At 70.9% G+C, this 40,754-nt stretch carries 37 protein-coding genes; 15 read left to right on the top strand and 22 right to left on the bottom strand.

The genetic code is table 11. From position 1 onward, the window contains the following. Window positions 1–263 precede the first annotated feature (263 nt). The 3 genes from K7C98_RS09655 to K7C98_RS09665 all read left to right on the top strand — a co-directional run bounded on the left by K7C98_RS09655 (window position 264) and on the right by K7C98_RS09665 (window position 2,524). Window positions 264–905, top strand: a complete 642-nt coding sequence (locus K7C98_RS09655) for a hypothetical protein (RefSeq protein ID WP_224191304.1) — start codon at window positions 264–266, stop codon at window positions 903–905. Window positions 906–907: 2 nt separating this feature from the next. Beyond that, window positions 908–1,288 (top strand): hypothetical protein, encoded by a 381-nt coding sequence (locus K7C98_RS09660; RefSeq protein ID WP_224191305.1) that lies wholly within the window; start codon window positions 908–910, stop codon window positions 1,286–1,288. Window positions 1,289–1,438: 150 nt separating this feature from the next. After that, window positions 1,439–2,524 (top strand): hypothetical protein, encoded by a 1,086-nt coding sequence (locus K7C98_RS09665; protein WP_224191306.1) that lies wholly within the window; start codon window positions 1,439–1,441, stop codon window positions 2,522–2,524. Between the two features lie 264 nt (window positions 2,525–2,788). Here K7C98_RS09665 and K7C98_RS09670 read toward each other — a convergent pair whose 3' ends face one another. Continuing rightward, a complete protein-coding gene (locus K7C98_RS09670; protein ID WP_224191307.1) occupies window positions 2,789–3,025 on the bottom strand; it encodes a hypothetical protein in 237 nt (78 codons plus the stop codon). Window positions 3,026–3,041: 16 nt separating this feature from the next. On the opposite strand from K7C98_RS09670, the gene K7C98_RS09675 reads away from it, so the two are divergent. After that, window positions 3,042–3,887 carry a hypothetical protein gene (locus tag K7C98_RS09675; RefSeq protein ID WP_224191308.1) on the top strand — a complete coding sequence of 282 codons (846 nt, stop codon included), beginning with the start codon at window positions 3,042–3,044 and terminating at the stop codon, window positions 3,885–3,887. On the opposite strand, the gene K7C98_RS09680 is transcribed toward K7C98_RS09675, so the two are convergent. Beyond that, window positions 3,827–5,296: a hypothetical protein gene (locus tag K7C98_RS09680; protein WP_224191309.1), complete on the bottom strand. Its 1,470-nt coding sequence runs from the start codon at window positions 5,294–5,296 to the stop codon at window positions 3,827–3,829. The genes K7C98_RS09675 and K7C98_RS09680 overlap by 61 nt on opposite strands. A 58-nt stretch (window positions 5,297–5,354) precedes the next feature. Between K7C98_RS09680 and K7C98_RS43460 the strand changes: the two genes are divergently transcribed. Continuing rightward, a complete protein-coding gene (locus K7C98_RS43460) occupies window positions 5,355–5,486 on the top strand; it encodes a hypothetical protein (RefSeq protein WP_263429382.1) in 132 nt (43 codons plus the stop codon). Between the two features lie 337 nt (window positions 5,487–5,823). Here the strand turns inward: K7C98_RS43460 and K7C98_RS09685 are convergent, their stop codons facing one another. Next, window positions 5,824–6,387, bottom strand: coding sequence for a hypothetical protein (locus K7C98_RS09685; protein WP_224191310.1), 564 nt, complete (start codon window positions 6,385–6,387; stop codon window positions 5,824–5,826). Between the two features lie 141 nt (window positions 6,388–6,528). Here K7C98_RS09685 and K7C98_RS09690 point away from each other — a divergent pair, with 141 nt between their 5' ends. Then, window positions 6,529–7,182, top strand: coding sequence for a hypothetical protein (locus K7C98_RS09690; protein ID WP_224191311.1), 654 nt, complete (start codon window positions 6,529–6,531; stop codon window positions 7,180–7,182). A gap of 67 nt (window positions 7,183–7,249) precedes the next feature. On the opposite strand, the gene K7C98_RS09695 is transcribed toward K7C98_RS09690, so the two are convergent. Genes K7C98_RS09695 through K7C98_RS09720 form a run of 6 tightly spaced genes read right to left on the bottom strand, consistent with a single transcriptional unit; the run spans window position 7,250 to window position 13,737 of the window. Beyond that, complete coding sequence (locus K7C98_RS09695; protein WP_224191312.1) at window positions 7,250–7,486, bottom strand: formate dehydrogenase subunit delta; 237 nt, start codon at window positions 7,484–7,486, stop codon at window positions 7,250–7,252. Between the two features lie 12 nt (window positions 7,487–7,498). Beyond that, a complete protein-coding gene (fdhF, locus tag K7C98_RS09700) occupies window positions 7,499–10,351 on the bottom strand; it encodes a formate dehydrogenase subunit alpha (protein WP_224191313.1) in 2,853 nt (950 codons plus the stop codon). A gap of 22 nt (window positions 10,352–10,373) precedes the next feature. After that, complete coding sequence (locus K7C98_RS09705; RefSeq protein WP_224191314.1) at window positions 10,374–11,909, bottom strand: formate dehydrogenase beta subunit; 1,536 nt, start codon at window positions 11,907–11,909, stop codon at window positions 10,374–10,376. After that, window positions 11,906–12,379: a formate dehydrogenase subunit gamma gene (locus K7C98_RS09710; protein WP_224191315.1), complete on the bottom strand. Its 474-nt coding sequence runs from the start codon at window positions 12,377–12,379 to the stop codon at window positions 11,906–11,908. The genes K7C98_RS09705 and K7C98_RS09710 overlap by 4 nt, the downstream gene beginning before the upstream one ends. Before the next feature lie 60 nt (window positions 12,380–12,439). After that, the gene (fdhD, locus tag K7C98_RS09715; RefSeq protein WP_224191316.1) at window positions 12,440–13,261 is read right to left on the bottom strand and encodes a formate dehydrogenase accessory sulfurtransferase FdhD; all 822 of its coding nucleotides are present in this window, start codon (window positions 13,259–13,261) and stop codon (window positions 12,440–12,442) included. Further along, window positions 13,258–13,737, bottom strand: coding sequence for a nitrate reductase associated protein (locus K7C98_RS09720; RefSeq protein ID WP_224191317.1), 480 nt, complete (start codon window positions 13,735–13,737; stop codon window positions 13,258–13,260). The genes fdhD and K7C98_RS09720 overlap by 4 nt, the downstream gene beginning before the upstream one ends. A gap of 205 nt (window positions 13,738–13,942) precedes the next feature. On the opposite strand from K7C98_RS09720, the gene K7C98_RS09725 reads away from it, so the two are divergent. Next, the gene (locus tag K7C98_RS09725; protein ID WP_224191318.1) at window positions 13,943–14,596 is read left to right on the top strand and encodes a pentapeptide repeat-containing protein; all 654 of its coding nucleotides are present in this window, start codon (window positions 13,943–13,945) and stop codon (window positions 14,594–14,596) included. Window positions 14,597–14,610: 14 nt separating this feature from the next. Here the strand turns inward: K7C98_RS09725 and K7C98_RS09730 are convergent, their stop codons facing one another. Next, window positions 14,611–15,768 carry a sulfite oxidase gene (locus K7C98_RS09730; protein ID WP_224191319.1) on the bottom strand — a complete coding sequence of 386 codons (1,158 nt, stop codon included), beginning with the start codon at window positions 15,766–15,768 and terminating at the stop codon, window positions 14,611–14,613. 345 nt (window positions 15,769–16,113) lie between these two features. Here K7C98_RS09730 and K7C98_RS09735 point away from each other — a divergent pair, with 345 nt between their 5' ends. After that, window positions 16,114–16,725 (top strand): hypothetical protein, encoded by a 612-nt coding sequence (locus K7C98_RS09735; RefSeq protein WP_224191320.1) that lies wholly within the window; start codon window positions 16,114–16,116, stop codon window positions 16,723–16,725. A gap of 62 nt (window positions 16,726–16,787) precedes the next feature. Here the strand turns inward: K7C98_RS09735 and K7C98_RS09740 are convergent, their stop codons facing one another. Next, entirely contained in the window at window positions 16,788–17,978 is a 1,191-nt protein-coding gene (locus K7C98_RS09740) for a pectinacetylesterase family protein (protein ID WP_224191321.1), read from the bottom strand. A 1,010-nt stretch (window positions 17,979–18,988) separates the two neighbouring features. On the opposite strand from K7C98_RS09740, the gene K7C98_RS09745 reads away from it, so the two are divergent. After that, complete coding sequence (locus tag K7C98_RS09745; protein WP_224191322.1) at window positions 18,989–19,456, top strand: carboxymuconolactone decarboxylase family protein; 468 nt, start codon at window positions 18,989–18,991, stop codon at window positions 19,454–19,456. A 7-nt stretch (window positions 19,457–19,463) separates the two neighbouring features. Further along, complete coding sequence (locus K7C98_RS09750; protein ID WP_224191323.1) at window positions 19,464–20,312, top strand: sigma-70 family RNA polymerase sigma factor; 849 nt, start codon at window positions 19,464–19,466, stop codon at window positions 20,310–20,312. A gap of 108 nt (window positions 20,313–20,420) precedes the next feature. Here the strand turns inward: K7C98_RS09750 and K7C98_RS09755 are convergent, their stop codons facing one another. Beyond that, entirely contained in the window at window positions 20,421–20,711 is a 291-nt protein-coding gene (locus tag K7C98_RS09755; protein WP_224191324.1) for a hypothetical protein, read from the bottom strand. 18 nt (window positions 20,712–20,729) lie between these two features. Here K7C98_RS09755 and K7C98_RS09760 point away from each other — a divergent pair, with 18 nt between their 5' ends. Beyond that, window positions 20,730–21,206 (top strand): hypothetical protein, encoded by a 477-nt coding sequence (locus K7C98_RS09760; protein ID WP_224191325.1) that lies wholly within the window; start codon window positions 20,730–20,732, stop codon window positions 21,204–21,206. A 37-nt stretch (window positions 21,207–21,243) separates the two neighbouring features. Further along, window positions 21,244–21,879, top strand: a complete 636-nt coding sequence (locus K7C98_RS09765; RefSeq protein WP_224191326.1) for a TetR/AcrR family transcriptional regulator — start codon at window positions 21,244–21,246, stop codon at window positions 21,877–21,879. 495 nt (window positions 21,880–22,374) lie between these two features. Here the strand turns inward: K7C98_RS09765 and K7C98_RS09770 are convergent, their stop codons facing one another. Together K7C98_RS09770 and K7C98_RS09775 are read right to left on the bottom strand one after the other, a co-directional pair. Further along, window positions 22,375–23,670, bottom strand: a complete 1,296-nt coding sequence (locus tag K7C98_RS09770) for a hypothetical protein (protein WP_224191327.1) — start codon at window positions 23,668–23,670, stop codon at window positions 22,375–22,377. Between the two features lie 188 nt (window positions 23,671–23,858). Continuing rightward, window positions 23,859–25,136, bottom strand: coding sequence for a hypothetical protein (locus K7C98_RS09775; RefSeq protein ID WP_224191328.1), 1,278 nt, complete (start codon window positions 25,134–25,136; stop codon window positions 23,859–23,861). A gap of 333 nt (window positions 25,137–25,469) precedes the next feature. Between K7C98_RS09775 and K7C98_RS09780 the strand changes: the two genes are divergently transcribed. Continuing rightward, window positions 25,470–28,478 carry a protein kinase domain-containing protein gene (locus K7C98_RS09780; protein ID WP_224191329.1) on the top strand — a complete coding sequence of 1,003 codons (3,009 nt, stop codon included), beginning with the start codon at window positions 25,470–25,472 and terminating at the stop codon, window positions 28,476–28,478. A gap of 42 nt (window positions 28,479–28,520) precedes the next feature. On the opposite strand, the gene K7C98_RS09785 is transcribed toward K7C98_RS09780, so the two are convergent. Next, window positions 28,521–29,468: a DUF4241 domain-containing protein gene (locus K7C98_RS09785; RefSeq protein ID WP_224191330.1), complete on the bottom strand. Its 948-nt coding sequence runs from the start codon at window positions 29,466–29,468 to the stop codon at window positions 28,521–28,523. Then, a complete protein-coding gene (locus K7C98_RS09790) occupies window positions 29,411–30,844 on the bottom strand; it encodes a PQQ-binding-like beta-propeller repeat protein (protein ID WP_224191331.1) in 1,434 nt (477 codons plus the stop codon). The genes K7C98_RS09785 and K7C98_RS09790 overlap by 58 nt, the downstream gene beginning before the upstream one ends. A gap of 415 nt (window positions 30,845–31,259) precedes the next feature. On the opposite strand from K7C98_RS09790, the gene K7C98_RS09795 reads away from it, so the two are divergent. After that, window positions 31,260–34,451 carry a DUF4215 domain-containing protein gene (locus tag K7C98_RS09795; RefSeq protein ID WP_224191332.1) on the top strand — a complete coding sequence of 1,064 codons (3,192 nt, stop codon included), beginning with the start codon at window positions 31,260–31,262 and terminating at the stop codon, window positions 34,449–34,451. A gap of 42 nt (window positions 34,452–34,493) precedes the next feature. Here the strand turns inward: K7C98_RS09795 and K7C98_RS09800 are convergent, their stop codons facing one another. Beyond that, on the bottom strand, window positions 34,494–35,723 hold the full coding sequence (locus K7C98_RS09800; protein ID WP_224191333.1) for a cytochrome P450 family protein: 1,230 nt from the start codon (window positions 35,721–35,723) through the stop codon (window positions 34,494–34,496). A 161-nt stretch (window positions 35,724–35,884) separates the two neighbouring features. Here K7C98_RS09800 and K7C98_RS09805 point away from each other — a divergent pair, with 161 nt between their 5' ends. After that, window positions 35,885–36,418 (top strand): TetR/AcrR family transcriptional regulator, encoded by a 534-nt coding sequence (locus tag K7C98_RS09805; protein ID WP_263429384.1) that lies wholly within the window; start codon window positions 35,885–35,887, stop codon window positions 36,416–36,418. On the opposite strand, the gene K7C98_RS09810 is transcribed toward K7C98_RS09805, so the two are convergent. The 5 genes from K7C98_RS09810 to K7C98_RS09830 all read right to left on the bottom strand — a co-directional run. Next, window positions 36,402–37,022 carry a hypothetical protein gene (locus tag K7C98_RS09810; protein WP_224191335.1) on the bottom strand — a complete coding sequence of 207 codons (621 nt, stop codon included), beginning with the start codon at window positions 37,020–37,022 and terminating at the stop codon, window positions 36,402–36,404. The genes K7C98_RS09805 and K7C98_RS09810 overlap by 17 nt on opposite strands. 253 nt (window positions 37,023–37,275) lie before the next feature. Further along, a complete protein-coding gene (locus tag K7C98_RS09815) occupies window positions 37,276–37,587 on the bottom strand; it encodes a hypothetical protein (protein ID WP_224191336.1) in 312 nt (103 codons plus the stop codon). 438 nt (window positions 37,588–38,025) lie between these two features. Next, entirely contained in the window at window positions 38,026–39,462 is a 1,437-nt protein-coding gene (locus tag K7C98_RS09820; RefSeq protein ID WP_224191337.1) for a DUF4215 domain-containing protein, read from the bottom strand. Window positions 39,463–39,703: 241 nt separating this feature from the next. Next, window positions 39,704–40,036, bottom strand: coding sequence for a hypothetical protein (locus tag K7C98_RS09825; RefSeq protein WP_224191338.1), 333 nt, complete (start codon window positions 40,034–40,036; stop codon window positions 39,704–39,706). 104 nt (window positions 40,037–40,140) lie between these two features. Next, window positions 40,141–40,754, bottom strand: a 614-nt coding sequence (locus K7C98_RS09830) for a tetratricopeptide repeat protein (RefSeq protein WP_224191339.1), incomplete at its 5' end; no start/stop codon positions are given.

The raw sequence follows: 40,754 nt of genomic DNA on the forward strand, positions 1-40,754 counted from the left end.
CTCGCGGGGTGTCGCGGCTGTCCAGGCGCGGGTGGAGTCGCGGTCGACGCACGAAGCTGCGCGCGACGCTGCAGTTCACCCGCACGCAGGTCGTGCTGTGTTCGGTGGCGAGATGGCTTGATGTCGGTCGAGCAAACGGCCACGACGGCGCCGCAGGGGGCGTCTGGCCGGCGAGCTCGCGGCGACCCCGGTCGCGCAGCGCTGTAGGAGCGACGGGCCCAGGCGCGCGAGCATCGCCATGAGATGCCGCCAAAATTGGCGCCATGCAAGGCACGCTCATCGCAACCACACTCGCGCTCGCTACGGCCGCTTTATCCTCGGTCGTGGTGCCCCCTTCGGGCTTCGAGGTCGGCGAAGAGACCCGGAGGCGATTCGAACAGCCGCTCACGCCCTTCGAGGACATGTGCGAGGAACCGGGTATCGCCCAGATCCGCCACGTCCAGTTCGCTACGCTGGACCCGGCCGGCCGCGTAGAGGATCGGCTCGAGCTGCGCACCACGACGGCGATGTCGAGCTCCGCGCAGATACTCGAGTATCTCGTCAACGAAGAGGTCCTGTTCTCGTTGTCGGGTGAAGAGCTGCTACCGACGCCCGCGGGCCTCCGCTTCTTGCAGGGCACAGGCGAGGATGCCCGCGTCGAAAAGGTGCTCGCCGCGTTTGCGGCCGCACAAGCGCGGATCTTCGCGGTCGATGTCCAGGTACCGCAGCACAGTTGCGGCGACTTGCGCGGCAAGCACGAAGAGAAGACGAAGTGCGGCGCGATCTCGGCTCTCGGCTGTCTCCCCAAGATTTCGGTCGTGTGCCTCGGTGCGATTGGCGCCGGGATCCTGTGTAACTACCTCGTCGACAAGACTTGCGAGGAGAATCCAGACTCCTGCGAGCCGGGTTGGACGACGGGAGAGTGAGGATGCTGCCGCTCAAGGAGTACCTCGAGCCCGGGAGCCTTCCGTATCGAGATCGAGGGCCGCGTTTCTTGATGTCGCGTCCCCAGCCGCTGGGGTTGCTGCCGACGTTGTGGTTCTGGCGCGAGCTCAGGACCGAGCGCCCGGTGTTGAGTATGCTCGTCGGCTCGTTCATGGCGGCGTTCAGCATGGGCATCGTCGCGATCCTTCAGGCGGCGGGAGGCAGTCTTCCCGTGGTCTTCGCGGTGGCGATGGGCCTGCCGTATCTCGCGCTCGGCATCGTCGAGCGAGGTCTGCGGTGGGTGGTGCTTCGCCGACGGCGGGCTCTCGCCCAGGGCAGCGAGACGCCGGCGATCGAGCCTGTAGACGCAGCCCGCGAGTCATAGCGAGGCCGACGTCCATGTCGGCCCTGCGGGCGTCGGCTTGACGTCCGCGAGCGGCGGGGCGTAGCGTCGGTGTATCGGTATGAAGGAGAACGATCAGGCGACGACGGCGGGGGATCGGGAGCGCGCCCGGATGGGGCGAGGAGCGGTGTGATGGACGTGCGGGCGCTGTTTCCGGAGCGGGAAGACGAGGTCGATGCGGAGCAGGCGGTCGCGATCGACGAGGTGTGCGCGCGTCTCGGCAGACCGCGCGAATGGGTGGCGGACGATGGGTTCGAGCACACTGTCGTCGGCGGGGCGATCGCCGGCGAGCGGGTGGCGTGGGTCGAGCGCCGCTCGTCCGGAGACGAGGGCTGGGAGGACGTCGATTACTTCCTGCGCATGCGCGTCGGCGAGGTGCTGGTGCGCGAGTGGGTAGTCGACACGTACAACCCCTATTTCGGGTGCGACGTCGGCTATCTGCGCTGGTGGGGCGAGGAGGTCGTGGCGATCTACCGCGAGAAGCACGAGACGATCGCGTGCGCGCTCGGGTCGACGGGCGCGCCGCGGATGCGGCCGCTCGCTTTCGCGTGGAAGGTGCTCGGCGACGTGGTGTTGTACGAGAGCGAGGCCCGCGGGCTGGTGGAGCGCGTGCTCCTGCCGGAGTTTTTTCAAGGGACCCCGATGGGAGCGGCGACGGCGGCCGAGCTCATGGCGAATGGGACATGTCCGAGAGGACAGCCGATTGGCACCTCGCCGGCGGCGCTGCAGCGGCAGATCGCGGAGCGCTTGCCGGGGTTGACGGGGCCGGTGGCGGAGCTGATCGTCGGGGCGACGGCGTATCGCTTCTGGGACGCGTGGCCGCTGCCGGGGGCGAAGTACGAGGAGGTGTATTCCACTCACCGGTGGAATCCGCCGTGCTGGCTGCCGTTCTACTGCTACTGCGCGAGTTCGGGGGCGGAGGCGCGGGCGCTGCTCGAGCAGCTCGACATGGTCGCGGCGCGGCGGCCGGGGGAGGTCGATGCGGAGAGCGAGGCGGCCGAGCTGGCGTGTCGGCACATCGCCGATCGCTGCCGCGAGCTGGCGGCGGCCTGTCGCGCGGGGCACCTCCCTGGAGATGCCTCCTGCAGCTTTTGGGTGGAGTGGTCGCAGACGGCCTTCAGCGATGCAGAGGCGCTGTTTCCGGCGGGGATGTGGGCGGCGTGGCAGGCGTTGCGCCCGCGGGCGCGGGAGATGGACGCGCTCGCCCGGCGCAGGTGAGGCGCGTTCAGCTCGTCGACCGTCGCCGAGGGACGCGCGGCCGCTGGTGTACCGCGTTCGAGTGACATCGCCCGCCGCAGGCGCCAGGTCGAGCGCGCGCGCCGCCTGGTGCCGCGACCGGCAGTCCTCGCGTCGCCACCCGACAGGCCGGCGAGCCGCGTACGGAACCACGAGTGCCCGTATGGCCACGGACGGCGGGCTCAGTAGCCTTGCATGCCCCGGGTCTCGAGGCGGGTGCGAGAGTGATTTTGGCCGGGGCCGGCGCTATCCTTCCCGGGATATGCGGCGCCTCGCTCTCACCGTCCTCGCGCTCGCAGCCGCCTGCAGCGATGGCGACGGGCAGGGGTCGGGCTTCAGCACGAGCATCACTACGGCGCCGCCGGGGAGCACTTCTTCGTCGAGCGGCGGCGACGCGTCCACGTCGTCGACGTCGTCGTCGAGCGGCATGGGTGAGGACTCGACTGCGGCGAGCACGACGAGCTCGAGCAGTTCGAGCGCCATCCCCGATGTCGGTGCGATGCCCGACGGCGGCGACGGGCCTCCGCCCGGCTGCAAGGGCAAGGTCGACTTCCTGTTCACGATCAGCGGCGCACAGACGATGTGGCCCAAGCAAGAACGGCTCAAGGCGAGCTTTCCGGGCTTCATCGCCACGCTCGAGAGCGAGTTCGCGGACTTCGACTATCACATCCTGTCCGCCAACACGGCCGGGTTCTGGGGCTATCCGAGCTGTGCGGGTTGTGACGATGTGTGCGCGGAGCTCCCCGAGTTCCCGTGCGGCACGCCGCCGCAGCCTTGCGACCTGGTCCGCGGGGCAGGTATGACCTACCCGATCGGGAAGGACGCGAGCAACCAGCGGTGCGAGCTCGCGAGCGGCCTCCGCTACATCACCGCCGGTCAGCCCGACCTCGTGGACGCGTTCACCTGCATCGCCTCGATGGGGACCAATGGCACCGACAACGTCGCGGAGGTCACCATGATGGCCGTCGCCGACGAGATCAACCATGCGCCCGGCGCGTGCAACGAGGGGTTTCTCCGCGACGATGCGCTCCTCGTCGTCGTGGCGATCCAGGACACTTACGACAGTTACAGCGCGGGCACGCCGGAGGACTGGAGAGACGCCCTTTTGGAGGCGAAAGGTGGTGACGCCGACGCGGTGGTCCTCCTCGTGATCTCGACCGACATCGACGATCCCGACGCGCTGTGCGGCTACGATCCGGGTACCGAGCACGAGCTCCGCACCTGGACCGAGCTCATGCAGCCGAACGCGCTGTTCGGCTCGATCTGCGCCGAGGGGTACAGCGACTACTTCGCCACCGTGGCGAAGATGATCAAGTCGCAGTGCGACGTGTTCGTGCCGCAGTGACGGGCTACGGGTAGAGGCGCAGGGCGAACGCACGCGGTTGCAAGGCGTCGAACTCGCTGCCGACGACGTAGGTGTAACCCCACGCGTCGACCGCGAGGCCCGCGGCTTCGTCGGGGCCCTGGCCCGGCCCGTTGCGGATCACCTCCCATGCCGGCGCGCCGACCGGCCCGGAGACGGCGAGGATCCAGGCGTTGGCGTCGGTCAACGGCTGTTGGCGGACTCCGGCGATGACGAGCTTGCCCTCGCGGTCTTCGCCGGCCGCGAAGCCGATCGCATCGTTCGCGGGCGTCGGCTCGATCCGCATACCGATCGGTTCGCCCTGGGCCGAAAAACCAGCGCATCATCACCTGGCGGACCGATCCTTTGTCGCGGCCCCAGCCGACCACGGCGAACCCTCCGTCACGCAACGGCGTGATGGCCATCCCCGCGTCCTCGTCCAGCTGTTCGCCGGGCGAGATCCACTCGCCGAGCGGCTCTCCGTCCAGGCTGTGGCGCAAGACCACGGTCCTGCGGACCGGTACATTGTCGAGGCCCTCGGTGTCGTGTTCGCCGACCACCACGACCTCGTCGCCGACGATCGCCACGCCTCGCGCGACCTCGTCGCGCATGTTTAGAGGATCTTCCGCGGCCGTCGCGGCGAACGGGCGCGACGCGACGAGCTCGCCGGTCTCGCTCGAGATCCACCAGACCATGAGGTCGTGGGTACCGGGGCCGGTCGCGAGCGCACCGGCGAGGACGAGCTTGTCGCCGGCCACGGCGATGGCGTGGACAGTGGACTTGAGCGGCCCGGGCCACATCGGCCCCTTGCCCTGGCCGAACGTCACCCGCGACGCCGCCCACCGCGTGTCCGGGCCGCTGGGCTGCGTCCACGCCACGAACGTCGCGTCGCCGGCGGTGGCGATCGCTGGTCCGCGACCGCCGCCGGTCACCGCCACGGGGCCGAGCAAGATCGGCTCGCCTTCCGGCTGCCCCTTCTCGCCGTCGATCCGCAGCGCGACCGCCTCGAGCCCCTGGTTCGTCTCGAAGAAGCCCGCGGTGTCGATCCCGTTCTTGCGCAGCACCGCACCTGTAAAACCGTTGATCGGTCCCGCTTTCACGTAGGGCGGCCACACGTCGGTGCCGCCGGGCTGGACGTCGATCATGAGATCCTTCTCGCCCTCGCCGCTCCCACCGTCGACCGCGTGCGCGACGGCGCGGATCGTGTGCGGGCCGTCGCCGGGCACGTCGTCCGACGTCACCTCGAGCACGTGGACCGGCTCGTCGGGCACCGCGCCGACCACCAGCGGTGTCCCGTTATCAAAAAGGTCGATCGACGCGACCGGCCGCGACGTCCAGACAGATACCAGCACCTCGCCCGCGGCGAGCATCGGCGACGGACTCACGAACACCTCGACCTCGACCGGCAGCACATCCTCGCCGCTCGAGGCCGATCCCTCGCTCGCACCGTTGCCCGTTGTCGTGATGGTCGTGAGGTCGCCGGTCGCGGTCTGGTTCGCCTCGGTGCTGTTCGGGTCGCTCGACGCGTCGGTCGTGCAGGCGTCGAGCTCGGCGCAGCTGCTCGAGCTGGCCGTGGACGTCGTGGAGTCGGTGTCCGGATAGTATTTTGTCCCTCGAGCCACAGGTCGCGCAGGCATCCGCTCGACAGAAGGACCAGGCTGGCGAGCACGAGGGCGCAGGGCATGCGGAGCGTCTGGGACATCGGGGGCCTCGTGGGCATTGGGTCAAAAACGCGCGCAGAATGCAACCGCGCCAGAAGCCCGCGTGCGTGGCTCCCTCGGGTCATTCGGCGAGCGCGCAGCGAGCACCGTCCACGAGCGTCGACGCCTCCGCCGACGGTCGTGCCTCGGCGCTACAGTCTTGGCGATCGTCTCCCGGAGCGACGCGATATGGCCGCATAGACATGCCTAAAAGGGCATGTCCTCAAGGGCATGAGCGGTCAGTCGCCGAGGAGTTCCCAGCCCGCGTCGCAGATCTCGATCTCGGTGATGGTGAAGGTGCGCAGGCACTCGAAGCGCTGGACGAGGTCGGTCATCGCGGTGCAGGCGGCGAGCTGGGCGTCGGTCGGGGCCTCGCCGTGGAGGGAGTCGGTCGCGATGTAGTCGAGGTCCATCTGGCCCCAATTGCGGCGAATGATGGTACCGTCGTCGCGGATGACGATGTAGCCCTCCTCGTCGTACTGCGTATAATTGAGCTTGTAGGACCAGCGGATCACGCCCGGCGTCTTGGCCTGGAGAGCGTCGAAGGCGCAGGTGAGCGCGTCGGGGTTCTTGACCTCGGTGCCCTGGTTGTCGGCGATGTCGTCGACGAGGATCTTCGGACACACGTCGTCGCCGCAGGTGGTGCCCGGCGAGGGCGGGGTCATGTCGCCGCCCACGTCGTCGGGGATGCAGGGGCATGTCTCGGGGCCGGGGCTGGTATCGGTGCCGGACTTGGACTCGGGGCTGCACGCGAGGAGCGAGGGCATCAGGAGGGCTGGCACGAGGGCGTAAACCAAACGCATGGCGGCATGCTAACCGATCGCGAGCGCGGAGGTCGCCACGGCTGCGGGGGAGTTTGCGGCGAGCTGACCGGCGGTTCGGGACAAGCAGGCCGGAACGTGGGCGGGTCCCCGATCTGCGCGCTTCTGGTAACGTTCCCGCGCATGCAGGGCGGCAATCCACTCGATCAGGTGAGCTTCGACGTCACCGGTCATACGTTCAAGGGCGAACAGGGCAACGTGCGGGTGTGGTGGTCACCGCACGGCGACGCCATCGGGCTCTACCACCACGCGCTGCCGCCCGACATCGCGGCGTCGCCGACGTCGCGGGCGCAGCTGGTGCAGTACTACGCCAAGATGGCGAGCGAGGCGGGGATCGGGGTGCTGGAGGTCGAGCCGATCGTGGTCGACGGACTCGTCGCGGTGCGCACGCTGTTCAAGGCGCCGCAGCAGCCGAACGGCCGCACGTACATCGCGTCGCTGACGCTGCCGTTCCGCGAATTCAGCTACGTCCTGAAGGCACAATGCGCGGAGCAAGGGATGACCGGCGTGCGCGACAGCATCGTCCTCGACGAGCTGCTGTTGTCGGGGGGGGTCCGCTTCGACGGCGAGCCGCGGACGGCCGTGGGCTGGACGATGGACCCGCAGGTCCCGCCAGGACCGCTGGTCTACAACAAGTCCGAGGCGCCGGAGTACGACGCGCGCTTCCCCGAGCACCCGCTCAGCCGCGCGCGGGCGATCCTCCGCCACCTCGAGGCGACGACGCGGGTCTCCCACGCGGTCCGCGGGGCGGCTCCGTTCGTCTGGCCGGCAGGCTGAGCGCCGGACGGCTGGACTGTGCCTGTTCGATCGAGCGTGTCCGAAGGGACAGGCTGTGCGCCGCGGCTCAGTTCGCGGGCGGGACGAGGGCGGCGCGGTGGCCGGCGACGGCGGCGAGCACGGTCGGCTTGCAGCCCTCGCCGCCGTGCTCGTCGATGTGGCGCACGAGGGCGCGGCGCATGCGGGGGTCCCAGAAGCGGCGCAGGTGGCCGGCGATGCCGTCGGTGACGGCGGCCGGGTCGGGGTCCGACTCGAAGAAGGTGGCGATGTCGTTGGCCATCTTGACCAGCTTGTGCGCGTCCATGACGTGGCTCCGTCAGCGGGGGGCGGGTTCGCGTGGAGGCAGGAGGGCGTCCTGCTGCTCGCTGAATTCACCGAAGCGGCGCTGCCAGGTCGACGCGGGCTCGCTGGTCGGACTGACCTGCACGGCGGTCACCTTGTACTCGGGGCAGTTGGTGGCCCAGTCGGAGTTCTCGGTGGTGATGACGTTGGCGCCGGAGCCGGGGAAGTGGAAGGTGGTGTAGACGACGCCGGGCTGCATGCGCTCGCTGATCGTGCAGCGCAGGACGGTCTCGCCGGCGCGGCTGGCGATCTTGCACCAATCACCGTCCTTGATCCCGCGCTGCTCGGCGTCGTGCGGGTGGATCTCGAGGCGATCCTCTTCGTGCCAGACATTGTTGGCAGTGCGCCGGGTCTGGGCGCCGACGTTGTACTGGCTGAGGATCCGCCCGGTGGTGAGGATCAGCGGGAACCTCCGCGTGACCTTCTCCTGGGTGGCGACGTACTCGGTGATGACGAACTTGCCCTTGCCGCGCACGAACTCGTCGATGTGCATGACCGGCGTGCCCGCGGGCGCCCTGTCGTTGCACGGCCACTGGATGCTGCCGAGGCGGTCGAGCTTGTCGTAGCTGACGCCGGTGAAGGTGGGGGTGAGGCGGGCGATCTCGTCCATGATCTGCGACGGGTGGTCGTAATGCATGGGGTAGCCGAGCGCCTCGGCGAGCGCGAGCGTGGTCTCCCAGTCGGCCTTGCCGGCCAGCGGCGGGCTCACCTTGCGCACGCGGGAGATCCGCCGCTCGGCGTTGGTGAAGGTGCCGTCCTTCTCGAGGAAGGAGGAGCCGGGCAAGAACACGTGGGCGAACTTGGCGGTCTCGTTGATGAAGAGGTCCTGGACGACCAGACACTCGAGCGATTCGAGGGCGGCGGTGACGTGCTGGGTGTTGGGGTCGGACTGGGCGATGTCCTCGCCCTGGACGTAGAGGCCCTTGAACGAGCCGTCGATGGCGGCGTCGAACATGTTGGGGATCCGCAGGCCGGGCTCGCTGTCGATGTCGACGCCCCAGGCGGCGGCGAACAAGGCCCGCACCGCGGGGTCGCCGACGTGGCGGTAACCGGGCAGCTCGTGCGGGAAGCTGCCCATGTCGCAGCTGCCTTGCACGTTGTTCTGACCGCGCAGCGGGTTGACGCCGACGCCGGGCCGGCCGATGTTGCCGGTGACCATGGCGAGGTTGGCGATGCCCATGACCATGGTCGAACCCTGGCTGTGCTCGGTGACGCCGAGGCCGTAATAGATGGCCGCGTCGCCGCCGGTGGCGTACAGCCGCGCGGCGGCGCGGATCGACTCCGCGGGCACGCCGGTGAGCTCGGCGGTGGCCTCGGGCGAGTTGTGCGGGCTGGTGATGAAGGCCTTCCAATTGTCGAAGGCCGGCTGCTCGCAGCGGGCGCGCACGAAGGCCTCATTGTGGAGGCCCTCGGTGACGACGACGTGGGCGATGGCGTTGATGACGGCGACGTTGGTGCCCGGGCGCAGCTGCAGGTGATGCGCGGCCTCGATGTGGGCGGAGCGCACGAGGTCGATGCCGCGCGGGTCGATGACGATGAGCTTCGCGCCGGCCCGCAGACGGCGCTTCATCTGCGAGGCGAACACGGGGTGAGCGTCGGTGGGGTTGGCGCCGATGACGACGATGACATCGGCGTGCTCGACGGAGTCGAAGTCCTGGGTGCCGGCCGACTCGCCGAGGGTGGTCTTGAGGCCGTAGCCGGTGGGCGAGTGGCAGACGCGGGCGCAGGTGTCGACGTTGTTGTTGCCGAAGGCGGCGCGCACGAGCTTTTGTACGAGGTAGGTCTCCTCGTTGGTGCAGCGCGAGGAGGTGATTCCGCCGACGGCGCCGCGGCCGTACTTGGCCTGGATCCGCTTGAACTCGGAGGCGGCGTGGGCGATGGCCTCGTCCCACGAGACCTCGCGCCAGGGCTCGCGGATCGAGCCGCGGATCATGGGCCTGGTGATGCGATCCTTGTGGGTGGCGTAGCCCCAGGCGAAGCGACCCTTGACGCACGAGTGGCCGTGATTGGCGTGACCGTCGCGGTTGGGGACCATGCGCACGACCTCGCTGCCCTTGACCTCGGCGCGGAACGAACAACCGACGCCGCAATAGGCGCAGGTGGTGACGACGCTGTGGTCGGGCTGGCCGCGCTCGACGATCGATTTTTCGACGAGGGTGGCGGTGGGGCAGGCCTGGACGCAGGCGCCGCAGGAGACACACTCGCTGCTCTTGAAGTCGGTGTTGCCGCTGGCGATCTTCGACTCGAAGCCGCGGCCCTGCAGGGTGAGCGCGAAGGTGCCCTGGACCTCCTCGCAGGCGCGGACGCAGCGCGCGCAGGCGATGCACTTGGCAGGGTCGAAGTCGAAGTAGGGGTTCGAGGTGTCCTTCTCGGCCTGCTTGAAGTGGTTGGCGCCGTCGAAGCCGTACCTGACCTCGCGCAGACCGACGACGCCGGCCATCTCCTGCAATTCGCAATTGCCGTTGGTCGGGCAGGTGAGACAGTCGAGCGGATGATCGGAGATGTACATCTCCATGACGCCGCGGCGCAGCCTGGCGAGCGGGTCGGACTGGGTCCGCACCTTCATGCCGGGCTCGACGATGGTGGTGCAGGAGGCCGGATAGCCGCGGCGGCCGTCGATCTGGACCAGGCACAGGCGACACGAGCCGAACGCCTCGAGCGACTCGGTGGCGCACAGCTTCGGCACGCGCACGCCGGCGTCGGCGGCCGCCCGCATGACCGAGGTGCCGGCCGGGACGGTGACGCTGCGACCGTCGATCTCGAGGGTGACCTGCTCGCTGCTGGTGCGCGCGGGGGTGCCCGCGTCGGGCTCTTTGACGGAGTACATGGCAGTTCCTCCTCGGCGCGCGTCAGCGCTGGAAGTCCTCGGGGAAGTGTTCGAGCGCGCTGAGCACCGGGGCGGGGGTGAGGCCGCCCATGGCGCACAGCGAGCCGTGGGTCATGGTGTCGCAGAGGTCGCGCAGGAGCGCGAGGTTGGGGCCGCGCCGCTCGTTGTTGCGGATCCGGTCGATGACCTCGACGCCGCGGGTGCTGCCGATCCGGCACGGAGTGCACTTGCCGCACGACTCGATGGCGCAGAACTCCATGGCGTAGCGGGCCATCAGGGCCATGTCGACGGTGTCGTCGAAGACGACGATGCCGCCGTGGCCGATCATGCCGCCGGCGGCGGCGAAGACCTCGTAGTCGAGCGGGACGTCGAACTTCGACGCGGGCAAGTAGGGCCCGAGCGGTCCGCCGACCTGGACGGCGCGGACAGGACGACCGCTGGCGGTGCCGCCGCCGTAGTCGTCGATCAGCTCGCGCAGGGTGAGGCCGAAGGCCTTCTCGACGAGGCCGCCGCGCTTGATGTTGCCGGCCAGCTGGAACGGCAAGGTGCCGCGCGAGCGACCCATGCCGTAATCGGCGTAGTACTGGGCGCCGCGGTCGAGGATGATCGGGACGCTGGCGAGGGTGATGACGTTGTTGATGACGGTCGGCCTGCCGAACAGGCCGGAGATCGCCGGCAGCGGCGGCTTGGGCCGGACCATGCCGCGCTTGCCCTCGAGGCTCTCGAGCATGGCGGTCTCCTCGCCGCAGATGTACGCGCCGGCGCCCCGCCGCAGCTCGATGTCGAAGCGCCGCCCGCTGCCGAGGACGTCGGGGCCGAGCCAGCCGGCCGCGCGCGCCGCTTCGAGCGCGGCCAGCAAGGTGCGCTCGGCGTCGGGGTACTCGCTGCGCAGGTAGATGTAGCCGTACTCGGCGCCGACGGCGAGGCCGGCGATCGTCATGCCCTCGAGCAGGAGGTACGGGTCGCCCTCCATCAACATGCGATCGCTGAAGGTGCCGGAGTCCCCCTCGTCGGCGTTGCAGCAGACGTACTTGCGATCGGCGCCGGCGCCGGCGACGGTGCGCCACTTGATGCCGGCCGGGAAGGCCGCGCCGCCGCGCCCGCGCAGGCCGCTGCGCACGACCTCCTCGACGATCTCGGAACCTGTCTTCAGGGACAGGGCGGCGCGCAGGCCCCGGAGGCCGCCGTGGGCCTCGTAGTCGGCGAGGTCCAGCGGGTCGGTGAGGCCGACGCGGGCGAAGGTGAGGCGCTCCTGTCCCTTGAGCCAGGCGAGGTCGTCGGTGCGGCCGTGGCCGAGCGGGTGGGCGCCGCCGCGCAGGAAGTCGGCGGCGAACAGCGCCGGGACGTCGGCGACGTCGACGGGGCCGTAGGCGACGCGACCGGCGGGGGTGACGACCTCGACGAGCGGCTCGAGCCAGCACAGGCCGCGCGTGCCGTTGCGGACGACCTGCACCGGCTCGCCGCGCGCGGCGGCCTCGCGGGCGATCGCGGCGGCGACGTCGTCGGCGCCGACGGACCGCGCGGTGGCGTCGATCGGGACGTAGACGATGTGGGTCACGCGCGCTCCTGCGGCGAAGCGACGAGGGCGTCGACCAGACGATCGAGGCGCGCTTCGGTGAGGCGGCCGCGCAGCTGGCCGTCGAGCAGGAGCGAGGGGGCGGCGGCGCAGTTGCCGAGGCAGTAGACGGGCTCGAGCGTGACGGCGCCGTCGGGCGAGGTCTCGCCGAATTTGCAGCCGAGCCGCTGCTCGAGCGCGCCGGCCAGCTTCTCGCTGCCCATGGCCTGACAGGCCTCGGCGCGGCACAGCTTGAGCACGTGGCGGCCCGGGGGCTCGCTGCGGAAGTCGTGGTAGAAGGTGACGACGCCGTGGACCTCGGCGCGCGAGAGGTTGAGGGCGGCGGCGAGTCGGCCGATCGCGTCGGGCGGGATGTGGCCGAGGCGGTCGGCGATGCCGTGCAGGACCTGCAACAGGCCGCCAGGCAGATGACCGCCGGCGGCGAGCGCCTGGTCGATCGCGTCGGAGCTCATGCTCGCGAATCTACCGAGTTCCGCGCGCGGGCCCAAACGCGGAGTGATCGCCGCCGCAAGTCAGGCGCCGATCCGCAGGCGCTCGCTGTAGATCGTGAAGCGACCTTCGCGCACGAAGCCGAGCAAGGTCATGCCGGCCTCCTCGGCCAGCTCGACGGCGAGGCTCGAAGGGGCGCCGACGGCCGCGAGGATCGGGATCTGGGCCATGACGGCCTTCTGGACCAGCTCGAAGCTGGCGCGGCCGCTGACCAGCAGGACGGCGTCGAGCGCGGGCAGCTGACCGGCGAGCAGGAGGGCGCCGACGAGCTTGTCGACGGCGTTGTGACGCCCGACGTCCTCGCGCAGGAGACGAAGCTCACCGCGCACGTCGAACAGCCCGGCTGCGTGGATCCCTCCGGTCGAGGCGAATGTGGCCTGCGCACGCAGCAGCGCGCCCGGGAGCCCGGGGATCACCGCGGCCGACAGCTCGGGGCGGCCCGGGGTGAGCGGCCCCGGCGGGCGCGCGCGCAGATTGTCGAGCGAGGCCCGCCCGCACACGCCGCAGGCGGAGGTCATGACGAAGCTGCGCTTTGGGACAGCTTCGGGGAGGCGCACGCCGGGGGCGAGGTCGACGCGCACGTGATCGACGTCGCAGGTGATGCCGGCGATCTGCTCGCGGCGGGTGACGAGGCCCTCTGTGTAGAGGAAGCCGGCGGCGAGGTCGGCGTCGTCGCCCGGGGTGCGCATGGTGATCGCCAGGCGCCGCGGCTCGGGCTCGTCGCCGGTGGCGACGCGGATCTCGAGCGGGTCCTCGACGGCGAGCTGCTCGTGGCGCGCGAACACCTGGCCACCGCGGTGCACGACCGCGGAGACGCTGCGGATCCGCGGGTCGTCGGCGGTCATGGCGCGAGGAGGCCGAACTCGCGGCAGGCGGGCCCGAAGTTCTCGTTCTTGTGGCTCGAGCGGCTGAGCTTGTAGAGCGCGAAGCGCTGCAGCGGCGCGAGCCCGGACCACCGCGCCGGGGTCAGCGCGATGCCCTCGGCGGCGGCCTTGGCGGCGACCTCGGCGGGGATCTGCGCGGCGCTGGCCCACGGCGGGGCGGGATCGACGGGGCAGCGCGCCGGCGGCTCGCCCATGCGCTGCTCGACCATGGCGACGACGGCGGCGTCGAAGCGGCGCACGGCCTCGGCGCCGTCGAGCCCGGGCTGGTCGAGCAGGCCGACGACGACGCCGCGCTGCTCGGGGCCGAGCTTGACCCACTCCTTGAGCGAGAGCTTGATCCCGCACAGGTCGAGTCGGTGGCGCACGGCCATGGGGATGCAGCGGAGGTCGGTCTGGAAGTCGCCCTCGAAGGCGAACAGCGCGGGGTGGTGCGACACGCCGCGAGGCTAGCGCAGGACGGGCGCCGGCGCGAGGACGGCGGGCGACGCGGCGCCGCCGGGAGAGAGGTGAAGCTCACGACCGGGCGCGCGCGAGGATGAGGATGTCTCGAAGGACAGGTCGTGGCGGATGACATGTCTTGGGGGACATGTGCGCGGCGGTCCGCTTGACCTGGTCGGGCGGAGGGTCCAGCGTTGCGTCGGCATGGCGGACACGGACGACCTGGACAGCCTCTCGCGCGGCGACAGCTTCGAGGACCGGATCTTCACGGGGCTCGAGCTGCAGGACCTCGAGCTCGGGGGCAAGGAGTTCGTCGGTTGCCGGTTCGTCGGCTGCAAGGGGCAAGAGAGCCGCTGGGGCGGGGTGCGGCTGGAGGACTGCGTGTTCGAGCGCTGCGACCTGACGCAGGCGAAGGTCGCGGGGATGGTGGCGGGCAAGCTGCAATTTCGCGGCAGCAAGTTGATGGGGATCGAGTGGACCGAGCTGGGGAAGTTCGCCAGCCTGGCGTTCGTCGAGTGCACGCTGCAGTACGCGTCGTTCCTGCGCCTGAGCCTGCGCAAGGCGGAGTTCGTCGACTGCACGCTGACCGAGGCCAACTTCTTCGAGGTCGACCTCGGCGAGGCGACGTTCCGCGGGAGCACGCTGAACGGCAGCGTGTTCCGCGGCTGCAAGCTGCGCAAGACCGACTTCTCCGCGGCCACCGGGGTGTTCTTCGACCCGGCGCAGAACGAGGCGCGTGATGCGGTGATCGCGATCGAGACGGCGGCGCTGCTGGCGATGCACCTCGGGCTGCGCGTGGCCGGGTATTCGTCGGACTCGGGGGCGACGGCGAAGGCGAATCGCGGCCGGCGTAAGTAGCAGGCGTCGCGTCGTCAGACGATGTGGAGCGGGTGGGGGACGGGGGCGGCGAACAGGTAGCCCTTTTCGTTCCACTTCTGCGCGGCGAGGTCGGGCTGGCCGTTGCCGTACTCGTCGACGGCGCGCGGGGTCACGGTCATGTCGCCGGGCACGGCGTCGAGGTCGAATTGCCAGCGGACGCCGGCGAGGGGGAGGTTGTCGCCGACCAGGCGCGCGGGTCGATAATTATGGCCACCGTCGAGGCTGACCTCGACTCTGGCGATTCGTCCGAACGGTGACCAGGCGAGGCCCGAGATCGGCTGTCGGCCGGGGGGCAGCACGGCGGGCCACGGCAGGCACACGGCGCTCTTCACCACGCCGGTGGTGAGCGGCGGGGGCGGCTTCGGATAGTCCGGGCCGATGAGCACGTACTCCTCGGTGTTCATCTTGACGGACGGCTGACGGACGGTGACCTCGAGCGCGCCGAGCCACTTCACGCTGGCGGCGCCGACCCACCCGGGCACGAGGACGCGCGCCGGGAAGCCGTGGTCGGGCGGCAGCGGGGCGCCGTTCATGGTGTGGGCCACGAGCGTGTCGCCGGCCAGCGCCTTGGCGAGCGGCAGCGGCCGGGCGTAGCGTTCGTCGTCGAGGCCGATCGGCGTCACCCAGGCCGCGTGCGGGCGCAGCCCGGCGCTGTGCAAGATCTCCGCGAGCCGCACCCCGACCCATTCGGCCACCCCGTAACCGCCGTCGCGCCACGGCGAGCCCTCGGCGGGGCGGTGCATCAATTCGTCGAAGTAGGCGCGCCCGTTGCCGGCGCACTCGAGGTAGCGGATCGCGCGGACGCTCGGCATCGTCAGGAGCTGGGCGTACGACAGGCTCAGCGGCCGGGCGACGCCCTCGCCGTCGACCCGCAGCGACCAGGTGTCGGCGGCGATGAGGGGCGTCGGGCCGTGGTTGCGGACGTAGAAGCTCGCGGTGGGGGTGATCAGCGAATCGGTCGGGAGGCTGTCGAGGCGCGTCTCGACGGAGTAGGGCTCGTGGCGGATGAAGGCCTCCGTGGGCAGGGCCTTGACGAGCGTGCCGGAGGTCGGGGCGCTGCGGCTGCGACAGGCGGCGAACACAGCGGCGCCGCCGAGGAGGGTGAGGAGCTCGCGGCGTGAGGGTCCGGGGCTGGCGACGATGACTCGCACGGGCGGAGCGTCGCATCGGTCGCGCTCGCGGTCGCGGCGCCGGGAGCGAGGAGGGCCGTGCTCGCGGGTGCGCGCGGGGTTGCCGGCGCACGAGGGCGGCGGCGCAGTTCGCTCGCGACGGCCGCTCGCTCGAGCGTGCGTCGTGCTCGCGCGCCGAGGCGTTTGTCTTTGCTGCGATGGTCGGTGGATTTCTGATGCGGGGCGAGGTGGCACCAATCGCAAGACTGCGGTCAATCATCGGACCGCGGTATCCCTCCTGTGGAGTGAATGTCGGCGAACTCGTGGTCATGAATTGCGGAGAAGGCGCACTCGCGCGAGGGCTCGTGGTGGGGCATGCTGTCGCGCATGGCTTACTTGTCCGTGTTGCTCGCGCTGGGTGTTCAGGCCGCTTCCGTGCCGGAGGGGCCGCAGCCGCAGGCCGTGGCGGCGGCGGGCGGCGAGGACGAGGGCGTGCGGCTGGCGAGGTATTTCGAGGCAGAGCGGCAATACGCGGACCGCGTCGGGCGAGCGCTGGGGCAGGACATGCGCGGGCACTGGGCCGACTATCAGGACGACCAGAAGGACCGGGCCGAGGCGCGCGCAGAAGGGGACGACGACGAGGACAGCGAGGTGCAGAGCTTCGCGCAGTACCTCGACGACAAGTATCGCCGGCGCATGAAGCCCGGGGGGATCCTGCTCGGCGTGGGCTTCGCTCCGCTCGGGTTCGGGCTCTACATCGGTCTCACGCTCGGCGAGGGCTACGGCGTCGGCTTGACGATGGCGGGGATCGGCGGCGCGGTCATCGTCACCGGGGCAGTGCTGCTGGGCGTCCGCGGGGCGCAGCTGCGACGGCTGCGCGAGGTGCAGGCGGGGCTCGCCGCGAGCGGGCCGGGGGCGCGCCTGCGCTGGCGCGGGGTGGCTCCGCTGCATGACCCGCAGCTGCGCACGTACGGGGCCAGCGTCGGCTTCGCGTTCTGAGTGAATCGAGGAGGCGTTCGGGACATGTGCGAAGGGCCAGCCGATCGGCTGGCCCGCGGCGGTCACGGGTGGACGCTGGTCCACGCGGGGTCGTCGTTCACCAGCTGCGCGAGCCACGGCTGCAGCGCGACGCCGGCGCTGGTGACGGGCATCGGCGCGGTGAGGAGGACGTGGCCGACGCCGTCGACGAGGAAGTAGCCGGCGCGCTCGTACGGGTCGACGTGGGTCTGGACGATCTCCTCGATCGCCTGCGGGAACTGCTCGATCTGGAAGCCGAAATAGATGGGGACGATCCAGTCGCGCGTGTACGACAGCAGGGCCCAGCGCTGGGTCTGGTGATTGGCGCCGTAATAGTCGTAGATCGCGCCGAAGGTCTCCTGGCAGCCGGCGCACCCGGGCGGCAGCGAGGAGGCGAGGTTCCAGCGCTCGCGCCAGGTGTCGGACAGCTCCTTGGCGAGGTAGGGCGGGTCGAGCGGGGGGCCGCTGTCGTCGACGAGGTCGACGCGCACGTCGCCGAAGGCCTGCTGCACGCGCCACCAGTTGAAGGTGGCACCGTAGCCGCCGGCGCTGGCGCCGATGAGGTAGGCGCGCTCGGCCGCGGGGAAGGTCGGGACGATCCGCGCGAGATAGGCGACGAGGTTGGCGCCGCCGACGTGCATGGTGGTGTGCTCGCCGTAGGTCACGACGTTGTCGCCGCCGTGCATGTCGCCGGTGCAGTAGGGGACGTAGACGAAGCTCATGTCGCGGAAGGGGTTGTCGGCGTCGCCGCGGTCGAAGATCTTCGCGGTGGCGACCTTGGGCAGTTGCGGATCGAAGTCGGCCTTGAACTGGGCCTCGCCGTAGCCGTCGCTGACGTGCACGCTCGCGTTCATGGTGTAACAGGTGTTCTCGTCCCAGCAGGCGCCGCCGCCCTCGAGGTAGACGACCACGCGATCGCTGCGGTCGGTGAGGTTGACGGCGATGCCGGTGCTGTCACCGTTGGCGCAGTGGGCGTCGGCGAAGGGAACCCAGGTCCACGTCTCGGCGGGCGCGTCGATGGGGGCGCCGTCGCTGTCGCCCCCGGTCGTCGGGACGCCGCCGGTGCTCGAGCTGCTACCTTCATTGTCGCCGGTGCTCGTATCGTCGAGGGTAGTGGTCGTGGTGGTGGTGGTGGTGCTGTCGGTCGCGGCGCCGCCGTCGTCGCCGGGGCAGCCGCCCAGAGCGGCGGTGACGAGGAGGAGGAGCGGCGTGGCGTAAGCTCGGCTGGTTGGCATGGCCCGACGCTACAGCGCCCGGGCACGGGGCGTGCCCGGCATCCTCTCAGCGCCGATTCCGGTGCCTCCGCAGGACAGCGCATCCGACGCCGTTTGCCCCAAGTGGTTTTTGAGACATGTGAGCATTGCGAAGCGAGCCCGGCGTCGTGGCTGTGCCGCGATTGTCGTTCGTGTGAGCGTGGCGAATTGCGACACCACGGCGTGAATCAGCGAGGCGCGTGACTGTGGCGAATTGCGACACCCACGAATCGGCGGGGAGCCCGGAGGACGAAGGGCGCCCCGGCAGCGCGAGGTCGCGGCGCCGAGGCGGGTGGTCAGCGGATGTTGCCGATCGAGTTCTTGGCGGTGTCGTGACGGGTACCGGCGCGCACGCCGGTCTTGATGGTCAAGCTGGGCTGCTTCTTGGTGTTCATGGTGCCTCCTATTGGCGATCGTGACCGTAGCACGCGGGGTGGTGCGTGCGAGGGCGTGCCGCGGGGCCGGATCGGGCGATCGCGAGGGCGCACGCGCGGGCTCGTGCGCGGCGAGGCGAGGTCGCGCGTGAGGTCGGCGGCGCGGCTTCGCGACGAGGGGGCAGGCGATGAGGTCGCGACGAGGACGATCATCGCGACGACGAGGGGAGCGAGGACCTCGCTGTCGCTCCTGTCGCAGAGGTTCGCCGCTCGGCGAGGACCATCGGCGCGGCGAGGCGCGGCGGTTCACCGTCGGACGTGACGGGGAGGCCGCTCGCGTCGGCAGCCGCGCGGCCTCCGGCGGTCTGTGAGCGGGGAAGGCGCGCGGCCCGCTCATGTCGAGCACGGCATGCACGTGCGGTTCGTCATCAAGGAGGGCCTCCCCGCGTGTTCGCTGCCGTGTGAGCCTGGGCCGACCGTCTCCCGCCATGCGGCCGCTGGCTCCGTCGTGACCGCAGATCTCGGGGGGCCGCGAAAAAATTCGCCGACCATGTCACACCGGGCCACCCCCATCTCGTCCTGTCCGTGAGCGTGCACGAGGCACGCGGGAGACGAACCATGACGACCCCACGACTGCAGAACCCGTTCAAACACGCACCCGAGGGCTTCAAGGCGATGATGGCGCTGGAGGCGAGCTTCAAGTCGAGCGGCCTCGAGCACAGCGTGATCGAACTGGTGAAGCTGCGCGCGTCGCAGATCAACGGCTGCGCCTTCTGCATCCACATGCACGCGACCGACGCCCGCAAGGCCGGTGAGACCGAGATGCGGCTCTACATGCTCAACGCGTGGCGCGAGTCGTCGCTGTACACGCCGCGCGAGCGGGCGGCGCTGGCCTGGACGGAGTCGCTGACGCGTCTGGCCGAGACCGGCGCGCCGGATGCCGACTACGAGCTGGTGAAGGCGCAGTTCAACGAGGCCGAGCAGGTGCAGCTGACGCTGCTGATCGGCGCGATCAACGTGTGGAACCGCGTGCAGGTCGGGCTCCGCGCGGCGCATCCGGTGGACCCTCCGAGTGCTGCCCACTGAGGAGACGATGCAATTGTTCGAGGCGCAGCGGCCCCGGCTGCAGCGCCTGGCCTACCGCATGCTCGGCTCGGTCGCCGAGGCCGAGGATGTGGTTCAGGACGCGTGGTTGCGCTGGCGCAAGGTCGAGGAGGCCGTCGACGCGCCGGCGGCGTATCTCGGCCGCATCGTCACGCGGCTCTGCCTCGATCGCATGAAGTCCGCGCGGGCGCGGCGAGAGACGTACGTCGGCGCCTGGCTGCCCGAGCCGCTGGTCGCCGCCGAGGCGGATGTCGCCGACGACCTGACGCTGACGCTGATGCTGGCGCTCGAGCGCCTGTCGCCGCTCGAGCGCGCGGCGTTCCTGCTGCACGACGTGTTCGGCGTGGCGCTCGGCGAGGTGGCGACCGCGCTCGAGCGCGACGCGGCGGCGGTGCGCCAGCTGGCGTCCCGCGCCCGCAAGCACGTGCAGGCGGCCCGGCCGCGCTATCAGGTCGAGCAGGCGGAGGCGGACCGCATCGCCCACGCATTCTTCGTGGCGTCGCGCGACGGCGACCTGCAGGCGTTGCAGGCGTTGCTGACCGAGGATGTGGTGATCCAATCCGACGGCGGCGGGCGAGTGCCGGCGTTCCGCAACCCGATCCGCGGGCTCGCGCGCGTGCTCCGGCTGTACGCAGGGCTGCGGCGCAAGTTCGCCGAGAAGCCGGTGCTGCTGCGCCCGCTGACGATCGACGGCCTGCCGGGCTTCGCGAGCATCGATCGCGGGCGCGTGCTGCAGACGACGGCGCTGGAGCTGAAGGACGGGCGGATCGCGGCGATCTACATCGTCCGCAACCCCGACAAGCTCCGCCACGTGGTGGCGGGACTGGACGCGCCGTAGGCCGCGGGCGCAGCGGCGACGGCCGGATCGCGCTGCCTGTGCGCGACGCGAGATCGTCAGCGTCGAGCTCGACGCCGTCACGAGCTTCTGCTCTCGCCGGAGCGGCGATCACTCCGACGGCGGTTCGCTGATGGAGTCCTTCATCGCGTCACGGACGATCGCCTCCAGCGCGGCGATCGTCGCGTCGTCGAGCTCGGCGAAGTAGCCGCGCTTGCGCGCAGACAGCTTGCCGCCGTTGGCCAGGCAGATCTTGATGAAGTTTTGCTCCTTCCGGTCCGGCATCTCGACCACTGCGCGCATTCCGGCGCGGACCTCGTCGAAGCGCCGCAGGAAGTCGAGCTCCGCGACGAGGTCCACTTCGATCGCCTGCTCCAGCCATCCGAAGGTCGCCTCGCACACCGCCGTGAGTTCGGGGCCGTGTTGCGGCGCACCTACGGGCCCGAGCCGCTCGGCGAGATCCTGGGGCACGTGCTCGAGCAATTCGACAGGGCCGAGGAATTCCTGTTCGACTCGGTGAATCAGGTGATCATGCGCTCGTGGCATTCGGGTCGTACGGTGCTGGTGGGTGACGCGGCGTGGTGCATGACGCTGTACTCGGGGATGGGCGCGTCGATGGGGCTGGCCGGCGGCTCGCTGCTCGGGCGGCTGCTGGCGCGGCATCCGGACGACGTCGAGACGGCGCTGCGCACGTGGGAGGCGCGTTTGATGGCGTTCACCCGCCAGCATCAACGGGCCGCGCTGTTCAAGTCGCAGGTGTTCACGCCGAGCGGGCCCATCGCCCACCTGATCCTCAAGGGTTTGCACAGGCTCGGCGGCAAGCGGCGCCAGGAGGATGTCCCAAGCGCGCTGGAGCTGTACTTCGTGCGGCCGATGAACGTCGACTTTGCCGACTAGGGCGCGTTGCGCCACGCTTCTGGCCCGGGAAGATCCGATGCCCAAGATCGACGCGTCCACCATCGCCGAACACCGCGAGACGATCTGGAGGCGCCTGCGCGACGGGTTCCTCCAGGCCGTCGAGGAGGAGGGCTACGGGGCGCTGACGCTGGCGTCGATCGCCAGACACGCGGGGATCGCGAGGAACACGATCTACAACTACGCGCCGACGAAGGACGCGCTGCTCGTGGCGGTCGTGAAGTCCGAGGCCGAACCGTTCGTGGCCGCGCTCGTGGAGGAGTGCGCGCACATCGACGAGCCGGAGGACCGACTCGCGCACCTGGTCCGCCGGCAGCTGGCGGTGCTGGTGCCGGGCGTCCACGGGCTGGCGGTCGTCAACGCGCTCGAGAACATGCTGCCCGACGACGTGAGCGCGGCGATCGCCGCGTGCTTCGAGCCGGTGTTCGCGGTCGTCGCCGGCATCGTCCAGCAGGGCATCGCGGCGGGCGACTTCCGCCCCGTCGCGGACGTGCGCCGCCTCGTCGAGATGATGGTCGGCGTGGTCCATGCGGCCCGCCGCTCGGTCGTCGCCGGCGCGCCGGTCGACCTGGTCGTGGCAGAGACCGCGGAGTTCCTGCTCGGGGGCCTGCGGGGTCGCGAGGCCCGGCGACGGGCGGCCGCACCGGGCGAATGAGAATGGTTCAGCATTCGCGAGATCGCGCGCGGGGTCAATGTTCCGCTGAAGTGCAGCGCCGTCGTGAGTTCCAGGACGGTTTGACTGGATGACGCGACCTGTGATGGCCCCATCGAGGGCCGTCGCGCGTGAAGGTCGCGCTCGACGATCTCGATGTTCGTGGTACACCGGGCTGAACATGCGAGCGAGACAGCGGAGATTCTGGTACGTGGGCGGCGGCGTCCTGGCCTCCGCCCTGTGGGTCGGCTGCTGGGCCGTCACCGCGCTTCCTGGATCGTCGGCCGTCACGTTGCAATGGGCGGCTGGCAACGCGCTCGCGCTCGTGGTCGGGGCGGCATTCGGGGCGGCCGCGGTCACGCGAACCGACGCATAGTGCACCCGCCGCGAGGGCCGAGGCCCACGGCGGACAGATGCGGGGGCTCGCACGACATTCTCGTCGAGGGCGAGGCGTCGGGCGGAGGGCGGCCTCGCGCCCCTGCCGTCGGAGCCAGGGGCTCACAAGATATTGACAATCAGCTTGGCGACGAAGGCGCCGATCGGGCCGAAGGATTGCCAGCTGCTCTCGGTGGCCCCGCAGCTCGGCATGCTGCTCCACCCGGGGAGGTTGGGGTTCGTGCCGGGCGGGTTGTAGAGGCGATGGGCGCCGTTCGGCGCCCTGGAGTCGGTATAATAGCAGTTCGCGCCGAGCACGTCTCCGTTCGCGTCGACGTCGTCGTACACCGATTCGAGGACGAACTCGTAGTGGCCGATGACCGGCCAGCCCGGGTGAGGCGGAAGATGGGCGCTGGTGGTCTGGTCGAACCACGGGGGGTCGTGCGCGAGGTCCTTGAAGTTGACGGGCGTGCCCAGCACGGTCCGCGGGGCGCCGTCGTAATAGGCGCGGTATGCATTGGCCGCGGCGTTGTAGCCGGCGAGGCCGTAGCTGCGCTCGCCGGGCTCGCCCGGGTCTGCGTCCGAATTGGGGGTGATCGCCAGGAACTCCTGCGGTTTGGAGAAGGCGTGCCCCTGGCAGGCGATCACCGAGGTGGACGGGGTCTTGAGGTCGTACGAGCCGCTCGCCACGCCGTCCTCGAGCCAGGCCGCCGGGCCGTCGGAATTGAGGACGACGTGCTGCAGGACCAGCGCCTTGCCGGTCTCTTGCGGGGAGCTGGGGCAGATCGAATAGTAGGTGCCGTTCCACGGGTTGGGTCCGGCCGTGGGCGGGAGGTCGGCCGGCACGCCCGCCGACGGGTAGTCGGTCGTCGGCGGCGCGGTCATCGCGGCGATCGTGTACGTCCACACGTCGAAGGTCGACGCGGACGGGCTCGGCGCGACGCTGTGAGGGCGGAGCCACATCGGGACGCTCTCGTACGTCGGCGGGTTGGTGTCGGTGTGCTTGATCCTCAGGATGAAGAACGCCTGGAGCGCCTCGTCGATGGCGACCCTGGTGTCCAGATCGTAGCTGTACGCGCTCAGCCTGCCCTCCGCGTCCGGGGCCAGGAAATCGAAGGCCATCCAGGCGCCGTTTTCGCGCTGGAGGGTCCCGAACAGCCAGCGCGATTCGTCAGCAGAGTTCACGGAGGGGTCGGGCGCCGCGAAGTCCTCCCGGGTCCGGATGTTGGAGAACTGGTAGTCCCCCACGTACGGCGAGTTCTTGAGGCAGTAGGGCGGGTCGTCGCACTCGCCGTCGCGGAAGCTGACGGGCTCGTCCGACAGGTCGGCGAGCTCGTCGGCCGCGAGCTCGTCACAGGCGGCCGACCCGGCCGCGAAGGAGAAGTTCAGGGCGACAAGGAGCTTGATGGAGGGGCGCATAAGGGTTCGTCTCGGCGAAGGGCAGGTGTCTTCGAAGTAGTGCCCCGGGGGGCTCGAATAATTGGACCGCTCGACCCGACCTCCGGCACGCGCCAACTCACATGCGTATCGCTCGGACCCCACCCGATGGTTGCCCGGCGGAAGTGCACCCAGGCGCACTTCTGCGCCGAGCTTCGGACGCGGGTCGGTTACGAGGAGCTGGAGCCGCCGGGGATGATGTGCTTGATGACGAAGGCGCCGACCGGGCCGAAATTGGCCCAGGTGCTCTGGGTGGCGCCGCAGCTCGACATGGTGTTCCACCCGGGGAGGTTGGGGTTTCCGCCGGGCGGGTCGTAGCGGCGATGGACCCCCTGCGGGAAGCGGGAGTCCGTGTAGTAGCAATTGGCGCCGAACGGATCCTCGTCCTTGTACACCGATTCCAGGACGGGCTCCCAGTCGCCGATGATCGGAGCGCTCGGGAGATCGGTGGTCTGGTCGAACCACGGGGTGGCGTGCGCGAGGTCCTTGAAGCGGACGGCCGCGCCGAGCTGCGTCCGCGAGGCACCGTCGTAGAAAGCCCGGTAGGCGTTGATCGCGGCGTTGTAGCCGGCGAGGCCGTAGCTGCGCTCGCCGGGCTCGCTCGGGTGGGCGTTCGAATTGGGGGTGACCGCCAGGAACTCCTGCGGCTTGGCGACGGCGTGCCCCTGGCAGGCGATCACCGAGGTGGACGGGGTCTTGAGGTCGAGCGTCCCATTTCCCGCGCCGTCCTCGAGCCAGGCCGCCGTGCCGTCGAACTTGAGGACGGCGTGCTTGAGGACGAGCGCCTTGCCGCTCTCTCCCGCTGCCGGAGATGTGGGGCAGATCGAGCGGTACGTGCCGATCCAGGGGGAGGGCCCGCCGAATGGCGGCCAGGGCGGGAGGGGAGACGGCTCCTCCTCGAGGTAGTCGATCGTCGGTTGATCGGTCATCGCGGCGATCGTGTATGTCCAGACGTCGAAGGTCGACGCGGCCGGGCTCGGCGAGACGCCGTCGAACTTGAGCCACATCGGGATCTCCTGGATCTGCGCGCCGGGGCCGGGCTGGTAGATCCGCACCATGAAGAACGCCTGGAGCGCCTCGTCGACGAAGTATTCGGCGTCGGCCGCCGAGTCACGCGCGATCAGCCGGCCCTCCGCGGTCGGGAACAGGTAATCGAAGGACACCCAGGTGTCGGTGAGCTGGAGCATTCCGTAGTCCCAGCGCGAGTGGCCCGAAGAGCTCACGTCAGGCTCGGGGGCGACGGTGTCCTTCTGGGTCCGGATGTTGGAGAACTGGTAGTCCCCCACGTACGGCGAGTTGCTGAGGCACTGAGGCGGGTCGTCGCAGCGGAAGGAGACGGGCTCGTCCGGCTGACCGGCGAGGTCGTCCGCTGCGATGTCGTCGCAGGCGGCAGAGGCAGCCGCGAGGGAGAGGTTCAGGGCGACAAGGGTCTTGATCGAGGGGCGCATCATGAGTTCGTCACGGGTGGTCAAGATCGGGTCGTCTCGAGGAAGAGCTGACGGGTGAGTAGTGCCCGGGAGGGCCTGGACAATCGGGTCGCCGGGCAGACTCCGGCACGCGGCAACTCACATGCACCTCGCGGCCGCCGCGCTCGGCCTTCATCGGATGGCTGCCCGCAGAAGGGCTGCAACGGGGGATCTTAGGCGCACAACCGCGCCGGACTTCGGACCAGGTTCGGACGCGCCACGATACCGGTGCGACGCGTCTATGTTCAATCGCACACCGCGGGCTACAAAGTACGGACGAGTGGTGGGCATATTGCTCCTGCGGACGACCAGACGGTGAATCCCCCCGCGCGAAAACTGCTCGGCAAGCCGGGCGCCCTGGAGGCCGACGAAGAGCGCTCGAGCTTCGAGACGACCGCTCGCTCCGATGCGGCCGGGCTGCCGGGGGCGACGCCGGAGTCCGGGCGGGCCGGGGAAGAGAACGAGATGACGCCGCCGGCTCCCCCTCCGCCGGAGGCCGGCGACCCGCTCGGCAAGCAGCTGGTGAAGCGCGCGCTGTTCCCCAAACGCGCGCAGCCGGTTCAGCTCGGGCGCTTCACGGTGCTCAAGCTCCTCGGTCAGGGCGGGATGGGCGTCGTCTACGCCTGCTACGACGACCAGCTCGATCGCAAGGTCGCCGTCAAGGTCCTGCACCGCGAGGTCGTCCGCGAGCAGGAGACGGCGCGGAAGCGGCTCCTGCGCGAGGCGCAGGCGATGGCCCGGCTGTCGCATCCCAACATCGTCGCCGTCCACGAGGTCGGGCAGGAGGGCGGGACGGTCTACGTGGCGATGGAGTTCGTCCGCGGCCTCAGCCTCGACGCGTGGGCCCACGAGCCGCGATCGTGGAAGGAGGTCCTGTCGGTGTACCTGCAGGCGGGGCGCGGCCTCGCGGCGGCGCACAAGGCCGGGCTCGTGCACCGCGACTTCAAGCCGCAGAACGCGATGATCAGCGACGAGGGGCAGGTCAAGGTGCTGGACTTCGGCCTCGCCCGCCTGAGCGACGAGGACCTGCGCGAGGAGGATCTGGCCGGGGCGCGGGGGGGCTCGGAGGACGCGACCCCGCTGCTGATGCGCCCGTTGACGCGAATGGGCGTGATCCTCGGCACCCCGGCCTATATGTCGCCGGAGCAGCACCTCGGCGAGCGAGCGACGGCCGAGAGCGATCAGTTCAGCTTCTGCGTGTCGCTTTACCAGAGCCTGTACGGCCGCTTGCCGTTCTCGACCGAGTCGTTCGCGGCGATGCGCGACGACGTGGTGCACGGGCGCGTGGCGCCGGCGCCGTCGGGGAGCCCGGTGCCGTCGCGGGTGTTCAAGGCGCTCCGCCGCGGCATGATGGCGGCGCCCCGCGATCGCTTCGTGGCGATGACGGAGCTGCTGGCGGCGCTCGAGCGCGACCCCGGCGCGGCGTACCGACGCGTCGCTGCATTGGCCGCGACCGCCGTGGTCGCCGGCGTGGCGGGCATGGCCGCCACCGCGGGCGATGCCGCGACGCCGCAGTGCCCGGACGCGGGCCCGGAGCTCGCGGGCGTGTGGGACGACGGACGCGCGGCGGAGGTCCGTGCCTCGGTGCAAAAGAAGGCGCCCGGGCGCGCCGCGGAGCTGGTGGCGGCGATCGAGCCGAAGCTCGCGCGCTATGCCGCCACCTGGGTGCAGCTCCGCAACGACGCCTGTCGCGCGCACGCCGAGGGGCGACAGACGCCGCACATGTTCGACCTGCGGACCTCGTGCCTCGATCAGCGGCGCGCCGCCCTCGCGGCCACGGTCGATGCATTCGCGCTCGCCGACGCGACGAACCTCGACGACATGGTCCAGACGGTCGCCGGGCTGCCTCCGCTCGACACCTGTGCGAACGTCGAGGCGCTGATGGCCACGCTGCCGCCGCCGGGGGAGGCGTTGATGCGCGCGCGGGTCCAGCAGCACCGCGAGACGCTGGCCCGGGCCGAGGTCCACGAGCACACGGCGCATCCCCGCCTCGGGCTCCAGCTCGTCGAGAGCGTGCTCGCCGACGCCGAGGCCATGACGTACGAGCCGTTGCTCGCCGAGGCGAACCTGCGCAAGGGGAGCCTGCAGATCCGCGACGGGGCGCCGACGGCGGCGCTGCAATCGTTCGACGACGCGCTGTGGACGGCGATCGGCGTGGGCCACGAGGTGGTGGCGGCGGTGACGAGCTCCCGGCGGGGGTTCCTCCTGGCCTATCAGCTCAAGCGACCGGAACAGGCGCGGACCGAGCTGCGGCTGATGTCGGCGCTGAACCGGAAGATCGAGCAGGACGTCGACAACTACAGCGAATTCCTCAACAACGTCGGGGCGATTCATGCGATCGCGGGAGATTGGGCCGAGGCCCGCGAGAAGTGGGAGGAGGCCGTGCGCCTGCGCGAGCAGCACGGACGCCACGAGACGCCCCTGGGCATCGGCACATTGTTCAATCTCGGGGCGCACCACGTGAACACCGGCCGCCACGAGGAGGCCGTGCCGATCTTTCATCAGGTGATCGACCGGTCGGAGCGAGTGTCCGGCCCGAATCACCCGGATGGCGCGATGTACGAGGTGATGCTCGCCCACGCCCTGACGAGCCTCGGTCGGCCCCGCGAAGCGCTGGCGCGGATGCAGGCGCTTCAGACGCGGGTCGATCGCGGCGAGAGCAAGGTGGCGCGGATGACCGCGCTGGTCGGCCTGGCCCGCGCCGAGCTCGCCCTCGACGACAGCGGCTCGGCCCTGCGGCACTTCGTGGCCGCGCAAGCGGCGAGCCCCGCGAGCTTCTCGAGCGCCGGGCGGTCCTGGATCATGGTCGCGGCGGCGGCGGCCGGCGAGGTGCCGACGATGGAGAAGGCGCGCGACGAGGCGCTGGCCGCGATCAACGAGAACACCGACGTCCGCGGCACCACGTACCAGGATATCTTGTTGCGACACGGGCGAGCGTTGGCGGCGCTCGGCCGCCACCGCGAGGCGCTGGAGCCGCTGGAGCAGGCCCGGTCGGCGCTCGTCGGGTCGGAGAATCCGACGCACGTGTGGCAGCGAGGGCGGCTGTCGCTCGAGCTGGGCCGACTCCGCGGGCGGCTCGCGGAACACGAGGCGGCCGAGACCGAGCTGCGGACGGCGGTGGCCGCATTCGAGGCGGTGCTGCCGCCGCACAACCTCGAGCTCGCCGACGCGTTGCTGGCGCTCGGCGAGTTCGCGCTCGAGCGCCAGCGGCCCGACGAAGCTGCGCAGTGGTTGTCCCGGGCGGAGTCGATCTACGTCACGACCGCGGAGCCTGATTATGCGCCGTTGATGCAGGCTCGAGCCGCGCTGGCGCGGGTTCGTTGAGGGCAATTCGCCGCGAATGCGGGGACCCGGGTCGATCGCCGCTCATCTCGCCGGCGAAGGAGACGCCGGCGGGACCTCGATCGGCGTGAGAGGCGCCTCCCGCTCCACGATTCGAATCACGGGCACCGCCCCGGCGGGCCGCGATGCCCAATCGATCTCCAGGCAAGGAGGGGCGTAGGCCGAGCCGACGAATCGCGCCGGCGGCGACGACCATGTCCCGTCGTCGTGCTTCCAGCGAGCGTACGCCGACCTGTCGCCGCCCTGACGCAGCACGAGCTTCTTCGGCGCGAACCAGCGCACGCGCGCGCCGAGCTTCGCCGCCTGCAGGGCCGCGTGGTCGATCCTGCCGCGCCGGAGCGGCCAGGGCAGCGCCACATCCGTCGTGACCGGTGAGAGGAGGAGGCCAAAATCCAGGCACAGCGCGACGGGCCGGCCCGCCGCGTCGAGCCCCCACCAGCCGCCGTAGACGCCGTCGCCGTCGCCCGACGAGAACGCGAAGACGACGCGCCCGCCGAGCACGTGGCGCACACCCAGAGCCGATGGCCCGAGCACGGCGCGCTCGAGGGCGTTCTGCAGCTCATCGGAGGCCGCCTCGTCGGCGGGGGCCCATGCGTCCACGTCGCCGTCGGTGAAGCCGCACGTGCCCGAGTCGACGCCGGCCCCGAGTGTCTTGGCCCACGCGACGGCCGGCTCGTCGGAGAAACGCACGCGGGCTGCCGCCACGCGCACGTCGACCTGACCGTCGGCGAGCGGGAATCGCACGAGCGACAGCTCGACCGGATAGCTGCCCTTCGGGATCGACGCGCCCTCCGGACGCGCGGCGGCGAGGCCCGTGAAGGCATCACCGAGCGCCACGGCCCCGGACTCGATTCGAAGGTCGCCCAGCGTGACGACCCGGGTCGTGAGGCGGACGCCGTCGTTGTCGACGAAGGTCAAGCCGTCGATAAAGGCGACGGCGAAGTCGGTGTGTACGGTCGTGTCTCCCGCCATTGGAATCCCCCGAGCGCGCGCGTTCGGCTGTCTCGCTGTAGATGAAATCGCGCGCCGGCGCCAGCGCGACAGCACAGCGAGCGTGGCTTTGTACTATGTCGACCCGGGAGGGTCCTACCGTGCCATTCGGTCCCATCAATCGAGCGCGAACCGGCGGAGCCAGGCCTGGTTGATGTCGGCTTGGTCCGCCCCGGAGAAGAAGTTGCCGGCGACGAAGAGGGCGTCGGGGCTGAAGGCGGCAGCGACGGCGCGGTCGTCCACCACGTCTTCCGGCTTCTCGAGCACCGACGACCACAGCAGGGCGCCTGCGGCGTCGTGGACACGGACGACGCTCTCGTTGTCGCCGGTGAGGTCACCGCCGACGACGGCGATCTGCTCTCCTGGACCCACTGCGACGCGCGTGGGCCACGAGCCCGGGGCGAGGTCCAGATCTGCTCGTTGTCGGGGCCGAGCCGGCGGAGGACGAATTTGTTGTCGGGGCTGTTGCCGGCGATCACGAGCTCGCTCGCGCCGATAGGCGCCGCCCCGCTCCACTGAGTCGCAGCGCCGGGGAATTGCTCGGCCCAGGGATCGGCGCCGTCCGGGCCGAAGGCGACGACGAGCGCATCACCCTCCGCGAGCTCCGGGTCCAGCTTGCCGACAGAGACGACCTGCTCGCCGATGACGGCGAGATCGTCGCAGAGGACCGATTGTCCGGGCGGCGTCGCGGTCACCCACACGATCTCGCCGGTGGCGGGATCGTGACGCCGGACGGTGACCTGCACCTTGTCCCCACCGCTGTGCGCGGCCGAGTAGACGGCGTCGGGGCCCAGCGCGAGACCGGCGAAGCCGCCGTCGATGTCGAGGGACCACAACGACTTCATCTCGGAGGAGAACGCCTGCAGGGTCCCGGCGATGCCGGCGATGAAGATCCGCCCGCCGACGTCGATGGCGAGCTCGCCGGGGTCGGCGATCGTTCGCCGCCACAGCTCGGTGCCGTCGGGTGCGAAGGCCAGGAGATGGGCCGTGTCGCCGCCCCACCCGTTGACGAGGATCCGGCCGGCCGGGTCGAGGTCGAGGTCCGCCACGGCGTCGATGCCGGCGAGCTCGATGCTCCAGACGACCCGCCCGCTGCGCTGGCACGCGCCGTCGCAGCCGTCGTTCGCTTCGTCGTTGCCGTCGTCGCAGCGCTCGCCGGCATCGACCACGCCGTCGCCGCACACGCCAGGCTCCGATTCGCCGCTGCTCGCGCTCGTGGTCGGCGTGGCGTCGGTCGAGCCGCCGCTCGAGCCCTCGGGGCTGCCGGTGTCCTGGGGATGGTCGCCGACGACGATCGACGGGACGCAGGCGGCGAGGGCGAGGGTGATGAGGACGGTGGTGGGAGCGGCGAACTGCACGAGCGTGACCTCCACCGAAGCTCGTCCCCGGCCGCGCTGAGTTTCCGTCATCGACCGCGAAAATTTTCGTCGCCGCCGCCGTTCCGTGTTCCGCCCGTGGCGGCAGGTAGCCCCTCGGCGCACGCACCAATCGCAGCGCGGACGTCCATCACATGTCGCCGGGGACAGCAGGGCGAGGTCGCGCCCGCGAGCGGGCGCGGCGAACTCGACCGGGAGAGGCGCGCGTCCACGCCGCCCGGCGATCGCGGACGAACCGGTCGCGCTCGACGGGCAGACCGGTCGCTCCGGCTCGTGGGCCGCCGATCGGCGCCGGCCGGGCCCGGTCGTCGCGGTCGGGTCGCTTGTGACCTGCCCATCCTCGAGCGACGCGGACGAGCCCCGCCGCCGGGCGAGGATGGCGTATCGTCGCTCGCGGATGCAATCGAGCAAGCGCCCCTTCGCCTGGCTTCCTGCGCTCTTCTCCGGCGCCGCGTTCATGCTCGCCGCGTGCAGCGACGACACGTCCTCCGCGACGCAGGACGAGCCCGACACGAGTTCGACGAGCGCGAGCTCGACGAGCGAGAGCTCCACCGGCGAGCCGGTGCCGACGACGGGTGCGCCCACGACCACGACCACGAGCACGACCGGCGAACCCGAGCCGACGACGTCGACGTCGACGTCGACGACCGAGCCGGAATCGACGTCGACCACGACGTCGACGACCGAGCCCGACACGACGAGCAGCAGCACGGAGCCCCGGCCCGGCTGCGGCGACTCGGTGATCGACGCCGGCGAGACGTGCGACGACGGCAACACCGATGTCGGTGACGGCTGCGACGCCGACTGCGGCCAGGAGTCGGGCTTCGCGTGCGACGGCGAGCCGAGCGTCTGCAGCGCGGTCTGCGGCGACGGCCTCGTCGTCGGCGGCGAGACGTGCGACGACGGCAACACCGATGTCGGTGACGGCTGTGACGCGCTCTGTGCCCCCGAGCCGGGCTTCGCGTGCGACGGCGAGCCGAGCGTCTGCATGGCCGCGTGCGGCGACGGCATCACCGCCGGCGGCGAGACGTGCGACGACGGCAACAGCGACGCCGGTGACGGCTGCGACGCGCTCTGTGCCACCGAGCCGGGCTGGAGCTGCGCCGGCGCGCCCAGCACGTGCACGCCGGCCTGCGGCGACGGCCTCGTCCTCCCCGGCCTCGAGGACTGCGACGACGGCAACCTGACGGCCGGCGACGGCTGCAGCGACGCGTGTGAGGTCGAGGTCGGCTGGGCGTGCGCGGGCGAGCCCAGCGCGTGCGTCACCACGTGCAACGACGGCGTGGTCGCCGGCGCCGAGGCGTGTGACGACGGCAACATCGCCACCGGCGACGGCTGCAGCCCGCTGTGCCTCGTCGACTATGGGTGGGGCTGCAGCGGCTCCCCGAGCGTGTGCAACGAGACCGCCGCGCTGGCCGCGGTGGCCCTCGGCGGCTTCGGCGGCTGCGTGCTCACGACCACCGGCGACGTCGCCTGCTTCGGGCGCAACACCTCGGGCGAGGTCGGCAACGGGACCACGAACGTCGAGACGCACATGCCCGCGCTCGCGCTCACCGGCGCCGTCGCCGTCACCGCCGGCGAGGAGCATCATTGCGCGATCCGTGCCGCCGGCGACGTGTGGTGCTGGGGCGACAACCTCGACTCCCAGCTCGGTCCGCTCGCGCCTGCGCCCGCCGACAAGTCGCAGCCGGTGGAGGTCACCGGCATGCCGGCCGCGGCGGCGATCGACGCCGGCGACGATCACACCTGCGTCCTCGACACCGCGGGCCTCGTGTGGTGTTGGGGTGACAACAGTCAGCGCCAGCTCGGCCACGGCGGCAACGACGTGGTCGACGACGCCACGCCGAAGGTCGTGCCGATGCCCGGCGGGCTGGCGGCCGTCGACCTCGGCCTCGGCGACGATCATTCGTGCGCCGTGCTCGCCGACGGCAGCGTGGCCTGCTGGGGCGACGACGCGCTCGGTCAGCTCGGCGACGGGGTCGCGGGCACCGACAGCGGCTCGGCCACGCTCGTGCCCGGGCTCGCGGGGATGGTCTTCGTCGACGTCGAGGGCGGCCAGTTCAACACCTGCGCGACCACCAACCTCGGCGAGCTGTACTGCTGGGGGCAGAACACCGACGGCCAGCTCGGCGACGGCACGACCATGAACAGCGCCACGCCGCTGCCCGTCGCCTTGCCGGCCGAGGTCGACGCGTTCAGCCTCGGCGACGACTTCGCCTGTGCCCTCCTCGTGACCGACGAGGTGCTGTGCTGGGGCGAGGCCGAGGACTTCCAGGCCGGCACCCGCGACCTCGTCGATCAGCTCACCCCGTTACCGGTGGCGGAGCTGCCCGCGGGGGACATCGAGGACCTCGAGGCCGGTGCGCGCGGGGTGTGCATCGTCGCGGCCGGGGAGCGCTACTGCTGGGGCTACAGCGATCTCGGCAACCTTGGCATCGCCCCGCAGAACGAGCTCGAACCGTCGCCGGTGGGCTTCTCCGGGCCGGTCGCCGAGCTCGCCCTCGACCGGCCGGAGTACCGCGGCGTGCTGTGCGGCGTGCTCGTCGACGGCACCGTGGAGTGCTCCGGCCAGGGCACGCTGGTGTCGAACAGCGCGGCCACCGGCGCGGCCGGTTACTTCGAGCCGATCAGCTATCACCTCACCGTGCCGACGCAATTGCCGGCGCTCGCCAATGTGCAGACCATGGGCATGGGCGACGGCTTCGCCTGCGCCGCCACCCTCGACGACGTGCGGTGCTGGGGCGACAACTCGCAGCGCCAGCTCGGTCAGGGCGGCGTCGACACCACCGACATCCTGATCCCCACGCCCGTCGTCGGCCTCGGCGCCGTCGACGAGCTCGAGCTGGGAGCCGGCAACGCCTGCGTCCGTACCGGCGGCAATGTGCAGTGCTGGGGTGACAACGCGCAGTTCCAGACCGGCGCGCCCGGGACCACCGAGGACCAGAGCGCGCCGGTGACGGTCGTGGGCCTGAGCGACGCCGTCGACCTCGCGCTCGGCCTCAATCACGCCTGCGCCGTGCGAGCGACCGGCGAGGTGGTCTGCTGGGGCGACGACTCGCAGGGCGGCCTCGGCGACGGCGACAACAACCCCGACGATTCGGCGCTCCCGGTCACGGTCACCGGCGTGGCGCCGGGAGCGACGGCGGTCGTCGCGGGCGAGAACCACGCCTGCGCGCTCGCGGGCGGGCAGGTCTATTGTTGGGGCAACGGCCAGGCGCTCGGGCAAGGCGTCGATGTCGACTCGGACACCGCGCTGCTGGTGCCCGGCGTGACGTCGATCGTGCAGATCGACGCCGGCTGGAACTACAACTGCGCCCTCGACGACGCGGGCGACGTGTGGTGCTGGGGCTACTCGCTCGACGGCCAGCACGGCGACGGCGGCCAGCTGCTCACCGGCAACACCTACACGCTCTCGCCGGTGAAGTTCGCGGTGGCCAGCGAGATCTCCCGCGTCGTCGCCGGCAACTCGCTCACCTGCATCGAGACCGCGGGCGAGTGGAGCTGCGTCGGCTTCCGCGCCACCGGCCAGCTCGGCAACGGCACCACCGTCGAGCCGGTCGTGCCCACGCCGACCTTCTTCGGCCTGTGACGCGCGGGCTGTGTCACGGCCCCGGCGCTGCCGGGGCGCGGGTCAGCGCCGGACCCGGAGCGGGAGGGAGTTCAGGCCGCGGACCGACTGCGAGCGCCGCCAGGTGAGCTGGGAGCGCGGCACGGCCAGCTGGAGGTCGGTGTACCGCTGCAGGATCGCGCGGAAGGCGAGCTTCGCCTCGAGCCGCGCGAGCGGAGCGCCGAGGCAGAAGTGCGGCCCGAAGCCGAACGCGACGTGTCGGTTCGGTTGGCGCCCGACGTCGAACCGCTCCGGGTCTTCGAAGTGCGTCTCGTCGTGGTTCGCCGAGGCGAGGATCGGGCACACCGCTTCGCCCTTGCGGATCGGCACGCCGCACAGCTCGGTGTCCTCGCAGGCGAAGCGCGGCGCGTTGAGCTGGACCGGGCTGGTGTACCTCAGCATCTCCTCGACCGCGCCGTCCAGCAGCTCGGGGTGCGCGCGCAGGCGCTCGAGCTGATCGGGGTGCTCCAGCAGCGCGAGCACGCCGTTGCCGATCAAGTTGACGGTCGTCTCGTGCCCCGCGAGGAGGATGATGAGGGTCGACGCGACGAGCTCGTCGAAGCTCAGCTTGTCACCCGCCTCCTCGGCCTCGACCAGGGCGCTGAGCAGATCTTCGCCCTTGTTCTTGCGGCGCTCGGCGATGAGCTGCCGCAGGAAGCGGTTGATCTTGATCATGTTGGGGAAGTTTGTGAGAAGCTCCAGCCAACCGGCGCCGTCGAGCTCCAGAATGCCCTTCATCCAGTGATGGAAGTGTCGTCGATAGCGTTCGTCCACCCCCATCATGTCGGAGATCACCGCGACCGGCAGCGGCAGCGCGAGGTCGGCGATCATGTCCATCGTGCCGCGCGCGTCGGCTGCAGCCAGCAACCCGTCGGCGAGCTGGGCGATCCGCTGCTCGAGCGCCGCGACGCGCATCGGCGTGAACGCCTTGTGCGCGAGCGTCCGCAGCCGCCGGTGGTCGACCCCGTCCTTCATCACCATCGACTCGGTGACGCCCATCGACAGCCGCGACTCGATCCACGACACCTTGTGCCCGGCGGTGCGCTTGTCGCTGGCGAAGCGCTCGACATCCTTGATCAGCGCCATCACATCGTCATAGCGCGAGACGTAGTAGCTCTCGCCGCGGCGCCCCTGATTCAGGCGGACGATCGGCATCTCGCGCCGCAGCTGCGCGTAGAAGGGATACGGGTCGCGACGAAACTCCGGCGTCGTGAAGTGAAACGGCGGCGTCGGCGCGGTGGGCGTGGCGGTCATGGCGGTCTCCAGGCGAGCGGATCGAGGGCCGCGTCTGCGGGGCGGCATCTTCGCGTGCGCACTCGAAAAAATAGGATATGACACCGAGTGCCAAAATGCAACAGCAGAGCAAGCCGGGACGACCCACCGAGGCGGACACGCGCCAGATCGCCCAGGTCGCGTTGCGGCTGTTCGAGCAGCGGGGCTTCGAAGCCGTCACCATGGAGGATGTCGCGAAGGCCGCGTCCGTCAGCCGCCGCACCCTGTTCCGCCATTTTCCGTCGAAGGCGGACCTGGTGTGGACCGGCACGGACGAGCTGCTCGGTACGCTGAAGTCGCTCGCCGCGCCGTATGCGGGGCGCAAGCTGGCGATCGGCGCCATCGTGTCGGAGCTGTTCGTCCCGGTGCTCGCGGCGCTCGACGAGCGCGAGACCGCCGAGTTCGCGCGTCGCCGCCTCAAGCTGATCGCGGGCGCCCCCACGCTGCTGACCCACCGCACCCTGCAGGAGGCCGCCGCGCTGCTCGTGCCGCTCATCGACGCCGACGCGCTGCCGGGCTGCGCTTCGCCCCCGCTGGTCGCCCACACGCTGGTCGCCGCGGCCTTCGCCGCGCTGCAATGGTGGGGCGAACACGGCGAAGGCCGGAGCGCCCGCGAGACAATGCTCGGAGCGCTGCAGGGGATCGCCCTGGGCCGCGGGCCTACGGCAGGTTCTTGAACCGCGCGCCGGAGAACCACGCCTCGATCGCGCTCGCCTCGGCGGCGAAGACGTCCGGCAGGCCCTCGGCGCTGACGACGAACACGTGGTCGCCGGCGGTCTGGACGAGCTCGCGCTTGCGGATCTCGCCCATGCTCGCGTGGACGGCGGAGATCTGCAGCTCGTGCCCGGGCTTGCCGGCGCGGGTGGTCGGCTTCGCCTCGGTGATCTCGAACTTCTCGAACAGCTTCTGGTAGGTGGACGGGAACACGTCCGTCGCCAGCTGCTCGGCGCTGCGGACCTGATCGGGCGGGACCGCGTAGTCCTTGGCCAGCAGGAAGAAGAAGCGCGACTTGTCGGTGCGCCGGCACTTGATGAGCGTCGCCTCCTGACCGGGCTCGGTCGCGGTCTGCTCGACGCAATCCCAGCCGTCACCTGACGGGCGCGGAGCCGCGACCAGGCCGTCCTTGCTGGCGAACAGCGCGGGCTCGGCCGCGGGGGCCGGCTCGGCCGGGGCGGCGGCCGGCGACTTGGATGTCTCCACGGGCATGTTCGAAGGGCCAGGTTGACCGCCGTCGCACGCGGCGGCCAGGAGGGCGGGGAGGAGGAGGTGCGCGCGGAGCATGGAACGATCATACTGGACCGGAGGGTCGCGGCCGGTCAAGCGGAGCGGCCTCGCCCGCAGGACAGGCGCGATCGTCGATGTGACCACGATGGCCCGGCTCAGGGCGACTTCCTCGCCGTCACCGGCGAACGTCAAGTCGGCCATGTCGGGCCCGATGCGCGCGTGCCAGGCTCAGGCGTCTTCACCGGGCGATGAGGCAGTACAGTGGGAGCTCGCGGCTCGCTGTCTTTATTGTGTGCCGTGCTCCGAGGCCTCAGAGCATCGGACGCGTGGGCCGAGTGGTGATCACGTCGCGCAGCCCCTGAAGGCGCTCGCCATTCCGCTTGCAGCGGTCCATGCCCTCGTGGATCCGCCGAACGAGGTCGGGCGAGAACCCCTCCGCCGCGAGAGCCCGCTCGTGCACCGCGATCCCGCCCTCCTCGCCGAGCTGTAGCAGCTGCAGCGGGACTTCGTCATTGACCAGCGCGGTCAAGGATCCGATCGCGTTGAACATGTTGCCCCAGGCTCCCGGGCCGTCCGGGGCGACGATGCCGTGGCGCTTGAGCTCGAGCTCGAGCTGCGCCACCGCCTCACGGTGCCCCGCCGCGATGTCCTTGAGGGCCGGCTCCTCGGGCTGGCCGGCGAACTTCTCCAGCGCACGTGCGTAAGCCTCGACGGCGGTGGCGCCGCCGCGAACAGCGTGATCAATGCTTCCTGAGCCTCGGAAGGCAGTGACATTCCGACAACTATGGGTGAGGGACGGAGCCTGTCAATTGGCGTCGCCTCCGCACGGATACCGACGTCACCGATCACGACCGCAGTGCGAGGCCGAGGCCGGCGCTGCGAGAGCGTCCGGACTGCACCGACCGGCCGGCCGCGACATCGCTCGGGCTTTCGTCGACCCCCGACGATGGCCGCGACAGCGGGTGGCTTTTCGCTTGCCTGACGGGTTAGAGCAGTGGTTCATCCGATCCTGCGCGCAGACCCGAGAGCCGCGCCCTGAATCGGAGCGCCGGCTCGCGGCTCACTGTTGGAAACAATAGATCGACGACGGGCGGGCGCACGAGTCGCCCGTGCATGACTCGGTCCAGTCGTCGTCCTTCTCTTTGGCGTTGCCCCACAGACCGCTGCCGGAGTCCTTCGTCCAGTTGCTGCAGCTCCAGAACTCGTCTTGGAGGGTGCCGTTCTTGCGGGTCGCGGTCCAGACGGAGGCGCGGGCGTTGAGGCCGCAGTGGGGGCCGCCGAAGGGGACAGGGCCGCCGGTCTCGGTGATGTCGATGGGGTGGTCGATGTCGCCGTCGACGAGGTCGGCCCAGTCGTCGGCGATCTTGACGCCGTTGGGGAGGACGTAGGGGACGGCGGCGTGGGTCATGCGCGTGGCGGGCGAGGCCTCGATGGTGCTGAGCCAGGCCATGTAGGTGCCGGGGAGGCCGGCGGCCTGGGCGAGCTGCTGGCACTTGAGGTCGGCGCCGGCAAGGCCGCCGAGGTTGCCCTTGTAGAGCTGGCTGCTGACGAAGACGAGCTTCTGCGCGACGGTGACGCTGCAGTCGCTCTCGCAGCCGTCGCGGTCGACGAGGTTGCCGTCGTCGCACTGCTCGAGGCCGGCGTGGACGAAGCCGTCGCCGCAGCTGGCGGCCTTGCAGGTGGAAAGGCAGGCGTCGGTGTCGAGGGCGTTGCCGTCGTCGCACTGCTCGAGGCCGGCGTGGACGAAGCCGTCGCCGCAGCTGGCGGCCTTGCAGGTGGAAAGGCAGGCGTCGGTGTCGTCCATGTTCGCGTCGTCGCAGTCCTCGCCGGCCTGGACGAGGCCGTCGCCGCAGGTCGCGGGGGCGCAGAGGTTGGTGCAGGCGTCGGTGTCGTCGAGGTTGCCGTCGTCGCACTGCTCGCCCGGGCCGAGGATGCCGTCGCCGCAGAGGGCGTGCTGGCAGGCCGCGGTGCAGGCGTCGGTGTCGTCGAGGTTGCCGTCGTCGCACTGCTCGCCCGGGCCGAGGATGCCGTCGCCGCAGAGGGCGTGCTGGCAGGCCGCGGTGCAGGCGTCGGTGTCGTCGAGGTTGCCGTCGTCGCACTGCTCGCCGGGGCCGAGGATGCCGTCGCCGCAGACGATCGAGGCACCCGTGGAGGCGTCGGTGTCGGAGGTGTCGGAGGCGTCGGTGGCGGAGGCGTCGGTGTCGGTTGCGTCGGTGGCAGAGATGCCGTCGGTGCCGGTGGTGGCGGTGTCACCGTCGGTGGTGCCGACCGTGAGCGTGGAGCCGGTGGCCGAGCTGCCGCCGTCGGTGGCCGAGCCGCCCGAGGCGCCGGACGGGCCGTCGCTGGTGGTCGGCGGACCGTCGCTGGTGGTCGACTCGGTCGCACTGGAGGCGGTCGAGGTCGCGGACGTGGTATCGCCGCCGGTGCTCGACACGTCGGTGCCCGCGCCGCCGTTGCTGCAGCCCGCGGCGGTCGCCAGCAGGAGGAGAGCGCTCAAGGTCGAACGATGCATGGGTGTGGACATTTGCGAATGGTGGCAGTCGAATCGCCGATGGCGGCGACGGAGCGCGCGGCGATCCGGCCGCGCGCGCCGGCGGCTCGACTTCGGTGAGGTCGAGCCGCGGCGCAAGGCGAGAGAGACGACGCGATGTCGGGCGCGGAGGTCGGCGCGGGCGCTGAATGCCGGGCGCGAGGCGAGCGGGCTGCTCGTGAGCCGCGGCCGGTCGCGCTCGATGCAGCTACATGCTCTTGATCTTGGTGCAGGCGGCTTCGTTCTTGTCCTCGTTGCACATGCGCGCGCAGGCGTCCTTGCCCTCGAGCTCACAGAGGGCCACGGTGACGCGGTCGTCGGCCGCGCAGGCGTCGGGATCGCCCTTGCCGGCGGCGCAGGCGACCGAGCAGAGGTTGATCGCGGTCGTGACGTGCTTGCCGGCCTCGGGGCTGCGCTTGTCGCTGGCGGCCACGTAGGCGTCGGCCGCCTTGACGCACTCTACGACGAACGCCGACTTCTTGCTGCAGCCCGCGCCGGCGAAGAGCCCGAAGAGTGCCACGATGATGAAGGTCCTGTGCATGCGCCGAATGATGCCCCGAAGCCGGACCGCCGCCGTCGCACACCCTACGTAGGCGCGCGCGACGGGTCGGCTCGAATTGCGTAGCGCCGCGAGGGCCGGGGCCGCTACCCGGGCGGCAGGCGGGCGAGCTCCTGCCGCAGGGCGCGGGAGCGGGCCTGCTCGGCCGGGGCGGCGGCGAGGGCCCGAACGGCGAGGTCGCGGGCGTCGTCGTGGTCGCCGGCGTCGCGGGCGGCCCGGGCGGCGAGCAGGAGGGCGAGGGCGCGGACGTTGCCGTCGCCGACGTTGGCGCGGGCGACCGCTTCGAGGGCGTCGGCGCGGGCGGCCGCGAGGTCGCGCAGGTCGAGCCGCGCGAGCGCACGGGTGACGAGGAAGGCGGCGAGCTGGGGGCTCTGCTCGCCGAAGACGGCGCGGCCCCGGGTCAAGGCGGCCTCGGCGGCCTCGGCGGCCTCGGCGGCCCGACCCTCGCAGAGGGCGACCTTGGCCCGGGTGTTTTCGAGGTGGGGGGTGAGCGGGTCGCTGGTCGGGAGGATCGCACGCGCCTCGGTGATGGCCTCGCGGGCGGCGGGGCAACGCCCGAGCGCCAGGAGGTCGGCGGCGACGCCGTTGTGGGCGAGGGCGACCTTGGCGTGCTCGCGGCCGAAGCGGGCGGTCCAGATCTCGCGGGCGCGCCGGTGGTGTTCGAGGGCGGCGGCGGGATCGTCGAGCTTGTAGTAGGTGC

This window comes from Nannocystis pusilla (assembly GCF_020073745.1).
In the GTDB taxonomy this organism is placed as follows: domain Bacteria; phylum Myxococcota_A; class Polyangia; order Nannocystales; family Nannocystaceae; genus Nannocystis; species Nannocystis radixulma.

Excerpts from the sequence above, each read along its gene's own strand:
- K7C98_RS09670 (WP_224191307.1), bottom strand. The coding sequence starts at position 3,025 with ATGGCGCTCGAACTGCTCGAGCTCGTCGTGCTCGCCGCAGTCGAGTCC.
- K7C98_RS09685 (WP_224191310.1), bottom strand. The coding sequence starts at position 6,387 with ATGCGTTTGGTTTACGCCCTCGTGCCAGCCCTCCTGATGCCCTCGCTC.
- K7C98_RS09765 (WP_224191326.1), top strand. The coding sequence starts at position 21,244 with ATGCCCAAGATCGACGCGTCCACCATCGCCGAACACCGCGAGACGATC.
- K7C98_RS09810 (WP_224191335.1), bottom strand. The coding sequence starts at position 37,022 with ATGCTCCGCGCGCACCTCCTCCTCCCCGCCCTCCTGGCCGCCGCGTGC.
- K7C98_RS09655 (WP_224191304.1), top strand. The coding sequence starts at position 264 with ATGCAAGGCACGCTCATCGCAACCACACTCGCGCTCGCTACGGCCGCT.
- K7C98_RS09800 (WP_224191333.1), bottom strand. The coding sequence starts at position 35,723 with ATGACCGCCACGCCCACCGCGCCGACGCCGCCGTTTCACTTCACGACG.
- K7C98_RS09770 (WP_224191327.1), bottom strand. The coding sequence starts at position 23,670 with ATGCGCCCCTCCATCAAGCTCCTTGTCGCCCTGAACTTCTCCTTCGCG.
- K7C98_RS09725 (WP_224191318.1), top strand. The coding sequence starts at position 13,943 with ATGGCGGACACGGACGACCTGGACAGCCTCTCGCGCGGCGACAGCTTC.
- fdhD (WP_224191316.1), bottom strand. The coding sequence starts at position 13,261 with ATGACCGCCGACGACCCGCGGATCCGCAGCGTCTCCGCGGTCGTGCAC.
- K7C98_RS09695 (WP_224191312.1), bottom strand. The coding sequence starts at position 7,486 with ATGGACGCGCACAAGCTGGTCAAGATGGCCAACGACATCGCCACCTTC.
- K7C98_RS09665 (WP_224191306.1), top strand. The coding sequence starts at position 1,439 with ATGGACGTGCGGGCGCTGTTTCCGGAGCGGGAAGACGAGGTCGATGCG.
- fdhF (WP_224191313.1), bottom strand. The coding sequence starts at position 10,351 with ATGTACTCCGTCAAAGAGCCCGACGCGGGCACCCCCGCGCGCACCAGC.
- K7C98_RS09750 (WP_224191323.1), top strand. The coding sequence starts at position 19,464 with ATGCAATTGTTCGAGGCGCAGCGGCCCCGGCTGCAGCGCCTGGCCTAC.
- K7C98_RS09775 (WP_224191328.1), bottom strand. The coding sequence starts at position 25,136 with ATGCGCCCCTCGATCAAGACCCTTGTCGCCCTGAACCTCTCCCTCGCG.
- K7C98_RS09825 (WP_224191338.1), bottom strand. The coding sequence starts at position 40,036 with ATGCACAGGACCTTCATCATCGTGGCACTCTTCGGGCTCTTCGCCGGC.
- K7C98_RS09690 (WP_224191311.1), top strand. The coding sequence starts at position 6,529 with ATGCAGGGCGGCAATCCACTCGATCAGGTGAGCTTCGACGTCACCGGT.
- K7C98_RS09795 (WP_224191332.1), top strand. The coding sequence starts at position 31,260 with ATGCAATCGAGCAAGCGCCCCTTCGCCTGGCTTCCTGCGCTCTTCTCC.
- K7C98_RS09740 (WP_224191321.1), bottom strand. The coding sequence starts at position 17,978 with ATGCCAACCAGCCGAGCTTACGCCACGCCGCTCCTCCTCCTCGTCACC.
- K7C98_RS09745 (WP_224191322.1), top strand. The coding sequence starts at position 18,989 with ATGACGACCCCACGACTGCAGAACCCGTTCAAACACGCACCCGAGGGC.
- K7C98_RS09735 (WP_224191320.1), top strand. The coding sequence starts at position 16,114 with ATGGCTTACTTGTCCGTGTTGCTCGCGCTGGGTGTTCAGGCCGCTTCC.
- K7C98_RS09785 (WP_224191330.1), bottom strand. The coding sequence starts at position 29,468 with ATGGCGGGAGACACGACCGTACACACCGACTTCGCCGTCGCCTTTATC.
- K7C98_RS09710 (WP_224191315.1), bottom strand. The coding sequence starts at position 12,379 with ATGAGCTCCGACGCGATCGACCAGGCGCTCGCCGCCGGCGGTCATCTG.
- K7C98_RS09660 (WP_224191305.1), top strand. The coding sequence starts at position 908 with ATGCTGCCGCTCAAGGAGTACCTCGAGCCCGGGAGCCTTCCGTATCGA.
- K7C98_RS09675 (WP_224191308.1), top strand. The coding sequence starts at position 3,042 with ATGCCCGACGGCGGCGACGGGCCTCCGCCCGGCTGCAAGGGCAAGGTC.